The sequence below is a fragment of the Sandaracinaceae bacterium genome (assembly GCA_016706685.1).
GTDB lineage: Bacteria > Myxococcota_A > Polyangia > Polyangiales > Houyiibacteriaceae > JADJJE01.
The window spans coordinates 57,672-115,342 of the sequence record JADJJE010000014.1; the positions used below are offsets into that span (position 1 = coordinate 57,672).

The 57,671-nt window shown below is 70.4% G+C and carries 47 protein-coding genes and 1 pseudogene (2 of these 48 cut by a window edge); 26 read left to right on the forward strand and 22 right to left on the reverse strand.

Going from position 1 to position 57,671, the window contains the following annotated elements; translation table 11 throughout:
- The 7 genes from IPI43_17915 to IPI43_17945 all read left to right on the forward strand — a co-directional run.
- Positions 1-388, forward strand: the 3' portion of a protein-coding gene (locus tag IPI43_17915; GenBank protein MBK7775977.1) for a tryptophan 7-halogenase. It extends 26 nt beyond the left edge of the window; only the last 388 of its 414 coding nucleotides appear in the window; its start codon lies beyond the left edge, outside the window; its stop codon occupies positions 386-388.
- On the forward strand, positions 361-1,770 hold the full coding sequence (locus IPI43_17920; protein ID MBK7775978.1) for a hypothetical protein: 1,410 nt from the start codon (positions 361-363) through the stop codon (positions 1,768-1,770). The genes IPI43_17915 and IPI43_17920 overlap by 28 nt, the downstream gene beginning before the upstream one ends.
- Positions 1,771-1,834: 64 nt before the next feature.
- Complete coding sequence (locus IPI43_17925; GenBank protein ID MBK7775979.1) at positions 1,835-2,035, forward strand: hypothetical protein; 201 nt, start codon at positions 1,835-1,837, stop codon at positions 2,033-2,035.
- Between the two features lie 3 nt (positions 2,036-2,038).
- Complete coding sequence (locus IPI43_17930) at positions 2,039-2,497, forward strand: hypothetical protein (protein ID MBK7775980.1); 459 nt, start codon at positions 2,039-2,041, stop codon at positions 2,495-2,497.
- Positions 2,494-3,399 (forward strand): HTTM domain-containing protein, encoded by a 906-nt coding sequence (locus tag IPI43_17935; GenBank protein ID MBK7775981.1) that lies wholly within the window; start codon positions 2,494-2,496, stop codon positions 3,397-3,399. The genes IPI43_17930 and IPI43_17935 overlap by 4 nt, the downstream gene beginning before the upstream one ends.
- Positions 3,400-3,426: 27 nt before the next feature.
- Positions 3,427-4,359, forward strand: coding sequence for an ABC transporter ATP-binding protein (locus IPI43_17940; protein ID MBK7775982.1), 933 nt, complete (start codon positions 3,427-3,429; stop codon positions 4,357-4,359).
- Positions 4,356-5,117: an ABC transporter permease gene (locus IPI43_17945; GenBank protein ID MBK7775983.1), complete on the forward strand. Its 762-nt coding sequence runs from the start codon at positions 4,356-4,358 to the stop codon at positions 5,115-5,117. Before IPI43_17940 ends, IPI43_17945 begins: the two co-directional genes overlap by 4 nt.
- 8 nt (positions 5,118-5,125) lie before the next feature.
- Here the strand turns inward: IPI43_17945 and IPI43_17950 are convergent, their stop codons facing one another.
- Both IPI43_17950 and IPI43_17955 read right to left on the reverse strand, forming a co-directional pair.
- Complete coding sequence (locus IPI43_17950; protein ID MBK7775984.1) at positions 5,126-5,503, reverse strand: zf-HC2 domain-containing protein; 378 nt, start codon at positions 5,501-5,503, stop codon at positions 5,126-5,128.
- The gene (locus IPI43_17955) at positions 5,500-6,117 is read right to left on the reverse strand and encodes a sigma-70 family RNA polymerase sigma factor (GenBank protein ID MBK7775985.1); all 618 of its coding nucleotides are present in this window, start codon (positions 6,115-6,117) and stop codon (positions 5,500-5,502) included. The genes IPI43_17950 and IPI43_17955 overlap by 4 nt, the downstream gene beginning before the upstream one ends.
- A 226-nt stretch (positions 6,118-6,343) precedes the next feature.
- On the opposite strand from IPI43_17955, the gene IPI43_17960 reads away from it, so the two are divergent.
- Positions 6,344-7,108 carry a hypothetical protein gene (locus IPI43_17960; protein MBK7775986.1) on the forward strand — a complete coding sequence of 255 codons (765 nt, stop codon included), beginning with the start codon at positions 6,344-6,346 and terminating at the stop codon, positions 7,106-7,108.
- 199 nt (positions 7,109-7,307) lie between these two features.
- On the opposite strand, the gene IPI43_17965 is transcribed toward IPI43_17960, so the two are convergent.
- The 4 genes from IPI43_17965 to IPI43_17980 form a co-directional block, all read right to left on the reverse strand.
- Entirely contained in the window at positions 7,308-8,717 is a 1,410-nt protein-coding gene (locus IPI43_17965; GenBank protein MBK7775987.1) for a hypothetical protein, read from the reverse strand.
- A 144-nt stretch (positions 8,718-8,861) separates the two neighbouring features.
- The gene (locus IPI43_17970) at positions 8,862-9,131 is read right to left on the reverse strand and encodes a hypothetical protein (GenBank protein MBK7775988.1); all 270 of its coding nucleotides are present in this window, start codon (positions 9,129-9,131) and stop codon (positions 8,862-8,864) included.
- Positions 9,132-9,202: 71 nt separating this feature from the next.
- Positions 9,203-10,936: a patatin-like phospholipase family protein gene (locus tag IPI43_17975; protein MBK7775989.1), complete on the reverse strand. Its 1,734-nt coding sequence runs from the start codon at positions 10,934-10,936 to the stop codon at positions 9,203-9,205.
- Between the two features lie 22 nt (positions 10,937-10,958).
- The gene (locus IPI43_17980) at positions 10,959-12,143 is read right to left on the reverse strand and encodes a hypothetical protein (protein MBK7775990.1); all 1,185 of its coding nucleotides are present in this window, start codon (positions 12,141-12,143) and stop codon (positions 10,959-10,961) included.
- Between the two features lie 126 nt (positions 12,144-12,269).
- Between IPI43_17980 and IPI43_17985 the strand changes: the two genes are divergently transcribed.
- Both IPI43_17985 and IPI43_17990 read left to right on the forward strand, forming a co-directional pair.
- The gene (locus IPI43_17985) at positions 12,270-12,599 is read left to right on the forward strand and encodes a hypothetical protein (GenBank protein ID MBK7775991.1); all 330 of its coding nucleotides are present in this window, start codon (positions 12,270-12,272) and stop codon (positions 12,597-12,599) included.
- Between the two features lie 89 nt (positions 12,600-12,688).
- Positions 12,689-13,678 carry a pyridoxal-phosphate dependent enzyme gene (locus IPI43_17990; protein MBK7775992.1) on the forward strand — a complete coding sequence of 330 codons (990 nt, stop codon included), beginning with the start codon at positions 12,689-12,691 and terminating at the stop codon, positions 13,676-13,678.
- A gap of 65 nt (positions 13,679-13,743) precedes the next feature.
- Here IPI43_17990 and IPI43_17995 read toward each other — a convergent pair whose 3' ends face one another.
- The 4 genes and pseudogenes from IPI43_17995 to IPI43_18010 form a co-directional block, all read right to left on the reverse strand.
- The gene (locus IPI43_17995; GenBank protein ID MBK7775993.1) at positions 13,744-14,646 is read right to left on the reverse strand and encodes a transglutaminase family protein; all 903 of its coding nucleotides are present in this window, start codon (positions 14,644-14,646) and stop codon (positions 13,744-13,746) included.
- Between the two features lie 5 nt (positions 14,647-14,651).
- Entirely contained in the window at positions 14,652-17,054 is a 2,403-nt protein-coding gene (locus tag IPI43_18000) for a circularly permuted type 2 ATP-grasp protein (protein MBK7775994.1), read from the reverse strand.
- A gap of 1 nt (position 17,055) precedes the next feature.
- Positions 17,056-20,411, reverse strand: a pseudogene (locus tag IPI43_18005) (transglutaminase family protein).
- 102 nt (positions 20,412-20,513) lie between these two features.
- Entirely contained in the window at positions 20,514-21,224 is a 711-nt protein-coding gene (locus tag IPI43_18010; protein ID MBK7775995.1) for a hypothetical protein, read from the reverse strand.
- 323 nt (positions 21,225-21,547) lie between these two features.
- Here IPI43_18010 and IPI43_18015 point away from each other — a divergent pair, with 323 nt between their 5' ends.
- The 10 genes from IPI43_18015 to IPI43_18060 all read left to right on the forward strand — a co-directional run bounded on the left by IPI43_18015 (position 21,548) and on the right by IPI43_18060 (position 33,639).
- A complete protein-coding gene (locus tag IPI43_18015) occupies positions 21,548-22,357 on the forward strand; it encodes a tetratricopeptide repeat protein (protein ID MBK7775996.1) in 810 nt (269 codons plus the stop codon).
- Complete coding sequence (locus tag IPI43_18020; protein MBK7775997.1) at positions 22,357-26,904, forward strand: hypothetical protein; 4,548 nt, start codon at positions 22,357-22,359, stop codon at positions 26,902-26,904. Before IPI43_18015 ends, IPI43_18020 begins: the two co-directional genes overlap by 1 nt.
- 33 nt (positions 26,905-26,937) lie before the next feature.
- Positions 26,938-27,636, forward strand: coding sequence for a DsbA family protein (locus IPI43_18025; protein MBK7775998.1), 699 nt, complete (start codon positions 26,938-26,940; stop codon positions 27,634-27,636).
- Positions 27,637-27,682: 46 nt separating this feature from the next.
- Positions 27,683-28,285, forward strand: coding sequence for a hypothetical protein (locus IPI43_18030; GenBank protein ID MBK7775999.1), 603 nt, complete (start codon positions 27,683-27,685; stop codon positions 28,283-28,285).
- Between the two features lie 38 nt (positions 28,286-28,323).
- Positions 28,324-28,782: a hypothetical protein gene (locus tag IPI43_18035; protein ID MBK7776000.1), complete on the forward strand. Its 459-nt coding sequence runs from the start codon at positions 28,324-28,326 to the stop codon at positions 28,780-28,782.
- A gap of 615 nt (positions 28,783-29,397) precedes the next feature.
- On the forward strand, positions 29,398-29,685 hold the full coding sequence (locus IPI43_18040) for a rhodanese-like domain-containing protein (GenBank protein ID MBK7776001.1): 288 nt from the start codon (positions 29,398-29,400) through the stop codon (positions 29,683-29,685).
- Complete coding sequence (gene folK / locus IPI43_18045) at positions 29,682-30,293, forward strand: 2-amino-4-hydroxy-6-hydroxymethyldihydropteridine diphosphokinase (protein ID MBK7776002.1); 612 nt, start codon at positions 29,682-29,684, stop codon at positions 30,291-30,293. The genes IPI43_18040 and folK overlap by 4 nt, the downstream gene beginning before the upstream one ends.
- A 2-nt stretch (positions 30,294-30,295) precedes the next feature.
- On the forward strand, positions 30,296-32,056 hold the full coding sequence (locus IPI43_18050) for a TIGR02266 family protein (GenBank protein MBK7776003.1): 1,761 nt from the start codon (positions 30,296-30,298) through the stop codon (positions 32,054-32,056).
- Between the two features lie 4 nt (positions 32,057-32,060).
- Positions 32,061-32,870 (forward strand): DUF3025 domain-containing protein, encoded by an 810-nt coding sequence (locus tag IPI43_18055; GenBank protein ID MBK7776004.1) that lies wholly within the window; start codon positions 32,061-32,063, stop codon positions 32,868-32,870.
- Between the two features lie 127 nt (positions 32,871-32,997).
- On the forward strand, positions 32,998-33,639 hold the full coding sequence (locus tag IPI43_18060; GenBank protein MBK7776005.1) for a hypothetical protein: 642 nt from the start codon (positions 32,998-33,000) through the stop codon (positions 33,637-33,639).
- 2 nt (positions 33,640-33,641) lie between these two features.
- On the opposite strand, the gene IPI43_18065 is transcribed toward IPI43_18060, so the two are convergent.
- Positions 33,642-34,559, reverse strand: a complete 918-nt coding sequence (locus tag IPI43_18065; protein MBK7776006.1) for an ArsA family ATPase — start codon at positions 34,557-34,559, stop codon at positions 33,642-33,644.
- A gap of 36 nt (positions 34,560-34,595) precedes the next feature.
- A complete protein-coding gene (locus tag IPI43_18070) occupies positions 34,596-35,561 on the reverse strand; it encodes a Rieske 2Fe-2S domain-containing protein (protein ID MBK7776007.1) in 966 nt (321 codons plus the stop codon).
- 182 nt (positions 35,562-35,743) lie between these two features.
- Between IPI43_18070 and IPI43_18075 the strand changes: the two genes are divergently transcribed.
- Positions 35,744-37,864, forward strand: coding sequence for a glycoside hydrolase family 3 C-terminal domain-containing protein (locus IPI43_18075; GenBank protein ID MBK7776008.1), 2,121 nt, complete (start codon positions 35,744-35,746; stop codon positions 37,862-37,864).
- A 46-nt stretch (positions 37,865-37,910) separates the two neighbouring features.
- On the opposite strand, the gene IPI43_18080 is transcribed toward IPI43_18075, so the two are convergent.
- From IPI43_18080 to msrB, 3 genes are all read right to left on the reverse strand, one after another.
- Positions 37,911-39,548: an alkaline phosphatase D family protein gene (locus IPI43_18080; GenBank protein ID MBK7776009.1), complete on the reverse strand. Its 1,638-nt coding sequence runs from the start codon at positions 39,546-39,548 to the stop codon at positions 37,911-37,913.
- On the reverse strand, positions 39,545-41,371 hold the full coding sequence (locus tag IPI43_18085; GenBank protein MBK7776010.1) for a choice-of-anchor I family protein: 1,827 nt from the start codon (positions 41,369-41,371) through the stop codon (positions 39,545-39,547). The genes IPI43_18080 and IPI43_18085 overlap by 4 nt, the downstream gene beginning before the upstream one ends.
- A 187-nt stretch (positions 41,372-41,558) precedes the next feature.
- Positions 41,559-42,014, reverse strand: a complete 456-nt coding sequence (gene msrB / locus IPI43_18090; protein MBK7776011.1) for a peptide-methionine (R)-S-oxide reductase MsrB — start codon at positions 42,012-42,014, stop codon at positions 41,559-41,561.
- Between the two features lie 112 nt (positions 42,015-42,126).
- Between msrB and IPI43_18095 the strand changes: the two genes are divergently transcribed.
- Complete coding sequence (locus IPI43_18095) at positions 42,127-42,702, forward strand: Uma2 family endonuclease (GenBank protein ID MBK7776012.1); 576 nt, start codon at positions 42,127-42,129, stop codon at positions 42,700-42,702.
- Positions 42,703-42,709: 7 nt separating this feature from the next.
- On the opposite strand, the gene IPI43_18100 is transcribed toward IPI43_18095, so the two are convergent.
- The 3 genes from IPI43_18100 to IPI43_18110 form a co-directional block, all read right to left on the reverse strand.
- The gene (locus tag IPI43_18100) at positions 42,710-43,633 is read right to left on the reverse strand and encodes a hypothetical protein (protein ID MBK7776013.1); all 924 of its coding nucleotides are present in this window, start codon (positions 43,631-43,633) and stop codon (positions 42,710-42,712) included.
- A gap of 245 nt (positions 43,634-43,878) precedes the next feature.
- Complete coding sequence (locus tag IPI43_18105; GenBank protein MBK7776014.1) at positions 43,879-44,664, reverse strand: rRNA methyltransferase; 786 nt, start codon at positions 44,662-44,664, stop codon at positions 43,879-43,881.
- 58 nt (positions 44,665-44,722) lie between these two features.
- Positions 44,723-45,709: an RluA family pseudouridine synthase gene (locus tag IPI43_18110; GenBank protein ID MBK7776015.1), complete on the reverse strand. Its 987-nt coding sequence runs from the start codon at positions 45,707-45,709 to the stop codon at positions 44,723-44,725.
- Positions 45,710-45,986: 277 nt separating this feature from the next.
- Here IPI43_18110 and IPI43_18115 point away from each other — a divergent pair, with 277 nt between their 5' ends.
- Positions 45,987-48,158, forward strand: coding sequence for a hypothetical protein (locus IPI43_18115; protein MBK7776016.1), 2,172 nt, complete (start codon positions 45,987-45,989; stop codon positions 48,156-48,158).
- A gap of 27 nt (positions 48,159-48,185) precedes the next feature.
- Here IPI43_18115 and IPI43_18120 read toward each other — a convergent pair whose 3' ends face one another.
- The gene (locus IPI43_18120; GenBank protein MBK7776017.1) at positions 48,186-49,790 is read right to left on the reverse strand and encodes an alkaline phosphatase D family protein; all 1,605 of its coding nucleotides are present in this window, start codon (positions 49,788-49,790) and stop codon (positions 48,186-48,188) included.
- A 52-nt stretch (positions 49,791-49,842) separates the two neighbouring features.
- Here IPI43_18120 and IPI43_18125 point away from each other — a divergent pair, with 52 nt between their 5' ends.
- Genes IPI43_18125 through IPI43_18135 form a run of 3 tightly spaced genes read left to right on the forward strand, consistent with a single transcriptional unit; the run spans position 49,843 to position 54,064 of the window.
- Entirely contained in the window at positions 49,843-50,760 is a 918-nt protein-coding gene (locus IPI43_18125) for a hypothetical protein (GenBank protein ID MBK7776018.1), read from the forward strand.
- Between the two features lie 30 nt (positions 50,761-50,790).
- Positions 50,791-52,104 carry a caspase family protein gene (locus tag IPI43_18130; GenBank protein ID MBK7776019.1) on the forward strand — a complete coding sequence of 438 codons (1,314 nt, stop codon included), beginning with the start codon at positions 50,791-50,793 and terminating at the stop codon, positions 52,102-52,104.
- A 10-nt stretch (positions 52,105-52,114) separates the two neighbouring features.
- Positions 52,115-54,064: a hypothetical protein gene (locus IPI43_18135; GenBank protein ID MBK7776020.1), complete on the forward strand. Its 1,950-nt coding sequence runs from the start codon at positions 52,115-52,117 to the stop codon at positions 54,062-54,064.
- 18 nt (positions 54,065-54,082) lie between these two features.
- On the opposite strand, the gene IPI43_18140 is transcribed toward IPI43_18135, so the two are convergent.
- The 3 genes in view from IPI43_18140 to gltB are tightly spaced (at most 8 nt apart) and all read right to left on the reverse strand, a layout consistent with a single transcriptional unit that may run on beyond the window.
- Positions 54,083-55,006 carry an alpha/beta hydrolase gene (locus IPI43_18140; protein ID MBK7776021.1) on the reverse strand — a complete coding sequence of 308 codons (924 nt, stop codon included), beginning with the start codon at positions 55,004-55,006 and terminating at the stop codon, positions 54,083-54,085.
- 8 nt (positions 55,007-55,014) lie between these two features.
- Complete coding sequence (locus IPI43_18145; GenBank protein MBK7776022.1) at positions 55,015-56,493, reverse strand: glutamate synthase subunit beta; 1,479 nt, start codon at positions 56,491-56,493, stop codon at positions 55,015-55,017.
- Positions 56,493-57,671, reverse strand: the 3' portion of a protein-coding gene (gene gltB / locus IPI43_18150) for a glutamate synthase large subunit (GenBank protein ID MBK7776023.1). It continues 3,426 nt past the right edge of the window; only the last 1,179 of its 4,605 coding nucleotides appear in the window; its start codon lies off the right edge, out of view — the gene reads right to left on this strand; its stop codon occupies positions 56,493-56,495. The genes IPI43_18145 and gltB overlap by 1 nt, the downstream gene beginning before the upstream one ends.

Here is a 57,671-nt window from a genome sequence, read left to right on the forward strand (position 1 = left end):
AGCCGACTTCGACCTCGTCATCTGCGGTGGAGGCCTTGCGGGCCTCGCCCTGGCCCTGCAAGTGCGTGCGGCGCTGCCCTCGGCGCGCGTCGCCGTCATCGAGCGCATGGCCCGGCCGCTGCCCATGGCGTGTCACAAAGTGGGTGAGTCCGCCGTCGAGCTGGGTTCGCACTACTACTCGAAGGTGCTGGGCCTCGCGGACTACCTCGAAAAGAACCACCTCTTCAAGAATGGCCTGCGCTTCTTCGGAGGAGACGGCCGCGAGCCGCTGCACACGCGCACCGAGATCGGGCCCACCGAGTTCCCGGTCCTGCACAGCTACCAGATCGACCGCGGGCTCATCGAGACCGACATGCGGCCATGGTCGAAGAGGCCGGCGCCACCCTGATCGAGGGTGCCTTCGTGGGCGAAGTGACGCTCACGCCGCCGGGCGAGCTCAACCGCGTGGCGTTCAAGCACGCCGACGGCACCGAGGCCGAGTTCAGCTGCCACTGGGTGACGGACGCCAGCGGCCGCACGCGGCGCATCCAGAAGCAGCGCGATCTGCGCATCCCCGCCGACAAGGTGGCGCACGCCGCGTGGTTCCGCATCAAGGGTCGCCTCGGGCCCGGCGATCTGGTGCCCAAGAGCGAGACGGCCTGGCACGCGCGCGACGTGGACGACAACCGCTGGCTCTCCACCAGCCACCTCATGGGCACGGGCTACTGGGTGTGGCTCATCCCGCTCTCCACGGGGCTCACCAGCGTGGGCGTGGTGGCCGACTCGCTGCACCACAAGCTCACCGACTTCAACAACGAGGAGCGCATGCGCGCGTGGCTCGAGCGCTTCGAGCCGGCCGTGGCCAAGGCCATCGAGGAGCGCGTGTTCGAGGACTTCCTCGCCTACAACAACTACTCCTACCGCAGCACGCAGTGCTTCTCGAACGAGGGCTGGAGCTGCGTGGGCGAGGCCGGCCTGTTCATCGACCCGCTCTACAGCATGGGCAACGACTTCATCGGGCTCAGCAACACCATCACCACGCGGATGTTGCGCGAGCAGCTGGAGGGCACGCTCACCGAGGAGCTGGTGCAGGAGTTCGACCGCTTCTACCTGAACTGGGCGCGGGACATGGACCGCACCCTGTGCGGCAACAGCAAGGTCTTCCCACACTCGCGCATCTACGGGGCCAAGCTGTGGTGGGACTTCGCCATCTACTGGTCGTTCCACTGCCCCTACTACTTCGACAAGGCGCACCAGGCGCCGCTCGACGAGCTCAAGCGCTTCCACGCGCTGCGTGACCCGTGGGCCGCGCTCAACCGGCGCGCGCAGCACGTGCTCGAGACCTGGGCGGCGCTCATGCCCACCGAGCACAGCAACGGCCCGGCGCACATCCCGATCCCGATGTACCCCTCGGTGCTCGTGGACCTGCACCTCGAGCTGGCGAAACCGCACACGCGGGAGGAGAGCCTCGCCGGCATGTCGCGCAACCTGCCCATGGGCCGCGACCTGGTGGGTGAGCTCATCGCCCACGCGCTGCGCTCGCTCGGCTCCGAGCGCGCCCGCGAGTTCGGCGAGCGGGTGGGCCACGGCCCGGACCTCGAGCACGGTCTCGAGCTCACCTGGGACCGCGTGCAGGCCGATTCGCTGCCTCGCAAGGAGCGCAACGCGGCCATGCCGCCCATCGGCCGTGACCTCGAGCGCGCCCTCGGGCGCGACGCGAGCGAAGAGCCCCTGGCCGACCTCTACGCGCTGGCGTTTCCCCAACACGTGGCCCTGCGCAGCGCGAGCTGAACAGCGCCGTCGCACAAGACCTGGCGGACCTCGCCCATCTCGAGCAGCTCGTCACGAGGGACGCATGAGCACACCGCCCAAGGGCTACGTCTACACCGTGTCCGCCGAGCAGATCCGCGTGTTCTCGGCCCTCTCCTTCGAGCAACGCTTCGAGTGGGTGGAGTCCACGCGCGCCCTCCTGGTGGAGGCGGCCACCCCCGAGACCATCGAGCGCATCAAGCGGCTGCGGCGCGGGGAGTCCATCGTGGCCCCGCCCTCGAAGTAGCTCATGACCCTCGCCTCGCCGAAGGAGCGCGCTCTCGCGTACGTCGTCTCGTTGCTGGCGCTTGGGCTGGTGCTCTCGCCGCTGCTGCGCCACCCGGACGAGGACAGCTTCCCGCTCAGCACGTTCCCCATGTTCTCGCACGAGCGCCCGCGACGCATGACGCTCACGCACGCCGTGGGAGTGGACGCGCAGGGTGAGCGCACGCCTCTGCCGCCACGCGTGAGCGCCGACACCAGCGAGCCGCTGCAGTCCATGCGCACCATCGAGCTCGCCGTCCAAGCGGGGCGCGCGCGTGCGCTGTGCACCGAGATCGCGGCGCGGGTGGCGGCTCGAGCAGACCTCGCACAGCAGCAAGACGTGGAGGTCGAGACCATCGCCTTCGACGCCGTGGCCTACTTCGACGAGGCTCCCCCGGATCCCTACATTCGCCGCGTTCACGCCCGCTGCCCGGTGCCGCGATGAGCGCCCTCGACCGCTTCGTCATGCCGGCCACGCCCGCGCTCCGCCTCGCCACCCTGAGGGCGCTAGTGGGCACCTACGGGCTCATCTACCTACTCATCCGCCTGCCGCACTTGCTGAGCTACGCGCTGACCGACGCCACGCGCTTCGTGCCGGTGGGCCCCGTGTCGCTCCTCTCCTCCCCGCTGCCGCCGGACATCCACCGCGCCCTGGTGGCGCTCACCATCGTCACCAGCGTGACCTTCTGGCTGGGCTACCGGCACCGCGTCCTCGCGCCGCTCCACGGGCTCTTGCTCACCTGGGTGCTCAGCTACACCAACAGCTGGGGGATGATCCTCCACACGGACAACCTGTACCTGGCGCACGTGCTGGTGCTGGCCTGCTCGCCCGCGGCGCACGCCCTCTCGCTGGACGCGCGCGGACAGGCCCCGGTAGTCCCGCACCCGCGCTATGGCTGGGCCCCGCGTCTCATGGTGGCACTCGCCGCCGCCACGTATCTCCTCGCGGGCATCGCCAAGCTGCGCAACGGCGGGCTGCACTTCATCGAGGGCGACACGCTGCGCAACCTGGTGGCGTTCGACAACGCGCGCAAGATCGAGCTGGGCGACATGCACTCCCCGCTGGGTGCGCTGCTGCTCGACCACCCGCGCTTCTTCGCGACGATGGCCATCGGCAGCCTGCTGCTGGAGCTGGGCGCGCCGCTCGCATTGTTTCGTCGCATCGGTCGCCCATGGGCCATCGCCATGTGGGGGTTCCATGTCGGGGTGCTGCTGCTGATGGCCATCGGCTTCGTCTATCCACTCACCTTTGTGGCGTTTGTCGCGTTCTTCGACGTGGAGCGACTGTGGCAGCACCGGCCCTTGCGTGCGCTGGCAAACAAGCTGGGTCTGGGTCTTGCGGACTGAGCCCCCGCGCACCAGGATCCTCCGCCCATGTCCCCCCAGACCATCCTCTCCATCAGCGGGCTCGGCAAGACCTACGCGTCTGGTCTGCGCGCCCTCGACGACGTGAACCTGGACATCCAGCGCGGAGAGATCTTCGCGCTGCTGGGGCCCAACGGCGCGGGCAAGACCACGCTCATCGGCATCGTGTGCGGCATCGTGAAGCCCAGCGTGGGGAAGGTCACGGCGGACGGCCACGACATCGCCACGGACTTCCGTGAGGCGCGCGCCAAGATCGGGCTGGTGCCCCAAGAGCTGGCCACCGACGCGTTCGAGTCCGTCTGGGCCACCGTCACGTTCAGCCGCGGGCTGTTCGGCAAGCCCAGGGACCCCGCGCTCATCGAGCGCATCCTCCGAGACCTGTCGCTCTGGGACAAGCGCGACGCCAAGATCAAGACGCTCTCGGGCGGCATGAAGCGCCGCGTCATGATCGCCAAGGCGCTCAGCCACGAGCCCACCATCCTGTTCCTGGACGAGCCCTCGGCCGGCGTGGACGTGGAGCTGCGCCGCGACATGTGGGAGCTGGTCCGGCGCCTGCGCGACCAGGGCGTCACCATCATCCTCACCACGCACTACATCGAAGAGGCCGAGGAGATGGCCGACCGCGTGGGCGTCATCCGCGGTGGGAAGCTCATCCTGGTGGAGGACACGCGCACGCTCATGGACAAGCTGGGAACCAAGCAGCTGCGCCTCGAGCTGCAGCAGCCGCTCGAGGGCATCCCTGCGGACCTGGCCGAGTACGCACTCGAGCTGGTGGGCGACGGTCATGCGCTGGTCTTCACCTTCGACGCGCAGCGTGACGAGACCGGCATCGCGCCCTTGCTGCGCCGCCTGCACGAGCACGGCATCGACTTCAAGAGTCTCCAGTCGAGCGAGAGCTCGCTCGAGGAGATCTTCGTCCGCCTGGTCCGGGAGGAAGCATGAACCGCCACGCCATCGCCGCCATCTACCGCTTCGAGATGGCCCGTACCTTCCGCACGCTCATGCAGAGCATCGCGTCGCCCGTGCTCTCCACCTCGCTCTACTTCGTGGTGTTCGGTGCCGCCATCGGCTCGCGCATGGGTGAGGTGGATGGCGTGCCCTACGGCGCCTTCATCATCCCCGGCCTGGTCATGCTGTCGCTGCTCAGTGAGAGCATCAGCAACGCGTCCTTCGGCATCTACATGCCCAAGTGGTCGGGCACCATCTACGAGGTGCTCTCCGCGCCCGTCTCCTTCGTGGAGATCGTGTTCGGCTACGTGGGCGCCGCCGCCACCAAGTCCGTCATGGTGGGCACGCTCATCCTGGTCACGGCGCGGCTCTTCGTGGACTACGAGGTTCAGCACCCCCTCTTGATGCTGGGCTTCCTGGTGCTCACGTCGGTCACCTTCAGCCTCTTCGGCTTCTTGATCGGCCTGTGGGCCGACAGCTTCGAGCAGCTGCAGGTCATCCCGCTCATGGTGGTCACGCCGCTCACCTTCCTGGGGGGCAGCTTCTATTCCATCGACATGCTCCCGCCCTTCTGGCAGAAGGTCGCGCTCGTGAACCCGGTGGTCTACTTGATCAGCGGCTTCCGCTACAGCTTCTTCGGGGTGTCCGACGTGGGCGTGGGCGTGAGTCTCGGCATGATCCTGGGCTTCTTGGTCGTGTGCGCGGGGGTGGTGCGCTACATGATCATGACGGGGTACAAGCTGAAGAGCTGAGGCTGCCCCTAAGGCGCCAGCTCCTGCGCGAAGTGCAGAATGTACCAAGCGGTCCCGAGCACCAGCAGCATCACCGTCGCCGCGACCAGGGGCCACATCTGCGCGCCGCGCCCCACGTCGCGCGAGAAGCGGTCGCGGTAGAAGCGCCCACCGCTGCGGCGGCGCAGCTTGGTCTGCACGCCGCGCAGCAAGTCCACGCTCGGGGCCACGGCGGCGTCGGCCTCGGCGATGGCGGCCGTCTCGGACATCAGGTCGCGCAGCTCGGCCCACTCGGCGTGCAGCTCGGGGTGCTCGGCGAGGGCCGCGTCGAACGCACGCTGCTGGGCCACGCTCAGCGTGCCGTCGAGGGCATCGGGGAAGAGTTCGCGGGCTTCGTCGGGGGTCATGACTCACTCTCCGGGGGCGTGCGCTCGCCGTGCTGCAGGCGCTTCACCTTCTCCACCAGCGCCAGGCGCGCGCGGTGCAGGCGGCTCTTCACGGTGCCGGGGACGAGCCCGGTCACCTCTTGGATCTCTTCGTAGGACAGCTGCTGCACGTCGCGCAACACCACCAGCTCGCGCTGCTCGTCGCTCAGCTCGCGCAGGGCCAGCTGGATGATGCCCTCGGTCTCGCGCGCCTCGAGCGTCTGGTCGGGCCGCGCGATCTGGTGGCTGGTGTTCATGCTGGCGCTCTCGATGCCTTCGCGGTCGCCCACCTCGTCGAACTCCTTGTGCGACCCCCGCGCCCGCCGCTTCATGTACTTGAGGCGGTTCTTGGCGTGGTTGATGGCCACCCGGTAGAGCCACGTGCTGAGCTTGCTCTCCCCGCGGAACTGGTCGATGGACTTGAAGACCGTGACGAAGACCTCTTGGGCCAAGTCCTCGGCCTCGGCCTCGTCGCCCAGCATGCGGAAGACCACGCGATAGATGCGCCCTTGGTAGAGCCTCACCAGCTCATTGAAGGCCGCCTCGTCGCGACGACGCAGGCGCTCGACGAGCTGCTCTTCGTATCCATCGGGCATGAGCACGTGAAATTGGGCGGCCGCCGCGGCACGTTCGAGCTCCGTCAACGAGTCCACGGGGTGTGGACACCAACGCAGCGCGGCAGTTCCCGCGATAATACACGAAGCCTGCTGTCGGGCTTTGGTTGACGTGTGGGTGCCGGCTCCGCACGCTGTGCCCGTGCCTCCTGCCACCGCTCGCCCGTGCCCTCGACGCCGTTTCCGCGGGGCTCCGGCTGTGCTCGGCGTGCTGCTGGGAGTGCTCGTGGGCTGCGGGGAGTCCCCCAACTCGGCCGACGGCGGCAGTGACCTGCCGGGCCTCGACTTCGGCACCCCCGACGGCGCGGTGCCCGACCTGGGCCGCGACGCCAGCATCACCTTCGACTTCGGCGCGCTGCCGGACCTGGGCATCCCCGGCGACCGCGACACGGACGGCGACGGCCTGTGCGACGTGCGCGAGATCGTCCGAGGCACGAACATCAACACGCTAGACACCGATGGCGACGAGGTGCCCGACTACTACGAGTTCGTGCTGGGCACGAGCCCGCTCGACCCGAGCACGCCCACGCTCGGCGAGCTGCTGTTCCTGTCCGAGTCGGTGGGCACCAGCACCAGCGCCGGCGTGCGGCGCCGCTTGGTGGGCGCTGGAGAGGACTACAGCGGGGCGTTCGTGGCCCTGCCCGTGAGTGACCCCGAGGCGCAGAGCGGCGAGACCTTCTACGTGCGCTCCTTCGCCACGTCGGCCAGCCCCATGGGGAACGTGGCCATGGTGGCGCCCGAGCTCGAGCGCTACTACGGCGTGGTGGGGTCCACGGAGCTGGGCTGGGAGATCGAGCTGGCCGTGCCCGCGGGCTTCCTGCCGCGGGGCTGCGGCCGGGTGTACCCGCTGCGCTACGACATCAAGCGCAGTGACGGCCGCTTCGTGGGCGGCGACCGGCGCTTCCTGGTGGTGCTGCCGGTGGCGGGGAGCTTCGCGGACGGCCCGTGGTGCTTCCCCACCCGGTGCATCTAGCAACGGTCGCCGGGCCGTCTTCTCCACGTGGGCGTGGGCGTGGGCGTTGTCGGCGACGGCGACGGCGACGAACTGTGTTAGCCGCACCAGAGCGCGGGGGGGGGGGCGCGCGCCGCGGCGGGAAGGTGCGCCCCCGCCCGCCCCCGCCGCCAACGCGCACCCCAACGACCCCGGCCCCCCCGCCCCCCCCCCCCCCCCCCTACCGATGCCCGCGGTGGCGCCCGTTGTCGTCTCCTCGCCCGCGCATGCCGCCGGCCTGGATGCGCACGCTGCCGCTCGGAGGCCGGGGGCCCTGAACGCGCACCTGGACCCCTCGCGGAGGCGGCGCTTCCACGCGCACCTGCACGCGGGGCGGGGGCGGTGCTTGCACGCGCACCTGGACGCGCGGCGGGGGCGGCGCCTGGACACGCACCTCCACGCGGCTGGGAGGCGGTTCGTTGCGCACCACGGTGACCGTTGGACCGGCGGGAGCCACCGCGACCACGCGCGCACGCGGGCCCCGAGGGCGCGCATGCATGCGCACGGCGCCACGGTGCCGGCGGCCGTTGTGGCGCACCTCCACCCGGAAGGGCTCGGTCTCGAAGTTCACCGCGGGCGGCAGCGGCGCCACGTAGATGCGACGCGTGGTGTCCCAGCGCATGACCACCGGCGCGGGCTGACTGCTCACGTACACGTTCACGCTGGGCGGCGGGGCGCTCACGTACACGCCGGACGAGTCCGCGATCGTGGCGTGCAGCTCGCCGTCCACGGGCGCCACCTCGAAGCCGTAGTCCCCCGCCACCACCACGGTGCCGTCCAGGCGGCTGGCCGGCACGATCACCGCGTGGGCGGTGCGGCCCTGCTCGATGGGCTGGCCCTGCGCCTCGTACTCCACGCTGAGCGCGCCACCCGCAGGGCGCGCCGTGGGCCCCAGCTGCGCCACGTAGTGTTGCTGCGCCTCCACGTACTGGAGCTCCACGCGCTGCGGGGCCGCTTCACCCACGCCCACGTTGACGTACAGCTTGCCGCTGGGCAGGCGCGCGCTCGCCTCGGGGAGATACGCGTGCACGCTGCCGTCGGAGTCCACGCGCACTTCGGGCGCGATGGGGCCCACCAGCAGCACCTGCCCGCCGTAGGCCGGCACCGGCGCCACGGGCACCTGCGTGAGCGTCACCACGCTGGGCGGCGCGCCCACGGCCTGCACCGTGACCACCACGTTGCTGGGCGCGGGCGGCAGCTCCACCCCTGCGCTGCCCTCGAACACCCGCAGATCGGTGTCGTAGCGCAGCGGGACCGTTCGCGGCTGCCCGTCGGCGGCGCTCACCTGCACGCTGACGGTCCCGGTGGTGACCAGGGCGCCGCTGGCGTCGCGCAGCTCGGCCAGCACCAGCCCGTCGGTGCGCGGCATGACCTCCACCACGGTGGGGCCCGTGATGCCCACCTTTCCTCCGAACTGCGGGGCCACTGCGCTGGCGGTGATGCCGGCGAGGGCCGCTTGCGCCAGCAGGCTGGTGGGCCCGGCGCCTAGGCCTGCGACGGCAGGCGGCGGCGGCGTGGCGTTGGGGTCCATGGAGCAGGCCGCGAGCAGGGCTCCCGCGGCGGCGATGAGACGATGGTGTGAACGTGACATGCGGACAGCATCACCGCTGAGGGCCCCCCCCGTAAGGTGCAAGTGCCCCTCGAGGCCCCTGAAATCACGGGAATTGCGCGAGAATACGGCAACCTTCCGGTGAGACGGGAACCGGCTCGGCGCACCACATGTCGGTGGAAGGGGCTATGGCCTGCAGAGGAGCTCGGGGCTGCCGTCCTCGGCGCGACACGAGCCGTAACAGCAGTACGCGTTCGTCTCGCAGGACCGCCCCACCGGCACGCACTCCGGCGGGGCCGACGAGCCATCGGCCTCGGCCGTGTCGCCGGTCGACTCTGCGGGTGTGGTCTCGCTGGAGTCTCCTGTGCTGGGCGGCGGCTCGGAGGACGACTGTCCTCCGCAGGCACAAGCCAGGACGACCAACGAGAGGGCGATGATGTGGTGGAGTAGTCTCATGCTGACCGCGAGCGTATCGCGACGATCCGGCGTTGTGTAGAGCCGTGACCGAGCAGCCGGTCGCACGCCGGTCAGTCGGCTCGGCGCAGCAGCGGCGGCGCCTCGAGCGTCACCCGCCCGTCGGGGAAGAAGTCGGCCAGCTTCGGCTCACGCGTGGCCTCGAGTCGCGCCGCCACCGCGAGCGGGCGGGCCGTGTCCAGGACCATACCCTGCTCGAAGAAGTCTCCGCGCAGGCGGTGGCACACCTGCTCGAGGCGCTGCAGTGTGGAGAGGTAGGCCCCCTTCCAGATCTGCAGGTAGGGCCGGTGGTCCATGGGGTTCACCGACAGCAGCCGGCGCAGGGAGTTGGACGGCAAGAAGGTGTAGGTGCTCACCTCGGGGCGCTGCCGCAGCACGTGGTTCCGTGTGGCCTCGTAGCGTGTGTACGACAGGGTCCGCAGGTCCTGGTCCAGGTTGTAGAGCAGCCCGCGTCGATGGCTGACCCCGGGCGTCTTCGACACGTACGGAACGAACGGGTCCAGCACCAGCACCAGGTTGGCCCCGCGCTGGATGGCCTCCACGAAGTTCGACGTGCGGGTGATGGCGCCGTCCTCGTAGTAGCGCCCCTTGATGGACACCGACCCGAAGGCGGGGTTGATGCTGAGCGAGGCCTGCACGGCCTGGCTGATGGGTGTGTCCTGCTGACCCTCGGCGCCGAACAGCATGGCGCGCCGCTCGTCCTGGTCCGACGCGCCGATGAGCAGCGGCCGCGGCAGCGCGGCGAAGTCGTTGGTGCCGCCGTTGGCCGTGAGCACCTCGCGCAGCATCCGCTCGAACTGCCGCGAGTGGAACGGCGCACCCACCAGCGCGGTGGACTCGAGGAAGAGGCCGTCCCAGTCCGGGCGGTCGCGGCGCAGGAGCACGTCGCGCGCGCTGCGCCCGAGCGACCCGAGCACGCTGCGCGCACGCCAGCTCATGTCCGGATAGTTCACGTGGCTCACGCGCGCCAGCGACAGGTTGAGCGGTGGGATGCGCCCGCCCTCGTGCCCCGCGATGGAGGCCATGAGCTCGCCGATGGTGTAGCCCACCGCCAGCAGCGACGTGACCACCGCACCCGCGCTGATGCCGAAGAACATGTCGAAGTCGTTCACGCGCCGCCCCACCAGCGCGTCATCCAGGCACTTGAGCACGCCCATCTCGAAGAAGATGCCCGTGATGCCGCCGCCCGAGGCGCACAGGGCCGAGCGGGGCGTGCGCCGCTGGTGCAGGATGTCTCGCGCTCGCGTCAGCAGCCGCTCGGCGAACGCGGGCCCGCCCGCTTCACCCTCCACGCCGGCGCGCAGAACGTGGCGCACCCCGCGGGCGCCCAGCTCCACCAGCAGCGCGTCGATGCGCGCGTCGAGGGCGTCGGGGACCACCACGAGGATGCGGTGGAAGCCGTAGCGCAGCTCGAGGTCCTCCACGTGATCGAGTGCGTCAAGCACGTCGATCGCAAACGTCAGGCGTGCCTCGCTGAGCGCCTCGTGCGGTCCCGAGCCTTCGCCGCCGTGTGCGCGCAGGTCCAGCACCAGCAGGCTCACGTAGTGCTGCTGGAGGCAGCGCCAGGCGTCCTCGCGGCGATGGTGGCCCACCAGCTCGAAGACCTCGCCGCCGTGCTCCACGTGGAACGCGTTCGTGGGGCACGCGTTCGCCTCCGCAGGCGTGGCGGGGCGGCAACTCGGGAGCGCCGCGCACAGCGCCCGAAAGCCCGAGGGCGAGGGAGCGAGGTGCAGGATTCGCCGCGGTCGCGTCCCCGGTACCGTCTCGCTCGCGTCGCAGTAGCTCATGCGCTGGATGCCCCCGCAGGCCTCAGAACTCGATGCGCACCAGGCCCTCGCGGACCAGCCGGCGGATGAGCACGACCTTGCCATCGTCGTCCAGGTCGCCCGGCAGGTCGGCCACCGTGTAGCGCGGCGTGGCGAGCGCGTACTCGAGCGGTTCGGCCGTGAAGACCGGCAGCGTGAGGTTGCCGCCGTAGCAGCTGAGCGTGACGTGCTCTTCGTCACTGCGGAGCCGGTACAAGAGGGCTGGGCGCGGGGCACAGGTGGAGCCGATGTGCAGCTCCGGCAGCCGCGTGACCTGCTCCAGCTGCCCCTCGAGCAGGCTGTGCCGCGTGGACACCAGGTCGTCCGCGAAGGTGTCGAAGGCCTGGTCGAAGTCGGCGTGCTGCACGATGAGCTCGAGCAGCTGCTTGAAGTGTGCGCGCGCGGCGGTGCGGTCGAAGTCGGGGTGCGTGAAGCCCGGCGGCAGGGTCTGCCGGAACGCGGCGTGCTGCGTGCCCACGGCAGCGGCGGCCTCGAGCACCAGCTCCATCCACGACGTGTTCAGCACGCCAATGGTGATGTGCATCGAGTGCGAGTCCTCGGTGGACGCGTCGTGCATGACGCCGCGCGGCACGTAGAGCATCTCGCCCGCCTTCAGCGTGAAGTCCATGGTGGGCTCCTTGGCCTGGTCCACCGCGGGGTCGAAGCGCATGGCCCGGAAGGGCAGCGTCACGGGCGTGTCGTAGAGGGTCCAGTGCTTCTCGCCCGAGATCTGGAGCACGAACACGTCGTGGCTGTCCCAGTGCGAGCGCAGCCCCTGCGAGCCCGGCGGGGTGACGTAGATGTTGGCCTGGAAGCGCTGGCTCATCTCCGCCTCCATGGAGCGGCACAGGTTGGCCATGCTGGGCAGGTGCGACTCGAGGTTGCCGAGGATGATGGAGGACCCGTCGGCGTAGCGCTGGTAGAGCCGGCCCGCGTCGATGAGCCCACTCGGGTAGCAGTAATCTTCCTTACTGAGTCCGCCGCGAGCATCCGCCATGGTGATCTCGGGGTGCGAGAGGTGCATGGTCGTGATGACCTTGTCGATCATCCCCCAGGTCAGTAATTCGTCGTAGTAGTTACGATCTTCCCGCCGCACCAAGAGCGGCTTCTTCTCGAAGTAATCCCTCAGGAATTCTTCGGCGGTGATGGGCGTACACAGGTAAGCGAGCATGGCTTGGGTGGGCATCACGGGATGTTTGTACCAAGCGCTGCGTATCTTCGTATCGAATATTTTCTGTAAATATTCGTCACCAGCGGTTACGCTCGAAGACGAGTCACCACGCCTTCGCGCGCATCCAATCCAAGGAGCCCCAGCATGAGTAAGAAGAAGTTCAGTTTGTCCGAGGAAGACATCACCACCGAGCGCACCATGGGTCGTCGCGGGATGCTGCAGATGGTTGGCGGCACGCTGCTCGCCGGCGCTGCGGTCACCGCCGTCGGCTCCGTGGCGCGCGCGGAGCGCCCCACGCAGCTCGCCACGGACAGCGATCCGAGCGACGGCGCCGGTCGCGGTCGCACGGGTCACTCCGACCGCGACAGCGGCTCGCAGCAGGACCAGGCCGGCCACGGCGTGTGTGCCGAGCGCGGCGTGAGCGACTCGGATCCGGACGACGGCGCGGGTCGCGGTCGCGGGCCCTGCCGCTGAACGGCGGCTACTGAGCCCCACGGAAAGACCCAGGCCTCGGCCTGGGTTTTTCTTTTGGTGCACGCCTGCCTCGCGTGCACCCTCTAGCCATGCAGCTCCCGCAGCCGGACGACGTCCTCGACGCGCGCGCGCGCATCCACAAGCACATTCGCGTGACGCCTGTGATGCAGTCGGACTCGCTCGACGCGCTCACGGGCATGACGCTGTTCTGGAAGTGCGAGAACCTGCAGCGCGCAGGCGCGTTCAAGTTCCGAGGGGCCACCAACGCCGTGCTGCAGCTGGACGACGCCACGCGCGCGCGCGGCGTGGCCACCCACTCGTCGGGCAACCACGGAGCGGCGCTGGCGCTCGCGGCACAGCGTGCGGGGCTGCCGGCCACGGTGGTGATGCCCAGCAACAGCGTGGCCAGCAAGCGCGCCGCCGTGCTGACGTTCGGCGGGCGCGTGGTGTCCTGCGAGCCCACCGCGGCCGCACGCGTGGCCGGCCTCGAGCAGGTGGTGCGCGAGACTGGCGCGACCCCGGTGCACCCCTTCGAGCACCCGCACGTGGTGGCCGGTCAGGGCACCGCCACGCTCGAGCTGCTGGAGCAGGCCGAGGCGCTGCACACCATCCTGGTGCCCGTGGGTGGCGGCGGGCTGCTCGGTGGCACGCTGTTGGCGGTGCGCGCCGTGGGGCTGCCGGTGCACGTCATCGGCTGTGAGCCAGCGGGCGCGGCCGACGCCGAGCGCAGCTTTCGCGCGGGCGAGCGCTTGGTGGACTTCGTGCCCGACACCGTGGCCGACGGCCTGCGCACGCCGCTCGGCGAGGTGGGCTTCGCGCTCATGATGCGTGACGCGGCCGACGTGGTCAGCGTGTCCGAGCGCGCGCTGCTCGTTGCCATGCGCCTGATCTGGGAGCGCTTGAAGCTGGTGGTCGAGCCGTCGTCGGCGGTTCCGCTCGCGGCGCTGTTGCCGGGTGGCCCGCTGCACGAGACGCTCCGCGGGCGCCGCGTGGGGCTGGTGCTGAGCGGGGGCAACGTGGACCTCGACGCGCTGCCGGTGATGCCGCCCCTTGGCTTCCACGACCCCGTGTCCACGTGAACGTGGGCGTTGTCGGCGACGGCGACGTTCGTGCCCGGGGCCCGCGCTCTCTGAGGCGCACCATTTCAGCTTCGCTCGTCGTCGTCCGGATCCGGCAGCGGCACCATGTCCACCAAGTGGATGCTCCGCTGTGTGCCGGCGGTCCGCAGCACCCCGCGCACCGGCGCCACGTCGCTGTAGTCCCGCCCCCGCGCGACCACCACGTGATCATCGCGCACCTGTACGCCGTTGGTGGGGTCGTACTCCACCCAGCCCAGGGAGGGCCCGCACCAGGCGCGCACCCAGGCGTGCATGGCGTCGGCGCCGTCCAAACGCGCGCAGCCCGGAGGGGGCTCGGTGCGCAAGAAGCCACTCACGTAGCCGGCCGGCACACCCACGCCGCGCAAGCAGCCGATCATGATGTGCGCGAAGTCCTGGCACACGCCGCGGCGCGCGATGAAGGCCTCCTCGGCGGGGGTGTCCACGGTGGTGGCGTCGGCGTCGAAGATGAGCTCTTCGTGAAGCGCCTCGCCGAGCGCGTGCACCGCCCGCAGGGTGGTGACGTTCTCGGGGATGCAGGCCTGTGCGAAGTCCCGCAGCATGCTGCTCAAAGGGACGCGCGCCGAGGGGATGACGAAGTGGTGCGGCGAGGTGCCGGCCAGCGTGAGCTCGCGCGCGACCACGTCGCCCAGCGCGTCGAACGGCGGAGACGTGTCCACGCGCGGAGCCCGGGTGGTGCGGTCCACGCGCGCTTTCACCGTGATGGCCAGCTCGTCGTGCGCGGACGCCAGCGACAGGCGCAGCACCTCGTTGCCGAAGAAGTCGCGGAAGCCCAGCTGCTGGCCGCACGTGGGGCTCACGTCCAGTGTGCCGCTCAGCCGGCGCTGCTCCCCTGGCAGGTCCGCGGGCATCACACGCAGCAGGTGGCGCCCCGCGTTGGCGGGGTGCTCGTACCGGTAGGTGATGCGCAGCGAGATGTCGTACAGCATGGGGCTCAGCGGAGGTAAGCAGCCGTCAGCAGCTCGGACAGGTGGCCCAGGTCAGAGCGCAGCGCGCGCAGGGCGTCGCCCGTCAGATCCGTCACGGTGGCCAACATGAGCCGCGCGTGCAGCCGCTCGCCCGCGTGCGCGAAGTCGGACAGGTCACCGTCTTCCTCCACCCCGGGGAGGGCCTCCGAGTGTTCACGGATGGCGTCCACTTGAAAGCGCACGGAGCGCGGGTTCTGACCGTCCAGCGCCAACAGGTCAATGACCGTCTCGCGCGTGGTGGCCACCACGTAGCGGCGACGGTGCGTCATCACGCTGTCGCAGAGCTCCACGGCCAGGTCGAGCGAGGCGTGGTCGGTTGGGCTCTCGGCCAGGCGCTCGAGGGTCTGGATGGTCAGCGAGGCCCGCTCGAGCGCGCGCCCCACGCGCAGGAAGCGCCACCCGGTGAAGTGGTACATGTTCTCGTGCACGAGGCCCGAGAAGCCGCTGACCTTGCGCAGCAGCACGCTCACCGCGCGTGCGGCGTCATCGGCCCCCATGCGCTTCTTGGCGAAGCGCCGCGCGCTCTTGTCGAGGTCGTGCAGAGCCAGCCAGCCGTCCACGGAGAACAGGTCGCGCACGTGGCTGGCGCTCTGCACCACGGACTCGAGCGTGCTCAAGAGGCCCGCGGGGATGGGCTCGTGCGGCGCTGCGCCGAACGACGAGAGGTGCGCGTGCAGGCTGCGGCAGAGCGGCGCGTTCGGGTTGGCGGTCTCGGCCAAGCGCACGTGATAGGCGCGCAGCAGGCGCAGGATGGCCTCCACGCGCTCCACGTAGCGGCCCAGCCAGAACAGGTTGTCGGCCGAGCGGCTGGTGAGCGTGCCGTGCAGCGTGCGCAGGAACGGCGCCGTGGGGCTGGGCAGCAGCGTGGGCGCCTCCACCGGCGCGTCGCTCAGGATCCAGACGTCGGCCACCGAGCCGCCGCGCTGCATGGCGATGGCGCCCGCGTCCTCGTTGCGGCCGATGCGCGCGAAGCCGCCGGGCATGACGCGCCAGCCCTCGGGCGTGCGGGCCAAGAACACGCGCACGCTCATGGGGCGTGGCCGCAGCTGACCGTCCACGAACGCTGGCGTGGTGGAGAGCGTCACGGCCTCTTGAGCGATCCAGTTGGCGCCGTGCTCCGTGAGCTGCGCGTCCACCTCGGCCAGCGTGAGCTCGCGCGGACGCCCCGCCACCAAGATGGCGCCGTCCGCGTCGAAGGGCAGGCGCGTGGAGAGCGCGGGGCCCACCATCACGCGCTCGAGGTTGGCGCGCACGTGCGCCAGCTCGGCCTCTTGCCCGCACCACCACGTGGCGATGTTGGGCAACAGCAGCGGCTCACCACGCAGGGCCTCGCAGAGCTTCGGCACGAAGGCCAAGAGCGCGCGCGTCTCGAGCACACCCACGCCGAGCGCGTTCACCAGCGTGACGCCCTTGCGGCGCACGGCGTCCACCATTCCGGGCGTGCCGAGACCGGAGCGCTCGTCCAGCTCGAGCGGGTCCGCGAAGCTGGCGTCCAGGCGCCGGAAGAGCACGCTCACGGGCTGAAGGCCCGACACGGTGCGCACCATCACGCGACCGTCGGTGACCACCAGGTCTTCGCCCTCGAGCAGCGCGAAGCCCAGGTAGCGCGCGATGTAGGCGTGCTCGAAGTACGTGTCGTTGTGCGGGCCGGGCGTGAGGATGGCCACCTGGCTGTCGTCCTCGGCGCGCAGGCCCTGCAGCGTGTCGCGGAAAGCCTGGAAGAAGCCCGCCAGGCGGTGCACGTTGGAGCTGGCGAAGAGGTCCGCGAACACGCGTGAGGTGGCCACCCGGTTCTCGAGCGCGAAGCCAGCGCCCGACGGAGCCTGCGTGCGGTCCCCCAGCACCCACCAGCGACCACCCGGTCCGCGCCCGATCTCGAACGCCAAGAAGTGCAGGAAGTGCCCCGACGCGGGCTCGACGCCCACGAGCGGCCGCAGCCACTCGGAGTTGCCCGCCACCAGCGACGCGGGCAGGTGCCCGTCGCGCACCAGCGTGTTCTCGCCGTAGAGGTCGGCCGCCACCGCCTCGAGCAGCTCGGCGCGCTGGATCAAGCCCGCCGAGATGGCGCTCCACTCGCGCTCGTGGATGATCACCGGGATGTGGCTGAGCGGCCACTCGCGCTCGAGCGAGCTGGCCTCCTGCCCGTACTGGCGGAAGTACACGCCCGCGTCGCGCAGGTACTGGTCGCCGCGCAGGAAGCGCTCCTGCATCTCGGCCGCCGAGAGCGGCGCGATGTGCTCGAGGAGCGCCCGCCAGCCGGGCCGCACCGCGCGGGACGCGTCCATGAGCTCGTCCGGGACACCGGCCCAAGGGCGGTATCCCTCGAGCAGCTTGCTTGGGGGGGGGTTCGGCATGGGGCGCCCGCCCATTCTAGAAGATTGGGGCGCGGCGGAGGTCGAGAGTGGTGGGGAAGTCCGGGTGCGGCGTGTCCGCTGGCATCACGTAGCCACCCGGACTGTGCCCGTGTGGCTCGAAGCGCGCCAGCCGCCGTGCCTCGGCCTCGTTGCCGTTCACGGGGAAGGTGTCGTAGCTGCGCCCCCGGGGTGAGCCACGTGATAGACGCAGCCGCCCAGCGCGCGTTGGCTCCACGTGTCGAACACGTCGAACGTCAGCGGCGCGTTCACCGGCAGGGTGGGGTGCAGCGCCAGCGCGGGCTGCCAGGCCTTGAAGCGCACGCCCGCCACGGTCACGCCGGACGTCTCCGTGACGGTCAGCGGCACGCGCCGGCGGTTGCACGCCACGGCGTAGCGGCTGGGGTTGTCCGTCACCAGCTTCACCTGCAGGCGCTCCATGGAGCTGTCGGTGTAGCGCACGGTGCCGCCGATGGCGCCCGTCTCGCCGAGCACGTGCCAGGGCTCGAGCGCCTGACGGATCTCGAGCTGCATGCCCTCGTAGGACACCGCCCCGCAGAACGGGAAGCGGAACTCGGCCTGCGCCTCGTACCACTCGGGGCGCACGTCGAAGCCGTGCACGCGCAGGTCGCTCAGCACGTCCAGCAGGTCGCGCCACAGGAAGTGCGGCAGCATGAACCGGTCGTGGAGCAGCGTGCCCCAGCGCACGGGCAGGCCCTGCAGCGGGTCTTGCCAGAGGCGCGCGATGATGGCGCGGATGAGCACCTGCTGCGCCAGGCTCATGCGCGGGTCGGGCGGCATCTCGAAGCTGCGGAACTCCACCAGCCCGAGGCGCCCGGTGGGCCCGTCCGGCGAGTACAGCTTGTCGATGCAGATCTCGGCGCGGTGCGTGTTGCCCGTCACGTCGATGAGCAGGTTGCGCAGCAGGCGGTCCACCAGCCACGGCGGCGGTGCCTGCCCCATGCCGGGGTTGGGGATCTGCGCGAGCGCCAGCTCCAGCTCGTAGAGGCTGTCGTGGCGCGCTTCGTCGATGCGCGGCGCCTGGCTGGTGGGCCCGATGAAGAGCCCCGAGAACAAGTACGAGAGCGCGGGGTGGTGCTGCCAGTAGAGGATCAGCGAGCGCAGCAGGTCAGGGCGCCGCAGGAAGGGGCTGTCCATGGTGGTGGCGCCACCCACGACCACGTGGTTGCCGCCGCCGGTGCCCGTGTGGCGCCCGTCGATCATGAACTTGTCCGCGCCCAGGCGTGTCTCGCGGGCCATCTCGTACACGGCCTCGGTGGTGGCCACGCACTCGCGCCAGCTGGACGCCGGGTGGATGTTCACCTCGATGACGCCGGGGTCGGGCGCCACGCGGATGACGTTCAAGCGCGGGTCGTTGGGCGGCGCGTAGCCCTCGATGTGCACCGGTAGGCCCAGCTCTTCGGCGGCGGCCTCGGCCGCGGCGATCAGCTCGAGGTAGTGCTCCACGCGCTCCACGGGCGGCATGAACACGCACAGGCGACCGTCACGCGGCTCGGCGGCGAGGGCCGTGCGCACGCTGCCCTCGAGCTCCACCAGCGATTGCTCACGGCGATCTTGACGCGCCTCGTCGGCCCGCACCCGCGCGCTCGGCAGCTCTCGCCGGGCGGCTGCCGCCAGGCTCGCGGGCGACTCGATGCCGCGCACGATGTCGTGGTAGTCCGGCAGCGGCTCGCGCTCTTCCGTGGGGTCCGCGGGGTGGATGTACGGATAGGACTCCGGCGGCACGAACGACAGCGACGAGAAGGGCAGGCGGTAGCCCACCGGGCTGTCTCCGGGGATCAGGAACAGGTGGTCGCGCCGCAGCTTCCAGCGCTCCGAGCGCCAGCCCGTTCGCTGGTGCTTGGCCTGCCAGCGCTGGATGGGCAGCACGAAGCCAGCCGGCGTGGTCAGCCCGCGCGCGAACACCCGCGCGATGCGTCCACGCTCCTCGGCGCTCTCCAGCTTCGAGTTCTCGGGGGTCACGTTCTCGGGCAGCTTGGCCTCGGCCAGGATCCAGCTGGCCGGGTCTTCGAACGCCGCCGTCACGTGCTCGCCGCCCACCGCCAGGTGCTCGGCCATGAGCTGCAGGAACTTCTTGGCGTCGTCCGCCGTGGCGCCCGAGTCCTCGTCCTCGCGCGCGATGAGCTTGGGCAAGCGCCAGATGGGCACGTCGTCCCGGCGCCAGTAGAGCGAGAACGTCCAGCGCGGGAGGGTCTCACCGGGGTACCACTTGCCCTGCCCGTGGTGCAGGAAGCCCTGCGGCGCGATGCGCTTCTGCAGCTTGCGCAGCAGCGCGTCGGCCAGCGCGCGCTTGGTGGGCCCCACCGCCTCGGTGTTCCACTCCGGCGACTCGAAGTCGTCGATGGACACGAAGGTGGGCTCCCCGCCCATGGTGAGCCGCACGTCCTGCTGCTTCAGCACCGCGTCCACCTTCTCGCCCAGCTTGTCCAAGAGCTTCCAGCTCTCCTCCGAGAAGGGCTTGGTGATGCGCGGATGCTCCGAGGTGCGGCGCACCTTCATCTCGAAGCCGAACTCCACCTCGGCCTCGCTGGCCAGACCGGCGATGGGCGCCGCGTGCCGGTAGTGGGGCGTCGCGGCGAGCGGGATGTGGCTCTCGCCCGCCAGCAGCCCGGACGTGGGGTCGAGCCCCACCCAGCCCGCGCCCGGCAGGTACACTTCGGCCCAGGCGTGCAGGTCCGTGAAGTCGTGGTCGGTGCCGGGCGGCCCGTCGAGCGACACCAGGTCCGGCTTCAGCTGGATCAAGTAGCCCGACACGAAGCGCGCGGCGAAGCCCAGGTGGCGCGCCGCCTGCACCAGAAGCCAGGTGGAGTCGCGGCACGACGCGGTGCCCGCCTCGAAGGTCTCCTCGGGCGTCTGCACGCCGGGCTCCATGCGGATCACGTAGCCGATCTCGTTCGCGATGCGCGCGTTCAGGTACACGATGAAGTCCACCGTGCGCGTGGGCTTGCGCGGGATGGTGGCGAGGAACGCCTTGAGGTGCGGGCCGGCCGGCTCCGGCTTCCGGTAGATCACCAGGTCGGGCTCGAGGTCGGCGGCATACTCGAAGGGCCACTTCTCGGCGCTCTCTTCGACGAAGAAGTCGAAGGGGTTGTAGACGCTCATGTCGGCGACGAGGTCGACCTCGATCTTCAGCTCGCGCACCGGCTCGGGAAACACGAAGCGCGCCATCCAGTTGCCGTACGGGTCCTGCTGGTGGTTCACGAAGTGCCCGGAGGGGCTGACCTTCAGCGAGTGCGAGATGACGCGCGTGCGGCTGTGGGCCGCGGGCCGCAGACGAATGATCTGGGGCCCCAAGATGACGGGCCGGTCGTAGCGGTAGTGGGTGAGGTGATAGATGCTGGCGTGAATGGACACGCCTTCGTATAGCACCGAGCCGCGTTCGCTCGGGGCTCGACGCGCGGTCTGTCCCCGAATTCGGCTGAATTTACGGAGGCGAAACCAGGCCGAAAGGTGCGCTCAGAGGGTGATGCCCTCGTGCTTCAGCAGCCCCTCGAGGGCGTCTTCCATGATCCGGCGCGCGTCCGCGGTGCTGCGGTAGAGGCCCGCGTGCATCAGCGCGTCCGCCGGGCTCTTGTTCTCGCAGTTGGCGGAGTAGTCCTCGAAGGCGCTCAGCGCGAGCAGCAGCTCCGACAGGTGGTTCGGACACTCGCACTCCACGCTCGACTCGATCTCGCGCAGCCGCCCCAGCTGGGCGCGCGTGAAGCGCCGCGGCGTGACGCCGGCCGTGATCCCCACGGTGGCCACCAGCAGCTGCTCGCGCGCCACGGGGCGTGGGCGCCGGGGGGCCTCTTCACCGCTCAGCATCTGCCGCACGATCACGCTGGTCATCTGGGCCTTGAGCGCGCCCAGGCTGATGGGCGAGCGGACCGTGCGCACCCCCGGACGGGTGACCTCGCGCAGCACCTCACGGCGGGTGAAGCCGTGCATGACGATGGCCAGCTCGGCGCCGGTGGCGTCCATCAGCCGACGCGTCTGGGCGGCCGCGTGCTCCTCCCCGCCGAGTAGGTCGAAGTCCAGCGCCAGCACGGTTGGCTCCGTGTCCCCGGCGTCGCGGACGAGCTGGTCCAGGTCCGTGCCGGTCCACACCACCTCCACGGGGCTCAGCTCTTGGGGGCGCTCCCGGAGCTGAGCCGGCAGCAGTTCATCGAGGATAGCGAGACGGGTCATGAGCCAACCCTGTGGCCGAAAGTTGCACTCGTCAATGTTTTGTCCAGATAAAATCTGTGCAGACAAATTCAGTCAGTCACTAAATGTAGGCCTGTGGCACCCGTGACTTCTATTCCCGGCGGGTGATACCCTGGGTCATATCTCCTATGGCTCGGCGTGGCGGTCATGGGACGGGGCGGGGCCTCGGGTCGGCGGACGCGCGCACTACAGATGGAGTGTCCATGAAACGGTTCGTTCTTGGGTGGGTTGCTGGTGGGGTGGTCGCCGTGGGGATGTTGGCAGGGACGCATAGCGCGCAGGCGCAGACGCCATCCACGCCGCCCGTGCAAGACCCGCAGCCGCCCGTGGAGCCCACGGAGCCCACGGATCCCCAGTCGTCGAATGATGACGAAGCGGCGCGCCGCCACTTCCGCTTGGGCCAGGCGTACTACCAGAACGGACAATTCCCGCAGGCCGCCATCGAGTTCGAGCAGGCCTACCAGCTCTCGGGTCGCCCGCAGCTGCTCTACAACATCTACCTGGCTCACCGAGACGCGCTCCACACGCGGCAGTCCTACGAAGCGCTGCGCCAGTATTTGGACGAGGTGGCCGATCCGCCCGACGAAGATCACCTGCGCGCCCGCCTCCATCACCTCGAGGAGGCCCTGGCCGCGAACCCGGAGTCCGACCCGGAGGTCCAGCCGGACACCGAGACCAGCGATCCCACGCCAACGCCCGTGACCACGGTCACGCCCGACCTCTCCGCCACGGCCGAGCCCGAGTCGAGCTCGCCCGTTCCGTTCGTGGTGATGGGCGCAGGCGGCGGCATGCTGGTGGGCGGCCTCGTGGCGGCGCTCATCTCGCGTGGGGCCCGCAGCGACCTCGACGCGCTGTGCGACGCCGATGGCGGCTGCCCCCCGGACAGCAACTGGGAGAGCTTGCGGGACAAGGGGCAGCGCTCGGCCCGCACGGCCGACGTGATGATTGGCGTGGGGGCGGCGGCGGCGGTGACCGGCGTGGTGCTCTACTTCGTGATGCGCCCGGGTGACGACGACGAGCGCGCCAGCTCGAGCGACGCGGAGTCCGCGTCCGTGCAGGGCGGGTTCGGCTGTGACGCGACGGGCTGCATGGCCACCTTGGGAGGACAGTTCTGATGACCCGCATCTCCATGGTATCGCAGCGCGCCTCGCTCCTGCTCGGGTGGCTGCTGGCCTCGGGCGCCTTGACGGCGGGCTGCGCCGGTGACTTCGACGAGTACTACGCGGCCGACGGCGGCCCGGCGGACGGGAGCGCCGACGGCCAGGTGCCGGAAGACGGCGACGTGGACATGGAGACGGCCGACTTCGGCAGCGGGCCCTTCGATCTCGACGTCACCCTCGGAGGGACGGGCACGGGCAGCGTGGTGTCCGCGCCGAGCGGCATCAACTGCGGGGTGGACTGCAACCAGAGCTATGCGGGAGGCACCGAGGTCACGCTCATCGCCACCGCCACCGAGCCGGCGGTCGTGCAGTGGGGTGGGGCGTGCGCCGGGACCGCGGCAGACGACGCCTGCGTGCTGGACATGACCCAGCCGCGCGCGGTGACGGTCAACTTCGTGATCCCCGTCTACACGCTCACGGTGGTCTATGCGGGTGCGGGTCGCGGCGCCGTCACGTCGGATGACGGCATGGTGGACTGCGACGGAAACGGTGTGTGCGCCGTCGGCTTCGAGGTGGGGACCACCGTCACGCTCAGCGCGTTGGCGGGCTTTGCGTCGTCCTTCAGCGGCTGGTCCATGGACTGCGCCGGCCTCGGCGAGTGCGAGCTCGTCATGGACGAGGACAAGACCGTGGGGGTCACCTTCGACGACAGCGACGAGGTGTCCATGCTCATCTCGCGCGCCGGCACGGGTGAGGGCAGCGTCACCTCCGCCCCCGTGGGCATCGACTGCGGCGCCACGTGCTCGGCGGTCTTCGAGCCGGGTGAAGAGATCACCCTCACGGCGGCCGCGGCGGCCGGCTCCACGTTCATGGGCTGGTCCGGCGACTGCACCGGCACGGGTCTGACCTGCACCCTCACCATGAGTGCGGCGCGCAGCGTCACGGCCACGTTCAACGCCAACGTCTACACGCTTGGCGTCGAGCGCGCGGGCACGGGCATGGGCTCGATCAACACGGTGCCCAGCTCGGCCCTCGACTGTGGCACCACCTGTAGCCAGCTCTATCCTCACGGCACGGAGCTGGTGCTGAGAGCGATGCCCACCGCCGGCTCCACCTTCACGATGTGGAGCGGCGCGTGCTCCGGTACGGAGACGCTCTGTGCGTTGGAAGTCACCGAGGACGGTATGGCGACAGCCATCTTCACGCTGAACACCTACCGCGTGGACGCGGACGTGACGGGCCCGGGAAAGATCGTCTCCGGCGCCGGGGGCATCGACTGCGGCGCGGACTGCGATCAGATCTACGAGCACGGCCGCATGGTGACGCTGAACGCCATCGCCAACGACGGCGCCGCGTTCGCCAGCTGGGGTGGCGCGTGCGCCGGAGAGCTGACCGCCACGTGCGTCATCACGGTCACGGCAGCGGCCAGCGTCTCGGCCACCTTCACCGCCACGCAGCACACCGTCACCGCGTCCACCACCGACGTCGGCGTGGGCACCATCACGTCGGATGACGGCGGCATCAGCTGCGGCGCCGACTGCATGTCCAGCGTGTCGTTCGGAGACGTCGTGACGTTCACGGCCGCGGCGGCGGGGGGCTCCACGTTCATCGGCTGGGGCGGGGACTGCGCGGCGGAGCCCACCAACGTCTGCACGCTCACCATCGTCGGCGACACCACGGTGAGCGCCGCGTTCGTCATCGGCAACGAGTTCCTGACCGTGACCAAGTCCGGCACCGGGCAGGGCACTGTCGCCAGCGACGTCGCGGGCATCAGCTGCGGCGCCACCTGCGCCTCGTCGTTCCCGAACGGCACCATGGTCGAGCTGACGGCCACGCCGGCGGTCGGCTCCACGTTCACCAGCTGGTCGGGCGGCGTGTGTTCCGGCTCGTTGCCCACGTGCACCGTGATGGTGGACGACATGATCAGCGTGACGGCCGAGTTCACCGTGGACCAGCACACGCTGGACGTGGACCTCACGGGCGCGGGCAGCGGCACCGTCTCGAGCACCAGCGGCACCATCCTGTGCGGCACGGGCGGGGCGATGTGCAGCGAGACCGTCAACTACGGCACCACCCGCACGCTGAGCGCGTCATCGGACGCCGACAGCGTCTTCGTGGGTTGGGGCGGCGTGGAGTGCCCGGGCACGGGCCCCTGCATGGTGTCGGTCACCGCGGACGTCACGGTCCAGGCCCTCTTCGAGCCTGCGCCGTACGTGCTGACCGTGGCCAGAGGCGGCACGGGCACGGGCACGGTCGTCAGTGACGTGGCGGGCATCAACTGCGGCGCCGACTGCGACGAGACCTATCGGCATGGCGACATCATCGTGCTGACCGCCACGGCCAGCGCCACCAGCGACTTCGCGGGCTGGAGCGGCGCGGGCTGCGGCGCCGCCATGCAGTGCATGGTGACGCTCACCCAAGCGCAGACCGTGACCGCGCAGTTCAACCTCAAGCAGCACACGCTGACGGTGACCAAGCAGGGCAACGGCGCCGGCACGGTCACCTCGTCGCCGGGCGCCATCAGCTGCGGGGCCGCCTGCAACGCCTCCTACAGCCACGATACGGTGGTCACCCTGACGGCCACTCCGTCTGCCGGCAGCGATTTCACCACCTGGGGTGGCGCCTGCAGCGGCACCGGCACGTGCATGGTCACCATGGACCAAGTGCGGGACGTCACGGCCACCTTCACGCTCCGCCAGTACACGCTCACGGTCACGCGCAACGGGACCGGCTCGGGCACGGTGTCGTCCACTCCGGCGGGCGTCACGTGTCCGGCCAGCGGCGCGTGCACGGGCACGTTCAACCACGGCACGGTGGTGCAGCTGTTGGCCAACCCGGCCTCGTCCAGCGACTTCACCATGTGGATGGGCGCGGGCTGCACGGGCAACGGCACCTGCAACGTGACCATGACGGCCGCCACCACGGTGCCCGCTTACTTCACGCTCAAGCAGCACCAGCTCCTGGTCACTGTCGGCGGGTCGGGATCCGGAACGGTGACGTCCAATCCTGCGGTGATCAGCTGCACCAAGACCGGCGGAACGTGCATGTCCAACTTCACGCACGGCACCTCGGTCACGCTCACGGCGGCGGCCACCAGCGGCGGCGGCAACACGTTCGCGGCGTGGGGCGGTGCCTGCACGGGCGTCCTGACCAACATGTGCACCGTGGGCATGACCGAGGCGCGCAACGTCAGCGCCAGCTTCACCGTCGGCAGCAACAACCTCACCGTGTCCGTGAGCGGGACGGGCACCGTCACGTCCAACGTGGGCGGCATCTCGTGCACGTCCTCGGGTGGCATGTGCACGCAGAGCTACACGTTCGGCCAGGTGGTGCGCTTGACCGCCGCACCAGGCGTGGGCCGCAGCTTCGGCGGCTGGGGTGGCACCTGCATGACCGCCGGTATGGCGCTCACCTGCGACGTCACCATGGACGCCTCCAAGTCCGCCACGGCCACGTTCAACGTGCTGACCTACCCGGTGGAAGTGGAGATCGACGCGGCCGGCTGGGGCACCGCGCAGACTCCGGCGAAGGAGATCGACTGCCCGGGTGACTGCGACGAGACGTTGGCGCACGGGACCACGATCACCATCCAAGCGCTCCCCAACCCTGGGTACACCTTCGAGGGTTGGGTGGACGACACGCCCGGCGCCACGGGCGGCGACTGCACGGACCTCAACCCGGCCTACTGCACCATCAACGTCACGCAGGCTCGCCAACTGCGCGCCAAGTTCAGGCCCATCTACCACACGGTCACCGTGTCGAAGGCGGGCAACGGGAACGTCATCTCCACCGGCGGCGCCATCAACTGCGGCACCACCTGCTCGGGGTCGTTCCCCACGGGGGCAACGCTCCAGCTCACGGCCATGGCGGGCACGGGCAGCAGCTTCTCGTCGTGGACGGGGGCGTGCGCAGGCCAGGGGCCTGTCTGCAACTTGAACATCACGGGCCCGGTGAGCACGCAGGCGGTCTTCACGCTCAACAGCTATCCGGTCACCGTGTCGTTCACGGGGCTGTCGGTGGGAGACGTGCAGACTACCGACGGGTCCATCAGCTGCAGCGTGAACGGGGGGGCAGGCTGCACGGACATGGTCTCGCACGGCACCACGCTCACGTTCGTGGCGGGGGACATCTCCCCCCGCAGCAACGGTCCGGGAGCCAAGTTCGTGCGGTGGGCCTCCGGGCCTTGCGCCAACTCGACGTCCAGCAGCTGCACCACCACCGTCGCCGGTTCCATGAACGTGCAGGCGGAGTACGGCGCGACGCGCATCCTGACGGTGAACGTCACGGGTGGTCAGCTCACCAGCAACGAGCGCGTCGTGGTGCAGAACGTGGACTTCCCCTCCACCATCTGCGGTCCCGGCTTCAACGTCGGCTACGTCAACCCGCCGTGCGACTTCATCGTCCGCGAAGGGACGGCGGTTTCGCTCTCGGCGCTCCCCACGACGTTCCTCGGGTTTGCGAACTGGATGGTGCCGGTGCCACTCGGGTGCAACCCGAACAACGCCTCGTGCGGCTTCAACATGGGTCCACTCAACTTCACGATGACCGCTGATTTCGACTGACACGGAGCGGGCGCCCTCTATGATCGGGGCGTCATGCCCGGACCTGTCGAAGCCGCCGCGCCCCGCTCCCTCCACTTCGAGTACTGGTCTGATCCACTCTGCATCTGGGCGTACGTCGCCCAGGGCAAGCTGGAGCGCGTGATCGAGGAGTGGGGCCCACACCTCTCCATCCGCTATCGCATCGTGCCGGTCTTCGGCAGCCTGCCGCGGCGCTTCGCGTCGGGGAGCTGGTCTGCCGAAGGGCCCGCAGGGCGCCGTGTGGCCACCGCCGAGGTGGCTCGCGCGCAGGGCTGCCACGGAGTCAGCGGGGATCTGTGGACGGGCGACATGCCCTCCTCCTCGTGGCCTGCGGGTGCCGCCGCGAAGGCGGTGTTCCTGCTCGAGCAGCGCGGCGAGGCGGGGCCCGGCAGCGGCGCAGCGTACCTGCGTGCGCTTCGACGACGGGCGTTCGAGGCCAACGAGAACATCTGCCGACGCGTGGTGCAGCTGTCCGTCGCCGAGGAGACGGGCGTCGACCCACAGCGCTTGGACGCGCTGCTCGATGACGGCTTGCCCTTCGCGTTGCTCGCCGAGGATGACGAGGATCGCCGCACGGCCGGCGTACGCGGCTCGCCCAGCTACGTCTTCGACGGTGGTCGCGCGGTGCTCTACGGGAACTTCCCCTTCGAGGTGTTGCACTCCACGATGGAGCAGCTGCTGCGCGGACTGGGCATCGGCGCCTCGGCCTGCTGACTACCCGCCACGGACCCAGCGGGGTGATCTGGGGTATCGTTCCCACGTGGACGCCTCGGCCTACCCCCGAACGACGAGCTACCTGCGCCGCCTGCCGGCTGGGCTGCTCTCGCATCCGCATTGCGAGAGCAAGGCCTCGCTCTACAGGGAGGCCCTGCGCAACCTGCCACGCAAGCTCGATCTCGACGGGCTCGATCCACTGCTGGCGGACTACGTGCGCGACCCCCTGCCCATGTCGTCGTGGGTGCCGGAGGTCGTGAACACCGCGCTGTACCTGGCCATCGCGGACCAGGTCTTTGGCGAGGACGACAAGTTCCTGCTGTGGGTCTCGGACTTCAGCCAGCGTGTCTTCGAGGCCCCGATGTACCGCGTGTTGATGGCGGTGGCGTCCCCCGAGCGGCTGGCGGCAGGCGGCGAGCGGCGCTGGAACAACTTCCACACGGGGGTCGACTACGAGCTGAAGGTGGTCGAGCGCGGGACCCACAGCCGCTTCAGCTTCCCGCCGTACCTCTATGACAGCCTCGCCCTGCGGGCCACCCTGAAGGCCATCGAGGCCGCCTACCGCGCGAGCGGCGCGCGCGGGGCCACCTCCGGAGCTCATCGCCATTGGGCCGACCACTGCGGAGTTCCGGATCATCTGGTACCCTGAGCGGCCGGCGCGCTGAGAAGGTGCGCGAGGAGGAGCGCATGCAAGAGCCCCACGTCGACGACCGCTACTTCCCGCTGGTGGTGAACACCATTCCGGAGCGCATCCAGGCCGAGCACCTCCCCGCGTTCTTCGCCAAGACGGAGGCCATCCTCCGGCGGCGCCAGCCCTACGTCACCATCTCCGACGTCACCGCCTGCCGCGAGCTGCCCAACGCGATGGTGCGCAAGGCGCTCGCCGACTGGAGCAAGGAGTTCGACCCGCTGATGAAGCAGTACTCCGCGGGCTCCGCCATCGTCATCACCTCACCGCTGGTACGCGGTGGCCTGACCGCCCTCTTCTGGCTGGCCCCGCCGCCGTACCCACAGCAAGTGGTGGCCACTCTCAACGAAGCCGTCGACGTCGTCAGCCGGTACTACACCGCGGATGGCCACGCGCTGCCCGAGGGCTTCCGCACGTACGCCGCCGAGGCACGCGCCAAGCCGCGGCGCGCGGGGTAGGGCGGGGGAGGGCGAGACCGAGGCCGAGACCGAGGCCGAGACCGAGACCGAGGCCGAGACCGAGGCCGAGACCGAGGCCGAGGCCGAGACCGAGACCGAGGGCGAGACCGAGTCGGAGACCGCGGCCGAGTCCGCAGCCGAGTTCAGGCGTGCGCGCAGGGCGGAGCACCCGAAGCGGCGCTCGCAGGGTCGAGCTGCACTCCCGTTGCCTCGATCGATGGCCGATGAGCGTAGCGCGTTGCCCTCGCCTCGCTGGCACGTTGCTGGCGTTGAGGAACCCGTCGGCCCGCGGCCCCGCGATGAACGGATCGAGAGGCGCGCTCGATGTGTTCATCGGCTTCGTGGCGGAGGTTGAACGCAAGGCCCACGCGAGGTTCACCGTGGTGGTCCTGCACCTCGCGGCGCGTGCGAAGGGTGTGCACCCCGCAGAAGGGGATGGGGGCCGGCTGACGCCGCGGAAGCTGCCGAGCAGCGCTGCGTCGGCCGGCCTCGGACTCGGTCAGCCTCGGACTGCTGGTCTCGGCCTCGACTGTCTCGACTCGGCCTGGTGGTGTCGGGGCCCGCCATGGGTACTACGAGCTCCGGCCGCTCGATGTGCTGGGGTGTCAGGACCTCGTGTTGGTGGATGTGCGGCCGCTCGTGGATCTCACGCGTGGGTTCGGGCACATCGCGGGGGTGCGGCAGCGGCTGGGGGCGGACGTGCGTGCGAGTGGGCTCCCACTGCCGAAGAACACGCCGGTGGTGCTGGTGTGCAACAACGGCCACGAGAGCCGACGCCTGGTCATCGCGCTCGTCGCGGAGCACGGCTTCACCGAGGTGTTCCACCTGGTGGGCGGGATGCTGCGGTGGACCGCCGAGGAGCGGCCCGTGAGCATGACGCCCAGCTGGGTGGTGCTGCCGTGAGCGCCGCCGTGTTCCACCCGTGCGCCTCAGCCGGCGAGGTCTGCTACGTGGGCCTCGGCGCGAACCTGGGCGACCGCCACCACTCCTTCGACAGCGCGCTCGAGCTCATGCCCGGCGTGGTGGAGGCGCAGAGCCCGCGCTACGAGACGGTGCCCATCGGGCCCCCGCAGCCTTCGTTCCTGAACGCGGCGGTGCGTCTCCGAACGGCGCTGGCCCCCCTCCAGCTGCTGGAAGCGCTGCTGGCCATCGAGCGCACGCTCGGCCGCGACCGCGCCCAGGAGACCCGCTGGGGTCCGCGGACGCTGGACCTCGACGTGCTTCTCTGGCCGGGGCGCATCCTGGACGAGCCGCGGCTCCATGTTCCCCATCCACGCCTGGAGGACCGGGCCTTCGCGTTGGCGCCCCTCCTGGACGTCCTGGCGGACGGTGACCCGGCGCGGCGCGCGGCTTTCGAGCGCCAGCTGACGGCCCTCGGAGGCCGCCCACCGCTGGCCGTCCGGCCCTCCGGCAGCCCGTCGAATGGGCCCACGTGTTCGGAGGTTGTAGAGCGCGCAAATGCTGGGTACCCTGACGCACCCGGAAATTCCGGAGCGATCGCGAAGAAGTAGCCATGTCCGACACCCGCAAAGACGAACGAACCGATCTCTCGCTGAAGGTGCGCTTCAAGAGCGCGAACCTGGATGAGTTTGTCGAGCACTACAGCACCGACATCTCGCGGGGTGGCCTCTTCATCAAGTCGAAGAAGCCCATGGCGGTCGGCACCCTGCTGAAATTCGAGTTCCAGCTCAAGGATCAGTCGCGCCTGATCCACGGGGTGGGGCGCGTGGCCTGGACGCGCGGTGAAGACGTCGCATCGGAGAACGCGCCGCCGGGCATGGGCATCAAGTTCATCAAGATGGACGCAGAGAGCCGTGACCTGGTGCACAACATCGTGGAGCGCCGCGGCGAGCAGCCTGGCCGCTACGATGAGGGCGATCCCGCACAGGCGCCGCAAACGTCGGCCAGCTTCTTCCCCGACGGCCCTCCCGCCGAGCTGCCGGCACACGAGGACCGCACCAACGTGCGCCACGCGGCGGACTTCCTGGCGTCCGCGCTCGCGGCGGGCAACGCCGACAAGACCGCTGCCGAAGAAGCGGCGGCCAGCGCAGAGGCCGCGCGTCGTCGTGGGCTCGAGATCCAGGCACGGCGCGAGGCCGAGGCCAAGGCCGGGCTCGGTGGCGGCGTGGCCGACATCCCGCGCACCATGGCCCCAGCCGAGGGCTTCGACGACGAAGACGAGGCTACGGTGGTCGCCGACCGCGGCATGCTCGCGTCGGACGTGGCCGCCCTCATGCGCGGCAGCAACCCTCCTCCCGAGCCCGTGAAGCGCGCCGGTGCCGCCGAGGGTGTGGTCGTCGCGGCAGACCCCACGCCCGCCCCGCGCAAGCCCGTCACGCAGGACAAGCCGGTCGCGCGAGACAACCCCACCTCGCCTGCGCCCATCTCGGCGCCGCCGGCGTCCGAGAGCAACACCGGCATGATGGTGGCGGTGCTGGCCGTCTTGCTGCTCATCGGCGGTGCCGTCTGGTTCTTCGCCTTCCGGGAGGGGCCCACGCCTCCGCAGGCCACTCCCGTGGCCGTCGAGCCCAACACGGACGAGACCGCCCTCGCTCCCGAGCTCCCACCCGAGGTGCCCGAGGCTGTCGTGGACGCTGGCACCGCCGCGGTGGTTCCAGAAGTGGCCGCCGTCCCCGTGCCCACGCACGACGTGTCCTTCACCACCACGCCGGCGGGTGCGGTGGTGCGCGTGAATGGCGAAGAGCGCGGCACCTCGCCGGTCAGCGTCGCGCTGCCCATCGGTCAGGAAGTGGTGGTCACGCTCAAGGCGCCCGGCTACGCCGAGGAGTCGCGCACCCTCACTGCCACCGAGACCACGGGCGCTCAGCGCGTCAGCCTCACCCGCCTGCCCTACGTGCTCAAGGTGGAGACCAACGCGCCCAACCCCACCATCGGGGCGCTGCGCCGCACGGCCAACGCCAGCGGCGAGATCGAGCTGCAGACCATTCCCGCCGTGTTCCAGCTGGCGGTCATGGCCGATGGCTTCGTGCGCGTGACACGCGACCTCCGCAGCGCCGAGTTCGTCGAAGAGAACGGCGCCATGCGCCTCACCGTGCAGGTGCAGCTGACGGCACGCGAAGCGCCCGTGCGCCCCACGCGAGCCGCCCCGGTCGAGGACCCCAGCAGCGTGCAGCTGCCGACCCCCACCATGATCTCCACGCCAGAGGCGGAGCCCGAACCCTCTGGCACGCCCGAGCCTGCACCCGCGCCGGCCCCTGCGCCCGAGCCCGCGCCGGCCCCCGCGCCTGCGCCGGCCCCTGCCGCCGGCGAGTGAACCCGTGTTGGCTGACGGGCGCTCGCCGCCGTTGCCACCGCCCTCCGTGCCGCACGACGCATCGCCTCAGGCGGTGATGCACGTCGTTCGGCACGCGCCCGTCTTTGCGGCGACGCGGCCGATCATCGAGAGCCTGGTGGTGGACGGGCGCTGGCCCACGCTCGCCGAGCTCGGGCAGGTGGCCGCGCTGCGCTGCGAAGCCGACCAGGGTCCGCGTCGGCGACGGGGGCTGCGCCCGCGCGCGGAGCTCTACGACGCCCAGATCGCCGAGCGTTCTGTGCTCCCCACGCGCCCAGAGAACTGGCACGACCTCTTCAACGTGGTCACCTGGGCGACCTTCCCGCTGGCCAAGCGGGCGTTGCACGCGCGGCAGTTTCGGCGCCTGGCCGAGCGGGTCCCGGAGCACTTCGACAAGCTCCCCGGCGCGCGCAGCGAGGAGCAGAGCGCGCTCACGCAGCTGGACGAAGGCGGCATGGTGATCTCGCTTCCACCGTCACCCGGCGAGTCTGCCGCCGCCCACGCCCAGCGTCTCGAAGCGCTGCTGCTCTCCCTGCAGACGCTCGCCATCGCGCGGGTCCCGCTCGATGCCGCGCACCTCGCCCCCTTCGGCGCGGCTTGCCGTGTCTTCGGCCACGCGCTCCACGAGCACCTGGCCCTCGGCGGGCTCACGCCGCGCGCCACCCTCGTGGTCCTGCCGGTCCCGCCCGAACAGCTGGACGCCGCCCTGGCCGAGCGCCTGGCCGACGAGAGTTGCCCCTTCCGGTGTGCGCCCGCCAGCGCGTGGGTCACCCGAACCTTGGACACTACAGGCTGAACAGCTTCCTGCGGGGGAGGTGTACGTGCCTGTAGCTCGCTGGGCTGCGGTGTAGTACCTTCGGGAAATGCTCACGTGTGCTGGAGGCGCTCCCCAGGCGCCAAGGGTCGATCAGAAAAAGCCGAGCGTGTTCGTGCGTCGCATCGCGTGCCTCTGCACCTTTCTGTTTTCAGCGGTGTTCTTGGCCAGCTGCGCCGAGGAGTCGAACGAGCTCTTCGTCGACATCCGCTGGCAGGTGAAGTGCCCCCAGGGTGCACCCAGCTGCTTCCCCAGCCAGCACCAGCCCCATGACATCTTCACGTTCGTGGGGGGCGCCTCCAACGAGGATCCAGCGTTGCCCGTGGCGCTCTCCTGCCGCATCGAGCCACGCGGTGCAGACAACGTGCTCTGGAACTTCTCCGCCATCACCAACGAGTACCGGCTCACGGTCCGCAACGCCGTCATCCCGCGCACGGGCGGCCCCGTCTCCGGCGACAACTGCGAGGTGGAGTTCGTGGATGCGGTGAACACGTACGTGGGCGCGTGCGGCTCGGCGCCGCTGAGCGACGAACAACCGTGCCGCTTCTCGTCCGTGGGCTTCGCCTACGAGGACCGCGTCATGGGCCTGTTCGGGCCCACACTGAGCACCTCGCTGGCGTGCGAGGGCATCCGCGCGCCCAGCACGGCCATCCTGGTTCGCAACCTCTACGCGCCCAACGTGCGTGGCGAGGTGGTCAACGGCCTGGCGCCCATCCACATCGTGAACTGCGAGGGCATGCCCCTCGATTGAGCTCAGGCGAAGGCGCGCGAGAGCGAGTCCACGTGCGCGCGCGTCCAGTCCGGGGCGAACAAGTGCGGCAGCTCGATGCGCTGCGCCTTGATGGCAGCCTCCAGCTTCGCGAGGCTGTCGCGCTGCACGTGCTCGCGCAGCACGCGCGCCCGGCCGGCGCGGGCCAAGGTGGCGGCCGGACTGTCAGCCCCCAGCTTGGCGGGCAGGTCCATGAGCGCCTGCGCCTCGCTCAACTGGAAGAGGTACGGCAGCTTGCGGTTCACCACCAGCGCGCCGATGCTCATCTGCAGCTCGCTCACCAGCGCGTTGTGCAGCTCGATGGTCTCGTTGGCCGGCATGTCCTCGGGCAGCGTCACCAGCACGGCGCCTGCCTGACGCGGGTCGCGGAACATCTCGAGCGCGCGGTCGGCCTCTTTGCGCAGCAGGCCCGGCGGGGCGACGTCGTGGATGACGCGTGGCACGCGCAGCATCTCGAGCCCGTGGCCCGTGGCCGGTGCGTCCAGCACCACCAGGTCGTAGTCGGGCGCCCCGCTGGGCGGCGACACGTGGAAGAACGCCTTGCCCAGCATGCTCCAGGCCTCGATGCCGGGTGTGCCACGCAGGAAGTTACGCACCACGCGGTTCTCGAAGACCGCCTTGTAGAGCGCGCGCACCTTCAGGATCATGAGACCGTACTCTTCGAGTGCGACCTTCGGGTCCATGTTCACCACGTCCAGGTTCGGCGCGACGTTCACGATCTCGCTGCCGATGGGCGGCACGTCCAGCATGTGGCTGAGCCGCTCCTTGACGTTGGTCATGCAGATCAACGTGCGCTTGCCACGCCGTGCGCCCGCCAGACCGAGCGCCGCGCTGACGGTGGTCTTGCCCACGCCGCCCTTGCCGACGACGATCAGAAACTTGCGGTCCAGCAGGTGCGCCATTTGCCGGTGGTAGCAGAGTGAGCGCCGCTTGGCACCCTACTCGGCGGCCTGGGTGCCCTTGCTCTCGTAGAACTGCTGGTACCAGTGGCGCAGCGGCCCCAGCTTGCCATCGCCATCACACAGGATGGGCTTCTCGACGTAGACCTTGTGCTCCCAGACCGCGATGTCTTCCTTGAAGCCCACCAGCAGGTTGTTGGCGTACTGCTCCTGGAACTGCTCGGTCTGCTTCTTGTCGCCACCCGGCTTCACCTGCAGCATGACGCCGAACCACAGGTGCAGGCTGTTGGGCCCAATGGGTGTGTGGCAGTTCACGATCTTGTTCTGCAGGTACCCGTCCATCGCCGAGATCTGGAAGCTGGGGCCGTAGTACGTGGTGCGCGACTTGAAGTAGTCCTTCCCGCCGCCGCGCGGGTAGGCCACGCCCTCGATGACCTGCACGGCCTCGTAGCCGTTGTACTCGTTGGCGAACACGTCGATGTGCGTGCCGTGGATGGGCGCAAAGTGCGCCTTGTCGGCCACGTTCTCCACGATCTCGCGCGGGTGCGTCTTGATCTCGAGGCGCTGTGGGCTCCAGCGGTTCCAGGTAGGGTCTTCCCACTCTGGCAGGCGTGGGATCTGGTAGTCCGGCGCGCCGCCGTCCGGGTCGTTCCACACGAAGATGAAGCCGTTGGCCTCGTCGGTGGGGTGCGCGCCGATGCGCGCGCGCGGCGGGATGCGCTTGGCATAGGGCACCTCCACGCAAGCGCCGTCGGGGCCGAACTTCCACGCATGGAACGGGCAGCGCACGCAGTCGCCCTCCACCTTGCCGCCCACGCCGAGGTCCGCGCCGAGGTGCGGGCAGTACGCGTCCGAGATGTGCGCCACGCCGTCTTCGCCGCGGTACACGATCATCTGCCGCCCCAAGTAGTGCACCGACTTGATCTCGCCGGCGGGGATCTCGGTGGACAACCCAACAGGGAACCAGCCTCGGGGATAGCGATGGGGGGCAGTGCTCTCGGTCATCACGCGTTCCTTTCCAGGAGGGGCTCGCTCTGCATAGCGCATCACGGGGCGCCGGTCACGCTTCGCGAGCGCGCGGCTCGCCACGAATAGCGCAGCAGTTCCGAATGGGTACACGCCACGAACGATACGGATATGGGCTGTAATTCCGAGACGCCTCGGGGGGCATCTGGCATCCTGCCCGCATGCGAATTCGCCGCGCCACGCCCCTCTTCCTCCTGCTCTCGCTCAGCGTGCTTCCGCTCTGGGGGTGTTCCAGTGACAGCAGCAGCATCACGCCGGCCGTCACCGCCTACTGCCGTGACCACGACGCCCGCGAAGTGGAAGCCCGCATCACCGAGGTACTGGCCGGTCTCACGCTGGAAGAGAAAGCCAACCTGATGCGCGGCTCGTTTCCGCTGCCGCGTCAGGGCACGTGGCAGGCGGCCATGCTGCCGGCCAAGGGCTTCCCCGGCTTCCGCATGCTGGACGGTCCGCGCGGGGTGAGCCGGCTCGGTGGCGCGACGGGCACGGCGTTCCCCGTGGGGATGGCTCGTGGCGCCACGTGGGACCCCGCGCTCGAGGCCGAGGTGGGCGAGGCCATCGCCCTCGAGCTGCGCGCGCGCGGCGCGGACACGCTGCTGGCCCCCACGGTGAACCTGCTGCAGCACCCGCTCTGGGGACGCGCGCAGGAGACCTACGGCGAAGACTCGTTCCACGTGGGCGCCATGGGCACCGCGTTCGTGCAGGGCGCGCAGGAGCACGCGCTCTGCGTGGTGAAGCACTTCGCGGTGAACAACATCGAGAACACGCGCCTGACGGTGAACGTCACCGTGGACGAGCGCGCCCTGCGCGAGGTGTTCCTGCCGCACTTCGAGCGCATCGTGACCGAGGCCAACGTCGCCGGCGTCATGACCTCGTACAACCGCGTGAACGGGCAGTACTGCAGCCAGAACGCCCATCTGCTGCGGGACATCCTGCGCGGCGAGTGGAACTACGCCGGGCTCGTGATGAGCGACTGGGTGTGGGGCACGCACGAGACCGTGCCCGCCATCGAGGCGGGGCTCGACCTCGAGATGCCCGCCGAGATCATCTACGGCGAGCCGCTCGCGGATGCCGTAGATGACGGCGACGTGCGCGAGGCGCAGCTGGACACGGCGCTGCGCCGGATGTTGCGCGCGCAGTACTGCTACAGCCTGGACTCGAACCCGGCCACGCCCGACGACGCCGCGGTCGGGACCCCCGCCACCCTGGCCCTCGCCCAGCGCGTGGCCGAGCAGAGCATCGTCCTGCTGAAGAACGATGGCGCGCTGCCCATCGAGCGCGCGGCGGGGCTCGACATCGTGGTGGTGGGCCAGCTGGCCGACGTGGCCAACATCGGCGACCAGGGCAGCAGCGCGGTCACGCCCGTGGCCGAGGTGGTCACCGCGGTGGACGGACTCGCCGCAGCGGCGGGGAGCGCCACCGTCACGCACGTGGCTGGCGACCTGAGCATGATGGCGGACCGCGACCTCGTGGCGGGCGCCGACGTGGTCATCGTGGTCGTGGGCCTCGACACCCTCAGTGAGGGCGAGGGCAACATCGCCGCAGGCGACCGCTCGTCGCTGGCGTTGCCAGCCGCACACCTGGCGCTGCTCACCGAAGCCGCGGGCTTGAGCGACAACGTGGTGGTGGTGCTGGAGGGGGGCTCGGTGCTCGACGTAGGCCCCTTCGTGGACTCGGTGCAGGCCATCGTCATGGCCTGGTACCCCGGCATGCAGGGCGGCCACGCCATCGCGCGCGTACTCTTCGGCGAGCACGTCCCCAGCGGGCGCCTGCCCATGGCCTGGCCCATGGACGAGGCGGACCTGCCGCCCTTCGACTCGGTCAGCAACGAGGTCACGCAGGGCCTGTTCCACGGCCAGCGGCACCTCGATCGCGAGGGCGTGGCGGCGCGCTACGCTCTCGGCTACGGCCTCTCCTACACCACGTTCGTGTACGACTCCGTCATGCTGGACACCGTGGCGCCCGCCGCCGACGGAACGGTCACGGCTACGGTGCGCGTGCGCAACACGGGCGACTACGAGGCCATCGAGACGGTGCAGCTCTACGTGCGCTCGCCCGGCACCGAGGTGGAGCGCGCCGTGCGAGACCTGCGTGCCTTCGCGCGGGTGGAGATCCCTGCAGGTGGCACCCGCGACGTGGAGCTCCAGTTCTCGGTGGCGAGCCTGGCCTACTACGACGAGGCCGCTGCCGGCTGGGCGCTCGAGCCCGGCAGCTACAGCGTGGACGTGGGGCGAAACGGAAGCGACCTGACGCTGAGCGCCACGTTCACGCTCGTCGAGTGAGCGCCGGCGGCGGCGCACCCCCCGCGCCGCCGCCGCCACTCGACGCTCAGACCGCGGGGCTCGGCGCCAAGGCCGGGCCGGTGCGGTCCGCTCTCGGCTCCTCACGGCGCACCAAGTTGGACTTGCCGCGCTGCGTGTCGAAGCCCACGGCGAATTCCTCGGCGTCTTCCCCCGGCAGGATGCCCGCGACGAAGAAGTAGTCCGCGTACACCTTGCCCGACGTCACCTCCAGCACGAGGTAGCCCTTGCGCGACAGCTGCACGTACTCGAGGTGCGGGCTCTGCTCGACGATGCCGGCGGCGATGCGCTCCGCCAGGTTGCCCGCGGCGATGCCCGGCGACGTCACCGAGGTGGTCACGAACTCCACCGCGGCGGCGTCCTGCGTGGGGTCCACGCCTTCGGCATACGGGTCGTCCACCAGGTGCCCCACCCAGCTGGTGTGGATGTCGCCTGTCAGCACCACCGTGCGCCCGGCCGCGTGCGTGCGGATGCTCGAGAGCAAGCGCGAGCGAGCGCCCGGGTAGCCATCCCACTGGTCCAGGTTGAACGGGCTTCCACCCGAGAGGCTGAGCTGCGCCACCATCACCTGCTGCGCCAGGATCACCCAGCGCGCCTCGCTCTGCTCGAGCTCCGCGTCGAGCCAGGCCTCTTGCTCGGCGCCCAGCAGGCTGCGTGAGGCGGCCTCGCCCGGCAGCTCCGACGTGCTCCCAAACTGCAGGTCACGCCCCTCGAGGCGCGTGTCCAGCAGCACGATGTCCGCCAGGTTCCCGTAGCGCAGCGTGCGGTAGATGCGCTGCATGCCCGGGTCACGGATGGGCATCCACTCGAAGTACGCCTGCCTCGCAGCCTGCTTGCGCGCGGTCCAGGTGCCCTCGGTGTCCAGCTGGTGGTTCTCGGCGCCGTCTTCGTAGCTGTCGTTGGCGCTCTCGTGGTCGTCCCAGATGGGGATGACCGGGTGCTGCTGGTGCAGCGCCTGCAGGTCCGGGTCGCGGCGATACTGCGCGAAGCGCATGCGGTAGTCGGCCAGCGTCACGATCTCGTGGGCGGGCTCGTACTCGCGCACGCTCCCGTATTCGCCGGTGGCGTACTCGTAGATGTAGTCGCCCAGGTGCAGCACTGCGTCCAGGTCCTCGCGCTCTGCGATGCGTCGGTAGGCGTGGAAGTAGCCGTGCCCGTAGCTGGCGCACGACGTGACCGCGAAGCGCAGGGCCTTGGCCTCACCGCCCTTCGGCGCGCAGCGGGCGCGGCCCACCATGGACGTCCGGCCCTGCGCGGAGAAGCGGTAGTAGTAGTCGCGACCCCAGACCAGGCCGCGCACGTCTAGCTTGGCGGTGAAGTCCACCGCGGCGCCGGTCATGGTGGTGCCCGCCTCCACGCGGTCCACGAAGTCGGGGTCGAGGGCCACCTCGTAGAAGACCTCGACCGTGCTGCCGAGATCGGCAGGCGTCACGCGCGTCCAGATGACGAAGCCATCTTCGAGCGGGTCACCGCTGGCCACGCCGTGCGTGAACAGCGATGCCGGGCCCGGGGCGCCCGTGTATGGATCCGTGGGCAGGTCGGTGGGCAGCGGTGGGAGCGAGTCGTCGCAGCCCAACAAGTTGCTGCTGGCCGCCACCACGCCGAGCGCGCTGGTCGACTTGAGCCACTCGCGCCGCGAGAGCCTGCTGGGCTTGCGGTCGGTCATTCCACGATCTCGATGCTGAAGAAGCTGGTGGTGCCGCTGACTTCGTTGGCCACGACGAGCATGTCCATGCCCGTGGGGCTCTCAGCCGCGGGGATGAAGACCATGCCCTCGGGGCCGAGGTCACCCGCTGCGCTGAGCTCCGCTTCCACGTCGCCATCGAAGTCGAGGGCCAGGTCGCGCGGCGAGATGTACTGCACGAAGCGCGGGCTCTCGGGGTGGGTGATGTCGTAGACCATGATGCCGCTCATGCGCTCGAGGCCGATGAAGGCGAACGTGGCGCCGCGGATGACGCCCAACGTGAGCGCCTCGGGCTCCGGGCCCTTGTCGTCCGAGCGGGTGTCGCCGCCGAAGCCCTCGTGGTTGGAGTTGAAGAGCGCGCCGAAGCGGTTGGCGGTGATGCGCTCGAAGTCGTTGCCGCTGTCGTACACCAGGTCGCCGGTGAGGCCGTCCCGGATCGAGAAGGAGCGCGCGCCGAAGGCGTGGATCACGTCGATGTCGCCGTCACCATCGGTGTCGCCGCTGGCGGTGGTGGTGCGCAGGCGGGACAGCGCAGCGTTGGTCTGGAGCACGGCGGCGTTCGGGAAGACCGCGGGGTCGAGCGTCTCGCTGCCCACGCGGGTCTCCTCGTCGAAGCCGTCGTAGGCGCGCGCGTCACCCTCGTTGGCCGTCACCACGTAGGTTTGTCCGGCCACGTCGTACGCGGCGATGGTGTCCGGCATGTACATGCCGAAGACGGGCCAGTTGGCGAGACGCACGCCGCCGTCGCGATCGCCCGGGTCCAGCTCGTTGCCCGGCAGCGAGTGGTCCTTGAGGCCCAGCGGCAGGATGTCCACCACGCTCAGGCTGGTGAGGTCGATCAGCGCCAGCGCGTTCGCCTCTTGCAGTGACGCCCAGGCGAAGCTGTCGTCGCCCGACACCGTGATGTACTCGGGCTCGAGGTCCTGCGACACCGAGGCGCCGGGTCCGAAGATACGCACGCCGCTGGCGCGCAGCGAGTTGATGTCGCCGTCGAACGCGTTGAAGTCGAGCGTGGTGACCGTGGGGGGCGTCACGAAGCCGCTGCCGATCTCGATGACTGAGATGGTGCCCTCGGGGTCCACGTCGTAGGCGTCGTTGGGCTCGCCCTCGTTGGCCACCAGCACGCGTGCGCCGTCGTGTGTGAACGTCAGCATGTCCGGGAGCGCGCCCACTTCCACGGCGGCCAGCAACTCGAGCGTGGCCGCGCGGTAGAACGCCACGATGCCGGGGTCGGTCTTCGGGTCGGCTTCGATGGCGACCGCCAGCACACCGTCGTAGACGGCCACGCTGTTGGCGGCGCCCAGCGCGCGCGTGTCGGCGGCGGTCACGTCGATGGTGCTGATCAGCGTGGGGGCGGTCGGGTCTGCGGGGTTCAGCACGTCCACCGTGGCGGCCTGCGCGTTCACCACGAAGACGCGCTCCGACAGCGCGTCGAAGGCCACGATCTCGGCGGCGCCCTCGGCGAAGGCCCCGGTCTCGAAGCGCCCCTCGTGACGCAGCAGGATGCCGCGGATGGGGGACACCGCGTCGTCACCGTCGGTGCCCGGCGTACCGGGAGTGCCGGGGGTTCCCGGAGTGCCGGGGGTTCCCGGAGTGCCGGGGGTGCCCGGAGTGCCAGGCGCGCCATCCGTGCCCGGCGTGCCCATCGGACCGGTCGGTCCCGTGGGACCCGTCGCCCCGTTGGCGCCGTCTTCGCCACAGCCCAGGAGCAAGAGCCCCGTGAGCAGGCAGAGCAGCACGGAGCGGGCGCTGCGGGTGGGAATGCGTCGGGGGGTGCGCTGCGTTGGCGTCGGGCGGTTCGTCATCTCGGACCTCGTCATGTGAGTTCCGCGAGGTGTACTTCCGAGCCTTGGTGGCAGCCTGCGACGACTCCGCGTGGCGCGTGTCATGTTGCCATGAGGCGTGGCGGTGGGTGACGCGCGTGACGAGTGGGTGGCGTTGGTGGCTGCCGCGCGCCCGCGTTGCGCGGGCGCTACACGCGCGTGCCGCGAGCTACTTCTTGGCCTCGAAGTCGAGCGACGCCGAGTTGATGCAGTAGCGCTGACGCGTTGGAGCGGGGCCATCCGGGAACAGGTGCCCCAGGTGCCCGTCACAGTGGGCGCACACCACCTCCACGCGGGTCATGCCGTGGCTCGTGTCACGGCGCTCGGTCACGCGTCCTTCTTCGATGGCCCGCGAGTAGCTGGGCCAGCCGGTGCCCGAGTCGAACTTGTCCGCCGAGCTGAAGAGCGGCGCACCGCAGCCCGCGCAGCGGTAGGTACCATCGGCGTGGTGGTCGTAGTAGTGCCCCGTGAACGCGCGCTCCGTGCCGCACTGGCGCAAGACGGCGAACTCCGTGGGCGTCAGGCGCGCGCGCCACTCCGCGTCGGTCAGCGTCAGCTTCTCACCAGCGTCGGGCTGGCTGAAGCGCTCGGGGCGGTCGGGCTCTTTGGTGTCGTGACGGGACATGCGGGGCTCTCCACGGGAGGGGGTGTCGGGAGGGTAGCAACGGAACCGCTCGGGAGCGACGCAACCGGCGACGCGAGCCACCGAGAACAGGAAGATGGTACCTTCCTCGTCGATGAGCACCGCCCTCCGCCGAGCGACGTATGCCGACATCGAAGCGCTCCCAGAGCACGTCACCGGCGAGCTGATCGATGGCGTGCTCTACACGCAGGCACGGCCGGCGGGGCCTCACCTCATCGTCGCCTCCGGCCTCGCCACCGCCCTCGACGGGCCCTTCGGCCTGGGTGTGAACGGGCCCGGAGGATGGATCTTCATCTACGAGCCCGAGCTCCACTTCGGCGGCGACGTGCTCGTCCCCGACCTTGCGGCCTGGCGCATCGAGCGCCTTCCTCTCGCATCGCGTCGCGAGAAATTCTTCACGATTGTCCCCGACTGGGTCTGCGAGGTCGCGTCGCCCTCCACGTCCATGCGAGATCGTCGAGTCAAAGCGCCCCTCTACGCGCGGGCGGGCGTCACGCATCTCTGGCTGGTCGAGCCCGTGGAGGGGCGCATCGAGGCCTACGAGCGACGCGATGAACGTTGGCTGGTGGCGGGCACGTGGGGCGACGATACCGATGCGCGCATTCCGCCGTTCGACTCGGCCCAGCTCGACCTCGCGCGCCTCTGGACGCGCGCCGGTCGCGAGCCGTAGCGTCACGTCAGAGCTTCACCCACGTCAGCTCGTGGCGGTTGTGCGCCAGGTGCATGAGGCGCGAGCCCGGGATGGCCGCGAAGGCCGCGACGGTGGCATGGTCGGTCTCGCCCTGGAACTTCAGCGTGCACACGAACCGCTTGGCCGCCCCTGCCGCTAGCCACGCCTGCACCATGGTCAGCAGCCGCGCCGGGTAGCAGATGACGTCCGAGAAGAACCAGTCGAACGGCGTGCGCACGTAGTCCTCGGGGCGCTGCGCGAAGGCGCTCCCCACGAGGCTCTGCACGTTGGGCAGCGCGGCGATCTCCGGCGCCAGAGGCGCCTTGTCCACGCTGGTGACCTGCGCGCCGAGCTTGGCCAGCACCCACGTCCAGCCCCCGGGAGAAGCGCCCATGTCGAGGCAGCGCTCGCCGGGCTGGGGCTGCTGCTGGAGCAGCGTGAACACTTCCCACAGCTTGCGGTACGCGCGGCTGGGCGGGCCCTCGCGGTCCTCGGCGAACTCGATCTCCCCGTGCGGGAACGGGCTCTGGCGCGTGGCCGAGAACAGCAGGCGGTCACGCGAGAGCAGCGTGTAGGCCCCCATCGGCGCGCTGGGCAGCGGCGACGGGAACGTCCACGCGCGCGTCTTGATGGGCGGCAGGGCCTCGCCGATCAGCGCGAGGCGCCGATGCTGCACGTCGCCATACGGCACCCAGTTGCGCTGCACCGCGCGCAGGGCGTTGGCGGCTTCGTTGATGGAGGCCACCACCAAGTGCTGCGGCGCGAGCCACACGTCTTGCGCCCACACCGAACGGCGCGGCGCGCCAGCGCATAGGACCAGCCGGCCGTGCTGGTGCCACGCAGGCCCCACCTCGCGCAGTACTTCGGCTTCGAGGCCGGGCGGGGCCAGGTAACCGGTGAGCTGCGCGGGGACCTCGACCGGGGCCTCCACGAAGGGCGCCTCCACCGGCTTCGTCGCTGTGGGGCGCGACTTGCTCTCTGGACGGCTGGGCTTGCGCGACCCGCCTGCGGGCGGCTCGTTGCGCGGTGCACCGGTGGGCGTGGCCTTTCGCGGGGCGCTTCCCGTCGGGCCCTTGCGACCCACATCGTCGGCCGGCGCCTTGCGCCCCTGCTCTCGGCGGCCGCGCAGGGGTTTCGGCTCGCTCTTCGCGGGGCGGGGAGAGCGCGGCGCCGCGCTCACGGACGGGCAGCCTTCACGGCCTTCACCACGCCATGACGCCGCACGTGCTCGGCCAGCAGCACGCCGGCCGCGGTGGCCACGTTCAGGCTCTCCACGCTGCCCGTGCCGGGGATGAACACGGCGCGCCGCGCCAACTTGCGGAGCGCGTCCGAGATGCCCTCGCGCTCGGCGCCGAGCGCCAGCACACAGCGCGGCGGCAGCTCCACGGTGAACACGCTCTCGCCCTCGTGCGCGTCGGCCACGAACAGCGGCAGCCCGCGCTCTTTGAGGGCCACCAGCGCGTCCGCGGGGCGGTTCAGGCGGATGATGTCCACCGCCTCGGCGCCGCCCTCGGCCACGCGCGTTCCGGCAGGGCCCAGGCCCGCCGCGTCGGCCGCTGGCACCAAGATGGCGCGCACGCCGAAGTGCGCCGCCGTGCGCACGATGGCGCCCAGGTTGTGGGGGTTCTTCACGCCGTCCAGGTAGAGCACGCGCACGGCGTCCGGGGCGCTCTTGCGCTGCATCGCAGCCACTTCGTTCAAGAGGTCGTCGAAGCTCGGCGGCGGAGCCGGGTCCACGTAGAAGCACACGCCCTCGTGGTGCACGCCGCCCGTGATGGTCGCGAGGTCCTCCGCGCTGACGATGTTGTACCCCAGGCGACGCCGGGCCATGTCCTCCACGAACCAGCCGAAGTCGCGCAGGCGCTCCTGCACGAGGAAGGCCTTGCGCACCGCGAGGGGACGGGCGTGGGCAATCGCCCGACAGGCGGCGACGCCATGGATTCGCTGGGAAGGGTCGACCACGGCCCGATGGTAGCAGCGCGCGCCCGTTGCGCTTGCCGAGCGCGTTCCCGTGCTTGTTTCAGGTGGCGGGCAGCAAGCCAGCCAGCGCCGCCACGAACGACGGCGGCGGCTCCGCCACGTACGACAGCGCCTCGCCCGTGATGGGGTGCGTGAAGGCCAGCGTCTCGGCGTGCAGCATCAGGCGCGGGCACGGGATGGGCGTGTCTCCCCGCTCGCGCAGGTCGCGGATGTAGACCGCCTCGCCCACCACCGGGTGGCCGGCCTCGGACAAGTGGATGCGGATCTGGTGCGTGCGGCCCGTCTCGAGGCGCAGGCGAATGCGCGTCATCATCCCGTGGCGCCCGCGCAGCGGCTCGGCGCTGATGATGTGCGTCACGGCGTGCTGGCGATACGTGCCCTTGGTCTCCTCGTGGGCGCTGCCGCGGATGCCGTCACCGCGGTCGCGCACCAACTCGCTCTCGATGCGCTGCGGGCTGATGATGCCCTGCACGATGGCCACGTACTCGCGCTGCGCCTGGTGCCGCTTGAAGATGTCGTGCAGCCCGCGCTCGCTGGCCTTGGTGCGCGCGAAGCACAGCACCCCGGAGGTCTCCTTATCGAGCCGATGCACCACGAAGAGCGACGCCTGCTGGCCGGCCTTGCGGCGCGCCGCGCTCGGCTTCGCCACCGTCTGGCGCAGGGCGTCCAGCACCGTGGGCTCTTCGGTCGGCGCGTGCGAGCTCTTGTTGTGTGGCGACGTTGCGAGGTGCGGTGGCTTGTGCACGACGATCAGGTGTGGGTCCTGGTGCAGCACGCGCAGCTCCGCGTACTCGTGGCGCCGCACGCGCGGTGCCGACTCCCGCACCTCGATGGCCTCGCCGCCCTGCATGCGCACCGCGGGGTCGAGGGCGCGCTCGCCATCCACGAACACCTTCCCGCTGGTGCACAGCGCGCGCACGTTGTTCCACGAGCGCTCGGGCGCGAAGCGACGCAGCGCGGCCGCGAGCGTCTCGCCGGTGGTGGCGTTGTGCGCGGGGGACGCGGGCTGGTCACGGAGGTCACTCATGCGGAGCTTCGTAGCAGCCGCGGGGCGCCCCGCACGCGGAGGGCCCGCGGGGCGGCGGCAGCCTGATGATTCTCCACATCTTGCTAGGGGGCCCAATTCGCCTTGCAGCAAGGTTCTATGGGCACCCCCGGCTGGTCTGCTGCCCACCGCTTCAGCGGTGGGTGCCCATCGCACCCTGCAGCAAGGCAGGTCGGCCACCTGGTGGGATGGTTGAATCCTCAGGCTGCAGCGGAGGGCGCCCCACACGTGCGCGGAGCGCGTCTGCTAGGCTTCCGGGGTGTCGCCAACCGTCCATGTCCAGAGCCTCGCACGTGCGCTGACGCTGACGGGGCTCGCGCTCCTGTTCCTGCTCGCGGGCTGTGGGGGAGAAGCGCCCGCTGCGGATCTCGGTGTGGTGGACGAGGGCCCCGTGGATCTCGGTCCCGACGCGGGAGACAGCGGCGTGGACGCGAACGGCCCCCGCCTCGATGCGCCAGACCTCCTGCGCCTGCCCTACGTGGACGCAGGCGCGGGCAGCGTGACCGCCACGCTCGAGCTGACCAACAGCGGCAGCGTGTCCCTCACGCTAGGATTCGAGTGGATGGGCGACGCGCTGCTCAGCGTCGACGGTACCCCGCCAGGCACGCTCGCGGCCGGCGACACCGCGAGCGTGACCGTGCGCTTTGCGGGCACGGCGGCGCAGCACGTGGCCCTCGGCACGCTGAGCGTTACGTCCGAGGCGGGCACCCACAGCGTCCAGGTGGTGGCCGTGGCGGGCGCGGCCGGGCTGCCCGCCGCCACGTGGGAGGCCGTGCTGGCTGCGGGGGGTGCGCCCTGCGGCATGGGCACCACGGTGGCCCTGCCCACCGCGCCGTTCCCGGACGCGAGCGGGGTGTGGACCGACGCGAGTGTGCGCATCTTCGTGCCCGCGGGCTATCGCCAGCACGCCGACCACGACATGCTGCTGCACTTCCACGGGCACAACGGCACGCTGGCGGGGACCCTCGCCGGACACCGCTACGAGCAGCACGTCTGTGCGAGTGGCGCGAACGCGCTCTTGGTGGTCCCGCAAGGGCCCGTGAACGCGGCCAGCAGCAACTTCGGCAAGCTCATGACGCCGGCCGGCACGCGCGCGCTCTTGGAGCAAGTGCTGGTGCTGCTCTACCGCGACGACGTCGTGAACGTCCCCGTGCGTGGCGAGCTGACGCTCACGGCGCACTCGGGCGGCTATCACGCGGTGGCCCTCAACGCGAACGACAGCAGCCTGCGCGTCACGCAGGTGCACCTCTACGACGCGCTCTACGGCGACCTCGCCGCTTTCGCCACCTACGCGGGCAGCGGCGCGTTCTTCCGCAGCAACTACACCACCTCGGGCGGTACGCTGCCCGAGAACCAAGGCCTGGCGGTCACCCTCGCGGAAGACTACCCCGGCGTCTCGCTGAGCGAAGACGCCACGTTGCCTGCGCTGCGCGACACACAGAGCGTCATCGACTTCACGCCCTCCTCGCACAACGGCGCCACCCGCTACCGCAACGCCTATGGCGACCGCGTACGCTTCGGCAGCCGGCGCGGCGTGGCGGGCGGGCGCATCGAGCTGCGCAGCGCCACCGTCACTGCGGGCGTGGCGACGCTCACCTTCTTGGCCCCGCGCGACGAGCAGCGCACCGGCTTCGTGGTGGAGGCCTCCGAGGCAGGCGGCCCGTTCGTCAGCGTGGCCGAGGCCTCGACCAGCGCCCGCGAGGTCACCTTCGCCGTCAGCGGCAGCGCGTCGCGCGCCGTTCGGGTCCGCTCCCGCATGGCGAGCGCCAGTGCCCCCAGTGAGGCGAGCGACACCTACGCCCTCACGCCCGGCGCAGACATCCTGGTGGTGGACGGCTTCGAGCGCGTGCTGGGCGGCTCCTTCGGTGGGCGCTCGCACGCCTTCGCCGCGCGTGTCGGCCAGCTGCTGGGCGCCAACACCATCTCGCAGCGCGCCCTCACCGAAGACGGCTTCTCGCTCGCGGGCTATCGCGCCGTGGTCTGGCTGGCCGGCGACCAGTCGCTCGAGGACGCCGTGCTCGGGGCTGACGCCCGCGCCTTGCTCAGCGCCTACGTGGGCAGCGGAGGCGCCCTGTTGGTCAGCGGCAGCGAGGTGGCCTTCGCGCTGAGCGGCAACGCCTTCTTGGCGGAGCTCGGCGCCACCTACGTGGGCGATGACGCGGGCTCGCTCACAGTGAGCGCCGAGGCCGCGCTGGGGGTCCCGCTGGTGAACGCTCCGTTCGGCGGGCCTGCTGCGGCCTACGAGGAAGACTTCCCCGACGTGCTCGGCACGGCGCCTGGAGCGAGCGTACTGTTGCGCTACGGCACCGCCACAGTGGCCGCGGTGGGCATCCCGGGCAGCGCCGCGCTGGTGGGCTTCCCCCTAGAAGTGGTGGAGTCCGACGCGCAGCTCAGCACTCTGCTGGGAGCGCTGGTGGCCTTCGTGGACTGATGCGCACCGGCTGAGGGACCGGCCCGCTCAGCCCGCGCGCTCGGGCCCGACCCGCACCGGCAGCGGCGCCTCGCGCAGCGCGATCACCGGCGCGCCGTGCTCAACGTCCACGCCCGCCGCGAACGTCAGCTCGCCCTCGTCCTCGAGCACGCCGTCCAGGATGTACCAGTCGGCCGACACGCGCTCGCGCGTGAACGAAAGCGTGAAGAAGCCGCGGTGCGACAGGTTGGCCCACGCCACGTGCGGGTGCGTCTCGGGCAGACTGCGCGCCAGCGCCGAGCCAATCGTCGGAGGCAGCGGGAAGGTGGACGTCACGCCCGGCGCCACGAACTCCACGGCCAGCGAGTCGCGAGCCACGTCGAAGCTCGCGTCGAACGGCGTGCGCGCCAGCTGGTTCGCCCACGCGGAGTGGATGTCTCCCGTCAGCACCACGGTGCGCCCCGCTGCATGCGCTTCGATGGCCTGGAACAACCGCTCGCGCGCGTGCGCGTAGCCGTCCCATTGGTCGTTGTTCTCCACCGGCAGGTCCAGCTGCCCCACCATCACCTGCTGGCCCAGCACCACCCAGCGCGCCGCGCTCTCGCTGAGCTGGGTCTCGAGCCAGGCCTCCTGCGTGGCGCCCAGCAGGCTGCGCTCGGGCGTGTCCGTGCTCAGGTCGTCAATCTGCGCGTCGCGTCCCTCGAGGCGCGTGTCCAGCATGACCACGTCCAGCAGCTCGCCGTAGCGCAGCGTCCGGTAGAGCGGACCGCTCTCGGGCGCACGCACCGGCATCCACTCGTAGTAGGCCTGCTGCGCTCCGCTCTTGCGCGTGGCCCACGGGCCATCCGTGCTCTCGTCGTGGCTGGGCGCGCCCGTGGCGTGCGCGTTGTTGACGCTCTCGTGGTCGTCCCACACCGCGATCAGCGGGTTCTGCCGGAGCAGCTCCTGCAGCGACGCTTCGCGCCGGTACTGCGCGTGGCGCGTCCGGTAGTCGCTCAGCGTGAGCAGCTCGTTCGCGGGCTCCACCGCGCGTGGCATCTCCACGCTGCTCGCGCTCTCGTAGAGGAAGTCGCCCAGGTGCAGCACGCCGTCCAGGTCGTCGCGCCCAGCCAGGTGGTCATAGGCATGGAACCAGCCGCGCGCGAGGTTGCTGCACGACACCACGCCGAAGCACAGGCGCGCGGCGTCTCCCACGGGTGCCAGCCGCGTGCGGCCCACCAGCGAGCTGCGCCCGCCCGACTGGAAGCGGTAGTAGTAGGTGCGGCCCCAGATCAGCGCGCTCACGTCCAGCTGCACGCAGTAGTCGCGCTCCGCCATGGCCATCACCGTGCCCGCGGCCACTCGCCGCCGGAGCTCGGGGTCCAGCGCCACCTCGTAGTACACCGGCACCGCAGCCGGCGCGTCGCTCGGGGTGAGCCGCGTCCAGAGGCGCACGCTGTCGGCGCTGGGGTCGCCGCTGGCCACGCCGTGCGTGAACAAGCTGGCGGGCGCGCTGCCCATGCTGGCCGGGCTATCTTCATAGCTGGGCAGGTCGCGCGGCAGCGGCGGCAGGCCACCGTCGTCGCAGCCCGAGAGCCCGGTGCTCAGCCCCGTGGTCAGTGCCGCGCCTGCAACAGCGGCGGTGGTGCGCAAGAACGTGCGGCGTGAGGCCATGGCGCAGCATAGCGCAGGACCCCTCTTGCACGGGCTGCTATGGTGCCCGGCCATGCGACCCCTTCTCCTGCTCCCTCCACTCGCACTCGGGCTCTCGGCCTGCGCCACCCTGCCTGACGCTCCGCGCGAGCGCGGCCTCTACGTGGACGTGCGCAAGGCGGTCGAGTTCGAAGAAGAGGTGGACTGGACCTCCGACCGCCTCGAGGTGGAGGAGGTGCTCCCCAACGTGATGGGGAGCGTGTGCCGCACGTCGCCCGAGACGCGCCGCAACCTGATCGACTGGCTGGACGTGCAGATCACTGCCGAGGGTGGGCCTGCGGAGGAGCTCTACGAGCGCGAGGGACGCGACCGCACGGGCGACGTGAAGCGCGTACAGACGCTCGAACGCACGCGCGCCCTCTTGCTGCGCGCGCACGAGCTGGCCGACGCCGAGTGCCCGTTCTGGCTCGAAGAGGAGCCCGACTTCCGCGGCCTGCAGAGCGACGAGGGGCGTGTGGTGGTGCTGCTCGAGAGCATGGGCGGCGCGGCCCTCACGCTGACCGACGGGCAGACCGCTTTCGGCGGCGGCGGCGTGGGGCGCTTGCTGCTGGCCGGCGGCGTCTCGCGGCGGCTGACGCTGGGCGTGGGCTTCGGTGTGGGCGCCGATGGCGACCTGCCCGAGACCGAGACGGGAGGGCGCGCCTTCGAGGCCGTGGTCGCTTTCCAGGTGCCGCTCCTGCTGCGCGTGAACTTCATCAGTCGCATCTTCGACGCCGAGATCGACATCACCAGCCGCATGCGCGACGGCGTGCTCCAGACGCCCGGCATCCGCTTCGCGTTCGCCTACGGCTTGTCCGCGCCGCGCACCGCGGGGCTCATGCCCTACATCCTGGCGTGGGTGGGCTACGAGGTGATCCCCGGCCGCGGCGCAGACCCCACCTCGCACATCCTCTGGTTGGGCAGCAAGGTGGGCTTCAACTGGGATCCGTGATCCCGCAGTGAGTGGTGGCATGATGCCGCCATGCTGCGAGTACGCCCGTGGGTCCTGATCGCGCTGTGGGCGCTGGTGTCCGCCGTCGCCGCGTGCGACCGCGCGCCCGCCGCCGTGCCGCCGCCGCCTCCCGGCGCAGCGCTGCCGCCACCGCCCGTGGCGCAGGTGCCGCCCGTGGCGCAGGTGCCGACACCCGTGGTGCCTTCCACGCCGCCGGCTTGGGTGGCCCCGCCCGCTGCGCCTGGCCCCGCCGCCCCCAGTGTCCCGCTCACGCACGCGCCGCTGCTCGACGCGGGCACCCGCGTGGTCATCGCGGGCTTGCTCGAGTTCAGTGACCCGGGCCTCTCGGGCTTCTCCAACGCCGACCGGCGTGACGTGGAGCTGGGCCATGTGCTGGTGGAGCGCGGCGTGCCGGCCACTCAGATCACCACGTTGCTGGACCAGCAGGCCACGCGCGCTGCCATCTTGGCCGCGCTCAGTGCGGCGGCTGACGCTACCCCACCGGGAGGCACGCTGGTCTTCTACTACGCCGGGCACGGCATCCGCACCGAGTCCGGGCAGATCGCCTACGTGGCCTATGACACGCACTCGGAGTACCCCGACCGTCCAGGCGTCTCCGTGGACGACCTGTACGCGGTGCTCGCGCCGCGGATGGCCGGCAAGCGCGTGGTGTTCTTCGGCGACTGCTGTCACTCCGGCGGCCTGGGCGCCCTCGCAGGCCGGCTCGCCACCACGGGCGCCACCGCGCTGAGCGTGACCTCGGCCGACGCCAGCAACCTGTCCACGGGCAACTGGACCTACAGCCAGATCCTCCTCGAGGGCCTGCGCGGCGATCCTGCACTCGATGCCAATGGAGACGCGCGCGTCGCCATCGGGGAGCTCGAGGGCGGCGTGCGGGTGGCCATGCGCTACCTCGAAGGGCAGCGCAGCGGCGCCTTCCTGGGCGGCGTGGACCGGGACGCGCTGACGGTGGCACAGCGCGTGGGGCCGCCGCGCGCGGGCATCGAGGCCGGGCAGTTCATGCACGACAGCCGCGGCAATGTGGTGCGCGTGAACCGCGTGGATGGCCCCACCGCCAGCGTTCGCCGCTACTTTTATGCGCTCTCGCGCGACTCCGAGGTGCCGCTCGCGCGCCTCGCGCCCATCGTCACCCGTGGTTACGCGGTGGGCACCGAGCTCATGGTGGAGTGGGGTGGGCGCGTCTGGCCAGCGCGCGTCACCGCGGCGGACGGTGACTTCGCGTTCATCACCTACCCCGGTTGGCCCAACTACTGGGACGAGTGGATCCTCTCGGACAGGGTGCGCAGCGTCACGGCAGTTGCGGAGAACCCACCAATAAGGTGATTCTCCGTACGTGACCGTTCTCCTCCCCCCTCGTCGCTCGCCCGCTCCTCTTTCCCATCGCCTCCTGCTCTGCGTCCTGGTGCTCGCGCTCGCCGGCCTCGCCGCGTCGTGCGGTGACTCGGTCCGGCGCATCGCCGACTACCAGAACCTGCCTGGCGGAAACCCGCTCGTGCCGGAGGTGGCGGCGCTGCCCTATCCCTCCGACTTCTATCTGGTGGAGGACGCGAGCACGCCCACCGGCCGACGCCTCCAGCTGCCCGACGAAGTCATGCCGCGCAGCGTGGACGCCACACTCTTCCAGCAGGACGGCTACACCATCATCCCGGCCATCCTGGCCTATCTGCCCGGCGGCACCGACGTCGCGTCGCTGCCCAGCCCCACCGACCACGCCGCCACCATCGCCGACGACTCGTCCGTCATGCTGGTGCGCGAGGGCACGTGGGAGCGCGTGGGCATCCTGGCCGAGCTCGACCAGACCACCACGGACACGGCGCGGCAGGCCATCATCATCCGCCCGCTGCAGGCGCTCGAGTACGAGACCGGCTACGTGGTCATCCTGCGCAACTCGCTGCGCCGCCTGGACGGCACGCCGCACGAGCCGAGCGAGGTCTACGCCGCGCTGCGCGACGACGCGCGCACGGGCATCGACGAGGTCGACCGCCAGCGCGACGACTTCCAGCTGGTGCGCGCGGCCATCAGCGGCACGGGCCTCGATGAAGACGAGGTGGTGCTGGCCTGGTCCTTCCACACGCGCTCCGAGGAGGCGGTCACCGGCCCGCTGGTGAGCATGCAGCTGGCCGCCAACGTGGCGCCCATCGGCGACTACGCCATCACCACCGACGTCATCGACGGGACCAACCGGCAGATCGAGGGCACCGTGGACGTGCCCAACTACGTGAACCCGGAGAGCGGCCTGGTGGTGTTGGACAGCGAGGGGGAGGCCACGCAGTTCGGCGTGCGCGAGGTGCCCTTCGTGCTGACCATCCCCGACACCATCGACGAGGCGCGCCCCGTGCTGATCTACGGCCACGGCTTCCTGGGCACGCGCGCCCAGACCACGCGCGGCTCGTTCAACGACATGTGCTCGGACTATCGCCTGAGCGCTGCGGGCATGGAGTTCGGCTTCCACGAGAACATCGTGCCCATCATCTCGCGTGCGTTCGGCGGCGACTGGGAGGCCATGAACGAAGTGGTGGCCGAGGTGCAGCAGTCGTTCGTGAACTCCACCTTCCTGGCGCGCTTGATCCGCGAGCGCCTGGCAGACGAGCTCGAGGCCACGCCCATGGTGGGTGAGCCCCACCCCGTGCTGGACGCCGAGAACGTGCACTACCTGGGCATCTCCAACGGCGGCACCTTCGGCTACGTGATGGCGGCCACCAGCCCGCAGCTCGAGCGCTCGGTCATGGTGGTGGGCGGGGGCGGCCTCATCCACTTTCTCCAGCGCGCCACGCAGTGGAACATGTTCGGACCACTGCTGCGTCTGGTCATCCGCGACCCCATCGACCAACAGCTGGCGTTCTCCATGATCCAGCAGGCGCTCGACCCGGTGGACTCCATGAACTACGTCCGCCACCTGGTCACCGACCGGTATCCGGGGATGCGGCCCATGCGCGCGCAGATGCACATGGCCATCAACGACAGCCAGGTGAACAACCTGGTGACCGAGTGGGCCATGCGCTCCGCGCAAATCCCCGTCGTGGTCCCGAGCCCCAAGGACATCTGGGGGCTGCCCACCGTCGACGCCAGCCTGCCTGCGGGCGCCCCGGCCAACGTGCCCGCGGTGATGCACGTCTACGACGAGCACGTGACGCCGTCGCCCGTCACCAACATCCCGCCGGCCGAGGACAACGGCACGCACGGCACCGTGCGCGACCTCGCGTCCTATCAGGTGCAGGTGGGCCGCTTCCTCACGGAGAACATCTTCGTGCACGCGTGCGACGGCGCCTGCGACCCCAACTGAGGGCGATGTGGCGGCGCGTTAGGAGCCGTCCGCCAGGAACGAGCCCGCGCGCGTGATGGCGCGGTTGGCCTCGGGCAGCAGCGGGGCCAGCAAGCCGAAGCCGTGCCACATGCCCGCCCACTCGTGCACGTCGCAGGGGGTCCCCGCGGCGGCGCAGCGCTCACGCAGCGTGCTCACGTCGTCGCGGAACAGCTCGTGCTCACCGCTGTCCACGTACAGGGCGGGCAGCCCATGCAGGTCGGCGAAGAGTGGCGACATGTGCGGCTGCCGTGGGTCACTCGCCCCCGCGTAGTGCTGCGCGAACACGGCGTGCAGCCACTCGCGCCGCTGCGGGTGCCGCCCCGTGAAGCCGTCGTCGATGCGGAGGTCGCGGTACGACGCCCCCGACAGGCTCACGTCCAGCCACGGCGAGTGCAGGTACACGCGGCTTGGCAGCGCCACACCCTCGTCTCGGGCGCGCACGCACAGCGAGAGGCACAGGTTGGCGCCGGCCGACTCGCCTGCGAGCGCTACGCCCTGGGCGCCGCCGCGCTCCGTGATCAGCGCCTCCCAGAAGGCGTGCACGTCATCGTGCGCCGCGGGCCAGGGCGCCTCGGTGGACAGCCGATAACGCGGCATCAGCAGCGACTCGAAGCGCCCGGCCAACATGAGCCGCGCCGCGAACCCGCAGTGCGTCTCGGGTGAGCCGGTCGCGAAGCCGCCGCCGTGCACGTACACCAGCGTGTGTCCTGGGCGCCGATCGGCCCGCAGGTTCTGCACCGTGAGCACGGGCGCGCCCGCTGCATGGGCTCCGCTCCGCCGTGCACCCTGCGGCAGCCGCGCCGTCAGCGTCATGGCCCGCTCCACCAGCCCCAGCTGCCCGGGGTGGTGGAGCCTGCGCAGCAGCGGCCGCTGCGCGCGCAGTCCGAGCCGAATCAGGTGTGCCGCAGGGCTCTGGCGCACACGCGCTCTCAGTCGGGCATGGGGAGCGAGCTCTCGCCCATGAGGTAGGCGTCCACAGCGTGGGCCACGCCGCGGCCTTCGGCGATACCCCACACGATGAGGCTCTGCCCGCGACGGCAGTCGCCCGCGGCGAAGACACCGTCCACGCTGGTGGCGAACTTGCCGTAGTCGGCCTTGTAGTTGCTGCGCGGATCCAGCTCGAGGTCCAGCGGCTTCACGGCGGCGTGCTCGGGCCCGATGAAGCCCATGGCGAGGAACACCAGATCGCCCTCGAACACGCGCTCGCTGCCGGCCACTTCGTTCATGCGCCAGCCGCCCTTGCTGTCCTTGGTCCACTCCACGCGCACGGTCTCGATGCCCGCCACGTTGCCCTTGCCGTCGTCGATGAAGCGCTTGCTCAGCACCTGGAACTCGCGCGGGTCGGCGCCGAACTTGGCGCTGGCCTCGGCGTGGCCGTAGTCCACGCGGAAGATGCGCGGCCACTCGGGCCAGGGGTTGTCGGACCCGCGCGTGGCCGGGGGCTGCGGCAGCAGCTCGAAGTTCACCATCTGCGTGCAGCCGTGCCGGATGGACGTGCCGATGCAGTCGGTGCCGGTGTCACCACCGCCCACCACGATGACCTTCTTGCCCGCCGCAGAGATGTAGTTCCCGTCCGCCAGCTGGCTGTCCAGCAGGCTCTTGGTGTTGGGCCGCAGGAAGTCCATGGCCAGGTGGATGCCCTTGAGCTCACGCCCCGGGATCGGCAGGTCGCGCGCCTTGGTGGCGCCGGTGGCGAAGATCAGCGCGTCGCAGCCCTCGCGGATGGCCTCGATGGAGAACGCCGGGTCCACACCCACGTGCGCATTGCACACGAAGCGCACGCCCTCGGCGCGCAGCTGATCGAGGCGCCGCTCCACCAGCTCCTTCTCGAGCTTCATGTTCGGGATGCCGTACATCAGCAGGCCGCCCGCGCGATCATCGCGCTCGTACACGGTGACCTCGTGGCCCACGCGCGCCAGCTGCTGGGCGGCGGTGAGACCCGCGGGGCCCGACCCGATGATGGCCACCTTCTTGCCGGTCTGCGACGCGGCCGGCTCCGGCTTGATGAGGCCCTCGGCGAAGCCGCGGTCCACGATGGCGCACTCGATGTTCTTGATGGTGACGGCCGGCTCGTTCACGCCGAGACAGCACGCCCCCTCGCACGGCGCCGGACACACGCGCCCCGTGAACTCGGGAAAGTTGTTGGTCTTGTGCAGGCGGTCGAGGGCCTCGGCCCAGCGCCCCTGGTAGACCAGGTCGTTCCACTCGGGGATCAGGTTGTCCACGGGGCAGCCCGTGGCCGACTGACAGAAGGGCACGCCGCAGTCCATGCAGCGCGCGCCCTGCTTGGTGAGGTGCGAGACGGGCACGTCCACCTGGAACTCGCGCCAGTGTGTGATGCGCTCGAGCGCGTCCGTGTACCCAATCGCCTCGCGCGGGTACTCCATGAAACCAGTGGGCTTACCCATCAGGCGACCTCTTTCTGCATGGCGAGGGCGGCGTCCGCGGCCGCTTGGTCTGCGCGCTCCTGGAGCACGCGCTTGTATTCGAGGGGCATCACCCGCACCAGCTGCTTCTCGGCGGCCTTCCAGTCGTCCAGCAGCCGCCGCGCCACCTCGGAGCCCGTCATCTCGAAGTGCTCCTCGACTAGCGCGTGCACGCTCTCACTCGCGCGTGCGTCGCCCAACTCGGCCAATGTGGAGAGCTCGATCATCTCCATGTTGCAGCGCGACGCGAACTGGCCGTCGAGGTCCAGCACGTAGCCCACGCCGCCGCTCATGCCCGCCGCGAAGTTGCGGCCCGTCACGCCCAGCACCACCACCACGCCGCCCGTCATGTACTCGAGGCCGTGGTCACCCAGGCCCTCCACCACGGCGGTGGCGCCCGAGTTGCGCACGCAGAAGCGCTCGGCCGCGCGCCCGCGGAAGAACGCCTTCCCGGAGATGGCGCCATAGAGACACACGTTGCCGACCAGGATGTTGTCCTCGGCCACGAAGGTGCTCTGCTCGGGCGGGTAGACCACGATCTTGCCGCCGCTCAGGCCCTTGCCCACGTAGTCGTTGGCGTCGCCCTCGAGCTCCAGCGAGACGCCGCGCGCGAGCCACGCGCCGAAGCTCTGCCCCGCCGAGCCGGTGAAGCGCAGCTGGATGGTGTCGTCCGGCAAGAGGTCCTCGCCGTACTTCTTCGCGATCTCGTGGCTGAGCATGGTGCCCACGGTGCGGTTGATGTTGCGGATGGGCATCTCGGCGCGCACCCGCGTGCCGCTCTGCAGCGCCGGCCGCGCGATCTCGATGAGCCGGTTGTCGAGCGCCTTCTCGAGGCCGTGATCCTGCTTCATCGTGCAGAACACACCCACGTTGGGGCGCAGCTTGCGCGCTGGCGTGAGGATGGGCGTGAGGTCGAGGCCCTGCGCCTTCCAGTGTGAGAGCGCGTCGCTCACGTCGAGCACGTCGGCGCGGCCCACCATCTCGTCCATGTTGCGGAAGCCCAGCTTGGCCATGAGCTCGCGCGCCTCCTCGGCCACCATGAACAGGTAGTTCACGACGTGCTCCGGCTGGCCCGCGAACTTCTTGCGAAGCTCGGGGTCCTGTGTGGCCACGCCCACCGGGCAGGTGTTGAGGTGGCACTTGCGCATCATGATGCAGCC

Excerpts from the sequence above, each read along its gene's own strand:
- IPI43_18035 (MBK7776000.1), top strand. The coding sequence starts at position 28,324 with ATGCAAGAGCCCCACGTCGACGACCGCTACTTCCCGCTGGTGGTGAAC.
- IPI43_17925 (MBK7775979.1), top strand. The coding sequence starts at position 1,835 with ATGAGCACACCGCCCAAGGGCTACGTCTACACCGTGTCCGCCGAGCAG.
- IPI43_18065 (MBK7776006.1), bottom strand. The coding sequence starts at position 34,559 with ATGGCGCACCTGCTGGACCGCAAGTTTCTGATCGTCGTCGGCAAGGGC.
- IPI43_17970 (MBK7775988.1), bottom strand. The coding sequence starts at position 9,131 with ATGAGACTACTCCACCACATCATCGCCCTCTCGTTGGTCGTCCTGGCT.
- IPI43_18125 (MBK7776018.1), top strand. The coding sequence starts at position 49,843 with ATGCGACCCCTTCTCCTGCTCCCTCCACTCGCACTCGGGCTCTCGGCC.
- IPI43_18120 (MBK7776017.1), bottom strand. The coding sequence starts at position 49,790 with ATGGCCTCACGCCGCACGTTCTTGCGCACCACCGCCGCTGTTGCAGGC.
- IPI43_18095 (MBK7776012.1), top strand. The coding sequence starts at position 42,127 with ATGAGCACCGCCCTCCGCCGAGCGACGTATGCCGACATCGAAGCGCTC.
- IPI43_17985 (MBK7775991.1), top strand. The coding sequence starts at position 12,270 with ATGAGTAAGAAGAAGTTCAGTTTGTCCGAGGAAGACATCACCACCGAG.
- IPI43_17975 (MBK7775989.1), bottom strand. The coding sequence starts at position 10,936 with ATGAGCTACTGCGACGCGAGCGAGACGGTACCGGGGACGCGACCGCGG.
- IPI43_17930 (MBK7775980.1), top strand. The coding sequence starts at position 2,039 with ATGACCCTCGCCTCGCCGAAGGAGCGCGCTCTCGCGTACGTCGTCTCG.
- IPI43_17995 (MBK7775993.1), bottom strand. The coding sequence starts at position 14,646 with ATGCTGTACGACATCTCGCTGCGCATCACCTACCGGTACGAGCACCCC.
- IPI43_18000 (MBK7775994.1), bottom strand. The coding sequence starts at position 17,054 with ATGGGCGGGCGCCCCATGCCGAACCCCCCCCCAAGCAAGCTGCTCGAG.
- IPI43_18110 (MBK7776015.1), bottom strand. The coding sequence starts at position 45,709 with ATGAGTGACCTCCGTGACCAGCCCGCGTCCCCCGCGCACAACGCCACC.
- IPI43_18050 (MBK7776003.1), top strand. The coding sequence starts at position 30,296 with ATGTCCGACACCCGCAAAGACGAACGAACCGATCTCTCGCTGAAGGTG.
- IPI43_18010 (MBK7775995.1), bottom strand. The coding sequence starts at position 21,224 with ATGACCCGTCTCGCTATCCTCGATGAACTGCTGCCGGCTCAGCTCCGG.
- IPI43_17940 (MBK7775982.1), top strand. The coding sequence starts at position 3,427 with ATGTCCCCCCAGACCATCCTCTCCATCAGCGGGCTCGGCAAGACCTAC.
- IPI43_17950 (MBK7775984.1), bottom strand. The coding sequence starts at position 5,503 with ATGACCCCCGACGAAGCCCGCGAACTCTTCCCCGATGCCCTCGACGGC.
- IPI43_18020 (MBK7775997.1), top strand. The coding sequence starts at position 22,357 with ATGACCCGCATCTCCATGGTATCGCAGCGCGCCTCGCTCCTGCTCGGG.
- msrB (MBK7776011.1), bottom strand. The coding sequence starts at position 42,014 with ATGTCCCGTCACGACACCAAAGAGCCCGACCGCCCCGAGCGCTTCAGC.
- IPI43_18070 (MBK7776007.1), bottom strand. The coding sequence starts at position 35,561 with ATGACCGAGAGCACTGCCCCCCATCGCTATCCCCGAGGCTGGTTCCCT.
- IPI43_18075 (MBK7776008.1), top strand. The coding sequence starts at position 35,744 with ATGCGAATTCGCCGCGCCACGCCCCTCTTCCTCCTGCTCTCGCTCAGC.
- IPI43_18130 (MBK7776019.1), top strand. The coding sequence starts at position 50,791 with ATGCTGCGAGTACGCCCGTGGGTCCTGATCGCGCTGTGGGCGCTGGTG.
- IPI43_17920 (MBK7775978.1), top strand. The coding sequence starts at position 361 with ATGGTCGAAGAGGCCGGCGCCACCCTGATCGAGGGTGCCTTCGTGGGC.
- IPI43_17965 (MBK7775987.1), bottom strand. The coding sequence starts at position 8,717 with ATGTCACGTTCACACCATCGTCTCATCGCCGCCGCGGGAGCCCTGCTC.
- IPI43_17955 (MBK7775985.1), bottom strand. The coding sequence starts at position 6,117 with ATGCCCGATGGATACGAAGAGCAGCTCGTCGAGCGCCTGCGTCGTCGC.
- IPI43_17990 (MBK7775992.1), top strand. The coding sequence starts at position 12,689 with ATGCAGCTCCCGCAGCCGGACGACGTCCTCGACGCGCGCGCGCGCATC.
- IPI43_18085 (MBK7776010.1), bottom strand. The coding sequence starts at position 41,371 with ATGACGAACCGCCCGACGCCAACGCAGCGCACCCCCCGACGCATTCCC.
- IPI43_18145 (MBK7776022.1), bottom strand. The coding sequence starts at position 56,493 with ATGGGTAAGCCCACTGGTTTCATGGAGTACCCGCGCGAGGCGATTGGG.
- IPI43_17935 (MBK7775981.1), top strand. The coding sequence starts at position 2,494 with ATGAGCGCCCTCGACCGCTTCGTCATGCCGGCCACGCCCGCGCTCCGC.
- IPI43_18025 (MBK7775998.1), top strand. The coding sequence starts at position 26,938 with ATGCCCGGACCTGTCGAAGCCGCCGCGCCCCGCTCCCTCCACTTCGAG.
- IPI43_17945 (MBK7775983.1), top strand. The coding sequence starts at position 4,356 with ATGAACCGCCACGCCATCGCCGCCATCTACCGCTTCGAGATGGCCCGT.
- IPI43_18080 (MBK7776009.1), bottom strand. The coding sequence starts at position 39,548 with ATGACCGACCGCAAGCCCAGCAGGCTCTCGCGGCGCGAGTGGCTCAAG.